This is a genomic window from Streptomyces sp. NPDC031466, from assembly GCF_055581265.1.
Genome location: NZ_JBVIJT010000001.1, coordinates 459285 through 515675 on the forward strand (window position 1 = coordinate 459285; position 56391 = coordinate 515675).

The 56391-nt window shown below is 69.5% G+C and carries 50 protein-coding genes and 5 pseudogenes (2 of these 55 running past the window's edge); 35 read left to right on the forward strand and 20 right to left on the reverse strand.

Features of this window, described 5'->3' with window-relative positions; genetic code table 11:
* Positions 1-103: the beginning of an SDR family NAD(P)-dependent oxidoreductase gene (locus tag ACZ5GP_RS01635; protein ID WP_468748844.1), read on the reverse strand. 743 nt of this gene lie to the left of the window's left edge; the window shows 103 of its 846 coding nt (coding positions 1-103); its start codon is at positions 101-103; its stop codon lies beyond the left edge, outside the window.
* Between the two features lie 405 nt (positions 104-508).
* On the opposite strand from ACZ5GP_RS01635, the gene ACZ5GP_RS01640 reads away from it, so the two are divergent.
* From ACZ5GP_RS01640 to ACZ5GP_RS01650, 3 genes are read left to right on the forward strand one after another with little or no spacing between them, the layout of a single operon-like run.
* On the forward strand, positions 509-1594 hold the full coding sequence (locus tag ACZ5GP_RS01640; protein WP_468748845.1) for an acyltransferase domain-containing protein: 1086 nt from the start codon (positions 509-511) through the stop codon (positions 1592-1594).
* Complete coding sequence (locus ACZ5GP_RS01645) at positions 1591-3435, forward strand: acyl-CoA dehydrogenase (protein WP_468748846.1); 1845 nt, start codon at positions 1591-1593, stop codon at positions 3433-3435. The genes ACZ5GP_RS01640 and ACZ5GP_RS01645 overlap by 4 nt, the downstream gene beginning before the upstream one ends.
* The gene (locus ACZ5GP_RS01650; protein WP_468748847.1) at positions 3432-4499 is read left to right on the forward strand and encodes a 3-oxoacyl-ACP synthase III family protein; all 1068 of its coding nucleotides are present in this window, start codon (positions 3432-3434) and stop codon (positions 4497-4499) included. Before ACZ5GP_RS01645 ends, ACZ5GP_RS01650 begins: the two co-directional genes overlap by 4 nt.
* A gap of 416 nt (positions 4500-4915) precedes the next feature.
* Here ACZ5GP_RS01650 and ACZ5GP_RS01655 read toward each other — a convergent pair whose 3' ends face one another.
* The gene (locus tag ACZ5GP_RS01655; protein WP_468748848.1) at positions 4916-5488 is read right to left on the reverse strand and encodes a TetR/AcrR family transcriptional regulator; all 573 of its coding nucleotides are present in this window, start codon (positions 5486-5488) and stop codon (positions 4916-4918) included.
* Positions 5489-5780: 292 nt separating this feature from the next.
* Between ACZ5GP_RS01655 and ACZ5GP_RS01660 the strand changes: the two genes are divergently transcribed.
* Positions 5781-6620: an alcohol dehydrogenase catalytic domain-containing protein gene (locus tag ACZ5GP_RS01660; protein ID WP_468748849.1), complete on the forward strand. Its 840-nt coding sequence runs from the start codon at positions 5781-5783 to the stop codon at positions 6618-6620.
* Positions 6621-6982: 362 nt separating this feature from the next.
* Here the strand turns inward: ACZ5GP_RS01660 and ACZ5GP_RS01665 are convergent.
* The 3 genes and pseudogenes from ACZ5GP_RS01665 to ACZ5GP_RS01675 form a co-directional block, all read right to left on the reverse strand.
* Positions 6983-7429: pseudogene (locus ACZ5GP_RS01665) on the reverse strand (DUF5655 domain-containing protein); the annotation flags it as partial.
* Positions 7430-7541: 112 nt separating this feature from the next.
* On the reverse strand, positions 7542-8573 hold the full coding sequence (locus ACZ5GP_RS01670; protein ID WP_468748850.1) for an IopA: 1032 nt from the start codon (positions 8571-8573) through the stop codon (positions 7542-7544).
* Positions 8574-8964: 391 nt separating this feature from the next.
* On the reverse strand, positions 8965-10788 hold the full coding sequence (locus tag ACZ5GP_RS01675; RefSeq protein WP_468748851.1) for a carbamoyltransferase family protein: 1824 nt from the start codon (positions 10786-10788) through the stop codon (positions 8965-8967).
* A gap of 2026 nt (positions 10789-12814) precedes the next feature.
* Between ACZ5GP_RS01675 and ACZ5GP_RS01680 the strand changes: the two genes are divergently transcribed.
* The 7 genes from ACZ5GP_RS01680 (at position 12815) to ACZ5GP_RS01710 (ending at position 19936) form a co-directional block, all read left to right on the forward strand.
* Positions 12815-13057: a phosphopantetheine-binding protein gene (locus tag ACZ5GP_RS01680; protein WP_468748852.1), complete on the forward strand. Its 243-nt coding sequence runs from the start codon at positions 12815-12817 to the stop codon at positions 13055-13057.
* A 334-nt stretch (positions 13058-13391) separates the two neighbouring features.
* A complete protein-coding gene (mvk, locus tag ACZ5GP_RS01685; protein ID WP_468748853.1) occupies positions 13392-14447 on the forward strand; it encodes a mevalonate kinase in 1056 nt (351 codons plus the stop codon).
* The gene (gene mvaD / locus ACZ5GP_RS01690) at positions 14434-15450 is read left to right on the forward strand and encodes a diphosphomevalonate decarboxylase (RefSeq protein WP_468748854.1); all 1017 of its coding nucleotides are present in this window, start codon (positions 14434-14436) and stop codon (positions 15448-15450) included. The genes mvk and mvaD overlap by 14 nt, the downstream gene beginning before the upstream one ends.
* Positions 15435-16589, forward strand: a complete 1155-nt coding sequence (locus ACZ5GP_RS01695; RefSeq protein ID WP_468748855.1) for a phosphomevalonate kinase — start codon at positions 15435-15437, stop codon at positions 16587-16589. Before mvaD ends, ACZ5GP_RS01695 begins: the two co-directional genes overlap by 16 nt.
* Positions 16586-17668, forward strand: coding sequence for a type 2 isopentenyl-diphosphate Delta-isomerase (fni, locus tag ACZ5GP_RS01700; protein WP_468748856.1), 1083 nt, complete (start codon positions 16586-16588; stop codon positions 17666-17668). Before ACZ5GP_RS01695 ends, fni begins: the two co-directional genes overlap by 4 nt.
* Positions 17668-18759 carry a hydroxymethylglutaryl-CoA reductase gene (locus ACZ5GP_RS01705; protein WP_468748857.1) on the forward strand — a complete coding sequence of 364 codons (1092 nt, stop codon included), beginning with the start codon at positions 17668-17670 and terminating at the stop codon, positions 18757-18759. Before fni ends, ACZ5GP_RS01705 begins: the two co-directional genes overlap by 1 nt.
* Positions 18749-19936, forward strand: a complete 1188-nt coding sequence (locus ACZ5GP_RS01710; protein WP_468748858.1) for a hydroxymethylglutaryl-CoA synthase — start codon at positions 18749-18751, stop codon at positions 19934-19936. The genes ACZ5GP_RS01705 and ACZ5GP_RS01710 overlap by 11 nt, the downstream gene beginning before the upstream one ends.
* A 473-nt stretch (positions 19937-20409) precedes the next feature.
* On the opposite strand, the gene ACZ5GP_RS01715 is transcribed toward ACZ5GP_RS01710, so the two are convergent.
* The 8 genes from ACZ5GP_RS01715 to ACZ5GP_RS01750 form a co-directional block, all read right to left on the reverse strand.
* Complete coding sequence (locus tag ACZ5GP_RS01715) at positions 20410-21288, reverse strand: LLM class F420-dependent oxidoreductase (protein ID WP_468748859.1); 879 nt, start codon at positions 21286-21288, stop codon at positions 20410-20412.
* A 404-nt stretch (positions 21289-21692) separates the two neighbouring features.
* The gene (locus ACZ5GP_RS01720) at positions 21693-23024 is read right to left on the reverse strand and encodes a cytochrome P450 (RefSeq protein ID WP_468748860.1); all 1332 of its coding nucleotides are present in this window, start codon (positions 23022-23024) and stop codon (positions 21693-21695) included.
* Between the two features lie 188 nt (positions 23025-23212).
* Entirely contained in the window at positions 23213-23740 is a 528-nt protein-coding gene (locus tag ACZ5GP_RS01725) for a transposase (RefSeq protein WP_468748861.1), read from the reverse strand.
* A 176-nt stretch (positions 23741-23916) separates the two neighbouring features.
* Positions 23917-24657, reverse strand: a complete 741-nt coding sequence (uppS, locus tag ACZ5GP_RS01730) for a polyprenyl diphosphate synthase (protein WP_468748862.1) — start codon at positions 24655-24657, stop codon at positions 23917-23919.
* A 119-nt stretch (positions 24658-24776) separates the two neighbouring features.
* Positions 24777-24926 carry a hypothetical protein gene (locus ACZ5GP_RS01735; protein WP_468748863.1) on the reverse strand — a complete coding sequence of 50 codons (150 nt, stop codon included), beginning with the start codon at positions 24924-24926 and terminating at the stop codon, positions 24777-24779.
* Positions 24927-24930: 4 nt separating this feature from the next.
* Positions 24931-26040: an NAD(P)-dependent alcohol dehydrogenase gene (locus tag ACZ5GP_RS01740; RefSeq protein WP_468748864.1), complete on the reverse strand. Its 1110-nt coding sequence runs from the start codon at positions 26038-26040 to the stop codon at positions 24931-24933.
* Entirely contained in the window at positions 26040-26258 is a 219-nt protein-coding gene (locus tag ACZ5GP_RS01745; protein ID WP_468748865.1) for a hypothetical protein, read from the reverse strand. The genes ACZ5GP_RS01740 and ACZ5GP_RS01745 overlap by 1 nt, the downstream gene beginning before the upstream one ends.
* The gene (locus ACZ5GP_RS01750) at positions 26258-26749 is read right to left on the reverse strand and encodes an NUDIX hydrolase (RefSeq protein ID WP_468748866.1); all 492 of its coding nucleotides are present in this window, start codon (positions 26747-26749) and stop codon (positions 26258-26260) included. The genes ACZ5GP_RS01745 and ACZ5GP_RS01750 overlap by 1 nt, the downstream gene beginning before the upstream one ends.
* A gap of 793 nt (positions 26750-27542) precedes the next feature.
* On the opposite strand from ACZ5GP_RS01750, the pseudogene ACZ5GP_RS01755 reads away from it, so the two are divergent.
* A pseudogene (locus ACZ5GP_RS01755) lies at positions 27543-28043 on the forward strand (carboxyl transferase domain-containing protein); the annotation flags it as partial.
* 1285 nt (positions 28044-29328) lie between these two features.
* On the opposite strand, the gene ACZ5GP_RS01760 reads toward ACZ5GP_RS01755, so the two are convergent.
* Positions 29329-30012: a hypothetical protein gene (locus ACZ5GP_RS01760; RefSeq protein WP_468748867.1), complete on the reverse strand. Its 684-nt coding sequence runs from the start codon at positions 30010-30012 to the stop codon at positions 29329-29331.
* A gap of 218 nt (positions 30013-30230) precedes the next feature.
* Here ACZ5GP_RS01760 and ACZ5GP_RS01765 point away from each other — a divergent pair, with 218 nt between their 5' ends.
* From ACZ5GP_RS01765 to ACZ5GP_RS01795, 7 genes and pseudogenes are all read left to right on the forward strand, one after another.
* Positions 30231-30509 carry a hypothetical protein gene (locus ACZ5GP_RS01765; protein WP_468748868.1) on the forward strand — a complete coding sequence of 93 codons (279 nt, stop codon included), beginning with the start codon at positions 30231-30233 and terminating at the stop codon, positions 30507-30509.
* Between the two features lie 889 nt (positions 30510-31398).
* Positions 31399-32793: a metal-dependent hydrolase family protein gene (locus ACZ5GP_RS01770; protein WP_468748869.1), complete on the forward strand. Its 1395-nt coding sequence runs from the start codon at positions 31399-31401 to the stop codon at positions 32791-32793.
* Between the two features lie 35 nt (positions 32794-32828).
* Complete coding sequence (locus tag ACZ5GP_RS01775) at positions 32829-34010, forward strand: histidine decarboxylase (protein WP_468748870.1); 1182 nt, start codon at positions 32829-32831, stop codon at positions 34008-34010.
* A 287-nt stretch (positions 34011-34297) separates the two neighbouring features.
* Positions 34298-35341: a zinc-binding dehydrogenase gene (locus ACZ5GP_RS01780; RefSeq protein WP_468748871.1), complete on the forward strand. Its 1044-nt coding sequence runs from the start codon at positions 34298-34300 to the stop codon at positions 35339-35341.
* A gap of 229 nt (positions 35342-35570) precedes the next feature.
* A pseudogene (locus tag ACZ5GP_RS01785) lies at positions 35571-36062 on the forward strand (oxidoreductase); the annotation flags it as partial.
* Positions 36063-36136: 74 nt separating this feature from the next.
* Entirely contained in the window at positions 36137-36880 is a 744-nt protein-coding gene (locus tag ACZ5GP_RS01790) for an SDR family oxidoreductase (protein ID WP_468748872.1), read from the forward strand.
* 615 nt (positions 36881-37495) lie between these two features.
* Positions 37496-37807, forward strand: coding sequence for a hypothetical protein (locus ACZ5GP_RS01795; protein ID WP_468748873.1), 312 nt, complete (start codon positions 37496-37498; stop codon positions 37805-37807).
* Between the two features lie 54 nt (positions 37808-37861).
* Here the strand turns inward: ACZ5GP_RS01795 and ACZ5GP_RS01800 are convergent.
* Positions 37862-38086 (reverse strand): annotated as a pseudogene (locus tag ACZ5GP_RS01800) (beta-ketoacyl synthase N-terminal-like domain-containing protein); the annotation flags it as partial.
* A gap of 87 nt (positions 38087-38173) precedes the next feature.
* A pseudogene (locus ACZ5GP_RS01805) lies at positions 38174-38614 on the reverse strand (AMP-binding protein); the annotation flags it as partial.
* On the opposite strand from ACZ5GP_RS01805, the gene ACZ5GP_RS01810 reads away from it, so the two are divergent.
* The 5 genes from ACZ5GP_RS01810 to ACZ5GP_RS01830 all read left to right on the forward strand — a co-directional run bounded on the left by ACZ5GP_RS01810 (position 38592) and on the right by ACZ5GP_RS01830 (position 43604).
* Positions 38592-39038 (forward strand): ATP-binding protein, encoded by a 447-nt coding sequence (locus ACZ5GP_RS01810; protein WP_468748874.1) that lies wholly within the window; start codon positions 38592-38594, stop codon positions 39036-39038. The pseudogene ACZ5GP_RS01805 and the gene ACZ5GP_RS01810 overlap by 23 nt on opposite strands.
* A 48-nt stretch (positions 39039-39086) precedes the next feature.
* Entirely contained in the window at positions 39087-40751 is a 1665-nt protein-coding gene (locus ACZ5GP_RS01815; protein WP_468748875.1) for an amidase family protein, read from the forward strand.
* Between the two features lie 132 nt (positions 40752-40883).
* Positions 40884-41885 carry an ArsR/SmtB family transcription factor gene (locus ACZ5GP_RS01820; protein WP_468748876.1) on the forward strand — a complete coding sequence of 334 codons (1002 nt, stop codon included), beginning with the start codon at positions 40884-40886 and terminating at the stop codon, positions 41883-41885.
* A gap of 114 nt (positions 41886-41999) precedes the next feature.
* Positions 42000-42401 carry a hypothetical protein gene (locus ACZ5GP_RS01825; RefSeq protein ID WP_361080340.1) on the forward strand — a complete coding sequence of 134 codons (402 nt, stop codon included), beginning with the start codon at positions 42000-42002 and terminating at the stop codon, positions 42399-42401.
* Positions 42402-42491: 90 nt separating this feature from the next.
* Positions 42492-43604, forward strand: coding sequence for a hypothetical protein (locus tag ACZ5GP_RS01830; RefSeq protein ID WP_468748877.1), 1113 nt, complete (start codon positions 42492-42494; stop codon positions 43602-43604).
* A 16-nt stretch (positions 43605-43620) separates the two neighbouring features.
* Here the strand turns inward: ACZ5GP_RS01830 and ACZ5GP_RS01835 are convergent, their stop codons facing one another.
* Positions 43621-44883, reverse strand: coding sequence for a serine hydrolase domain-containing protein (locus ACZ5GP_RS01835; protein WP_468748878.1), 1263 nt, complete (start codon positions 44881-44883; stop codon positions 43621-43623).
* Between the two features lie 430 nt (positions 44884-45313).
* Between ACZ5GP_RS01835 and ACZ5GP_RS01840 the strand changes: the two genes are divergently transcribed.
* From ACZ5GP_RS01840 to ACZ5GP_RS01855, 4 genes are all read left to right on the forward strand, one after another.
* Positions 45314-45763: a hypothetical protein gene (locus ACZ5GP_RS01840; protein ID WP_468748879.1), complete on the forward strand. Its 450-nt coding sequence runs from the start codon at positions 45314-45316 to the stop codon at positions 45761-45763.
* 114 nt (positions 45764-45877) lie between these two features.
* Positions 45878-46336: a hypothetical protein gene (locus tag ACZ5GP_RS01845; RefSeq protein WP_468748880.1), complete on the forward strand. Its 459-nt coding sequence runs from the start codon at positions 45878-45880 to the stop codon at positions 46334-46336.
* A 70-nt stretch (positions 46337-46406) separates the two neighbouring features.
* A complete protein-coding gene (locus ACZ5GP_RS01850; protein WP_468748881.1) occupies positions 46407-46787 on the forward strand; it encodes a peptidoglycan-binding domain-containing protein in 381 nt (126 codons plus the stop codon).
* A gap of 76 nt (positions 46788-46863) precedes the next feature.
* Positions 46864-47634, forward strand: a complete 771-nt coding sequence (locus tag ACZ5GP_RS01855; protein ID WP_468748882.1) for a hypothetical protein — start codon at positions 46864-46866, stop codon at positions 47632-47634.
* Positions 47635-47641: 7 nt separating this feature from the next.
* Here the strand turns inward: ACZ5GP_RS01855 and ACZ5GP_RS01860 are convergent, their stop codons facing one another.
* The gene (locus ACZ5GP_RS01860; protein ID WP_468748883.1) at positions 47642-48142 is read right to left on the reverse strand and encodes a metallophosphoesterase family protein; all 501 of its coding nucleotides are present in this window, start codon (positions 48140-48142) and stop codon (positions 47642-47644) included.
* Positions 48143-48187: 45 nt separating this feature from the next.
* Positions 48188-48772: a GNAT family N-acetyltransferase gene (locus tag ACZ5GP_RS01865; protein ID WP_468748884.1), complete on the reverse strand. Its 585-nt coding sequence runs from the start codon at positions 48770-48772 to the stop codon at positions 48188-48190.
* A gap of 392 nt (positions 48773-49164) precedes the next feature.
* Between ACZ5GP_RS01865 and ACZ5GP_RS01870 the strand changes: the two genes are divergently transcribed.
* The 3 genes from ACZ5GP_RS01870 (at position 49165) to ACZ5GP_RS01880 (ending at position 52003) form a co-directional block, all read left to right on the forward strand.
* On the forward strand, positions 49165-50580 hold the full coding sequence (locus ACZ5GP_RS01870; protein WP_468748885.1) for a DEAD/DEAH box helicase: 1416 nt from the start codon (positions 49165-49167) through the stop codon (positions 50578-50580).
* A 57-nt stretch (positions 50581-50637) separates the two neighbouring features.
* On the forward strand, positions 50638-51123 hold the full coding sequence (locus ACZ5GP_RS01875) for a hypothetical protein (protein WP_468748886.1): 486 nt from the start codon (positions 50638-50640) through the stop codon (positions 51121-51123).
* Positions 51124-51193: 70 nt separating this feature from the next.
* Positions 51194-52003, forward strand: coding sequence for a restriction endonuclease (locus ACZ5GP_RS01880; protein ID WP_468748887.1), 810 nt, complete (start codon positions 51194-51196; stop codon positions 52001-52003).
* Positions 52004-52049: 46 nt separating this feature from the next.
* On the opposite strand, the gene ACZ5GP_RS01885 is transcribed toward ACZ5GP_RS01880, so the two are convergent.
* Positions 52050-53204 (reverse strand): hypothetical protein, encoded by a 1155-nt coding sequence (locus tag ACZ5GP_RS01885; protein WP_468748888.1) that lies wholly within the window; start codon positions 53202-53204, stop codon positions 52050-52052.
* A 223-nt stretch (positions 53205-53427) separates the two neighbouring features.
* Between ACZ5GP_RS01885 and ACZ5GP_RS01890 the strand changes: the two genes are divergently transcribed.
* The 4 genes from ACZ5GP_RS01890 to ACZ5GP_RS01905 form a co-directional block, all read left to right on the forward strand.
* Positions 53428-54132 carry a hypothetical protein gene (locus ACZ5GP_RS01890; protein ID WP_468748889.1) on the forward strand — a complete coding sequence of 235 codons (705 nt, stop codon included), beginning with the start codon at positions 53428-53430 and terminating at the stop codon, positions 54130-54132.
* A 98-nt stretch (positions 54133-54230) separates the two neighbouring features.
* Positions 54231-54803, forward strand: coding sequence for a DUF6328 family protein (locus ACZ5GP_RS01895; RefSeq protein WP_468748890.1), 573 nt, complete (start codon positions 54231-54233; stop codon positions 54801-54803).
* 89 nt (positions 54804-54892) lie between these two features.
* Entirely contained in the window at positions 54893-55150 is a 258-nt protein-coding gene (locus ACZ5GP_RS01900) for a DUF5133 domain-containing protein (RefSeq protein ID WP_468748891.1), read from the forward strand.
* Positions 55151-55592: 442 nt separating this feature from the next.
* Positions 55593-56391 carry the 5' portion of an HAD-IIA family hydrolase gene (locus ACZ5GP_RS01905; RefSeq protein WP_468748892.1) on the forward strand. It continues 227 nt past the right edge of the window, so only the first 799 of its 1026 coding nucleotides appear in the window; it begins with the start codon at positions 55593-55595; the stop codon falls past the right edge of the window.

Below are 56391 nucleotides of genomic sequence, written 5' to 3' on the forward strand. Positions count from 1 at the left end.
CAGCAGCAGCGAAAGCTTCGGCGATGGCCGCACCGATGCCCCGCGAGGCTCCCGTCACCAGGGCACGGGCCCCGTCCAGTCGATAGGAATAGGACGAATTCATGTGATCCCCTCCGGCCTTTGCGCCGCCTGATACTTCTGCGCTTACAGGGACTTCACCTTGGGCGGCGACGGTCTCGTATCCTCTTCCCCCTGGCACTTGTGCGACATGCCGGGCCGCCTGTTGAACGTGTTGAAATACCGGCATGAGAGATCGAAGAGAACAAGGTTCAACATATTCACGGATCGTCCGGGCCGCAGTTGCCTCGCGAGGTCGTTTCAGGACACACGATGCTTGTGCCGCCCCCGGAATAACTCGCCCCCCGGTCGGCCGATCCGGATATGCGCGGCGCCGGACAGCGGCTAGCGGCGCGTCAGCGCGGGGCCTACCCGGATGGTCCAGCAGAGGTTCTTCGGGAGGATTCCAGATGCGGCAACACCCAGTTTCCTGGGAAGACGGGAGAACGAGATGGGAAAGGTGCAGCCCGCTGCAGTAAGGAAGAAGGCGTCCGCCAAGAAAGCGTCCCGGCAGGAATTGCGGGCCGAAGTGGTACACGCGTTTCCCGGTCAGGGAGACTTCTCCGTCAGCACGCTTGTGCGCGCGATGCACGAGAACCCCGTGGTGCGCGACGCCATACGGGACGTATTCAAGCTGGCCGATCCAGCAGGGGCCGAGGAGGGCGTTCCACCAGTCGGCGCGTCTCTCCTGGGGCCGAGGCCACCCAGCGGCCGCGAGCTGGCGGCGGCACCCACAGGGACCTCTCAACTGGTGCTGTACGCAGTCTCCGTAGCTCTCCATCGAGCACTGTGTGCTGTGCACGGCCCCCCAGACCGATTGGTGGCGGTCAGCTTCGGAGAGATCCCGGCGTTGGTGGCGGCCGGCGCCCTGGATGTGACCGCCGGCGCCCGCCTCGCCTGTCGGCTCGCCCAATACATGGCCGGCTCACGCGGGGCGATGCTTCTCGTCGGCGCCGGTGAACGGGTCACGGCCGGACTGCTCGCCACCAGCTCTCAGGGGGAGCTCGCGCTGGCGTGTGTCAACGACCCCGGCGAGACCGTGGTGAGCGGTCCGGTCGCAGCGGTTGCCGAACTGGAACAACTGGCGGCCGCTCGGCGCATCCCGGTAAGCCGCCTGCGGCTGAATGTACTGGCCCATCATCCGGCGCTCTCGGACGCGGCTGACGCCTTTCGTGACTTCGTCGGACGGTTCCCGGTGCGGGCCCCCGATGTGCCCGTGCACTCGGCGGTCAACGGTCTCTACACCGCCCCGGACCAATTGGCGCGCGGGCTGGCGAACTGCCTGGTGTTGCCCGCGCGCTTGCCGGTCGCCCTCGGCACCGCGGTCACCTCCCCGGCGGTCGTGCTGGAGATCGGCACCGGCCAGGCCCTGACCCGTAACGTCCGGCGCACCCTCCCCGATGACCTCGTGACCGCCTTCAATCCGCTGCGCGAAGCCGGATTCCTTTGGCGGCGGTCCCCCCAAGCGCACACGCCGCCCGTCCCCCTCCAACCGTCAGAGCCCGCGGCCCGTGCCGAGCTGGGTGACGCCCGATGATCCCCCTCACCGCCTACCAGGAGGCGTTCACCCACATCACGGGTGAGGATGCGTGCACGGAACAACAGCGCCTGGCCATTGCCGGGGCATTGGCCACCCCCCTGGCTCCTCGGGCGCGCCCGGGCGAGGAGCTCCGGTGCCGCCTCGGCCTGCTGGCGGGCACCCTGCCGTCCGCCGCGCAACTCCTTCGTGATCTACCGCAGATGTCGCTGCTCAGCTCGTACACCGCAGTCGCGGATCCTTCGCTGTACATGGCTGTGCTCTCGCACTACATCCTCTGTCTCGGCTCTGTGCTGACGCTGGCCGGAAGCCCTTCGGAACTCGCGGGGCCTGTCGAAGAGCTCCAGACGGGCCGGCGCAAGGGGGTCTTCATGGTGACCGAAGTCGGTCAGGCCGGCAGTCACCTCGGCGTGCGGACCACCGCCGACTTCGATCTCGCCACCCGTCGCTTCGTCCTGCGCACCCCGGACTCTGACGCGGCCAAATTCTCCGCAGTCGGCGCCCGTCACACCCCCCAGACAGCCGTGGTCTGCGCCCGGGTCAGGGTCGCGGGCGCGGACTGCGGGGTGTTCTCCTTCCTCGTCGACCTTTCCGAGGAGACCGGGCCCGTCCCCGGCGTCCGCATCTCCAGCCGGGTGGACGTCTCCTCGCTACCGCTGGACTACGCGCTGGTCCACTTCGACCGACTGGCCGTACCGTACGAGCGGTGGCTGCGCGACACCGCGTGGATCGACCCGTCGGGGGCCTTTCATGACCCCCTGAACAGCCAGGACAGCAGGCTCCAACGCACCCTGTCCGTCGGCCGGTCCCTATGGTCGTCGCTGCCTTCGGCGATGGCCGCGACAGCCCGGGCAGCGGCCGTCGCCGCCACGCGGGCCTGCTCCACCCGGCTCTCCAACGGCCGGCTCGCCCCTGGCCGGCCGCTGCTGACATACCGCACGCAGCAGCAGGCCGTCCTGGGCGCCCTGAGCGAAGCCTTCGCCCTGACCGCAGGTGCCCGCGCAGCCCGTGGCCTGAGCACGGAACCCGCCGACGCGACGCGCCCCTCTCCCGACATACCGGGCATGACCTTCTCCCCGTGGGCCGCGGTGGACCCGTCCCTCGCGCTCTACAAGGCCCTTACCGTGCGCGGGGCGCGCCGGGTGGCCGCCGTGTGCATGCACCGCCTCGGCCTGCCCGGCCTGATGGACGTGAATGCCTTCCACCCGTATCTGGGACTTGCCCAGGCCTTCGAGAGCGCCGGGGGTGACAACCAGCTGATTTTCCTCGACACGGGGCAGCGTTTGATCGCCGAGCCGGAACTGCCGCTCGGCGAGGCCATGCGGCCCCAGCGCGCCCAGTTCGACGATCCCTGGTGGTGGCAGCCCATCGTCGAGGCCCTCCAGCGCCTGCTGTGCGAGGAACTCCGGCAGGACATGAACCGGCGCGCGAACGCGGGCCTCTGCGGCCTCGATCTCTGGAACCCGCTGCTGCACCGCACTCGGCTGCTCGGCGAGGTCCACGCACAGAACCTGCTCGCCCGGGACGTCGCCGAGACGCTCGACTGCGTGGCGGATCCATGTCTACGCACGGTGCTCTGCGATCTCGCCGCCCTGCACGCCGTCCAGCAGGCGCAACAGCTGGCCGACACCCTGATGGAGACACGCCTCCTCAGCATCGCCGCCGTACGCCGGCTGCCATCGATCGCGGACGACTTGTGCGACCGGCTACTGCCCCATCTGCACCAGCTCACGCAGGCCATGGGCCCCCCACCGGGGCTGGCATCACCCCCGCTGAGCCACGACAACTTCGCCGACTCGCTGGCGAGCCGGCTCACCTGGTACCACGGAGGACCAGCATGACGCGCCACACACCGCCCCCCACCATCGGCGTCCTGGGACTCGGCACCTATCTGCCGCGCGCCCGACGCAGCAACGCAGAGGTCGCCGACACCCTCGGCATAACCCAGGAGTGGATCACCGAGCGGACCGGAGTGCGAGCCCGGCACATCGCCGGCTCCCAGGAGGCCGCCTCGGATCTCGCAAGCACCGCGGTGTGCCGGGCGGCGGCCGCGGCCGGCATCGCCCCCGAGGAGATCGGCGTTCTCATCTCCGCCACCTCCACACCCGACGAGCTCGGACCGGCAACAGCCTGCCGAGTCCAAGCACGCGTCAACGCCCGCAACGCTGTCGCCTTCGATGTCAGCGCCGCCTGTTCGGGCTGGCTGTTCGGCACCCGGGTTGCCCACAACTGGCTGCGCGGCGACCCCACCGCCCGCTACGCCGCAGTGGTCGGCGTCGAGACGTACTCGAAATTCCTCAATCCGAGCGACCGGGGCACGGCAGTGCTCTTCGGTGACGGCGCCGCAGCGGCGGTGCTGGGGCCGGTGACGGACGGCGGCTTCACCAGCTTCCAGCTCGGCTCAGACGGGACGGGAGCGCACCACGTGCTCATTCCCGCAGGCGGCAGCCGGCGCCCCGCGACCGACCGGACCGTACGGGAGGGCGCCCACAACGTCCACATGGACGGCCGGGCCGTCCGCGACTTCATCACCGACGTCTTCCCTCGCCTCGTCGAGGACGCCCTGAAGAACAGCCGGCTCGAACTGACCGATCTCGACCTGATAGTCACCCACCAGCCGAACCCCGTACTGCTGCGTGATCTGGGGGAGCGCATCGGAATCCCGTCCGACCGCCTCGTCATCGTCGGTGACGAAGTGGGCAACATCGGCGCCGCCAGCGCGCCCTACGCCCTGGCGGCCGCCGCCGCCCGAGGCCTGCTTCGCCCAGGTGACCGCGTCCTCATCGCCGTCTTCGGCGCCGGCCTGACGTGGGGTTACGCCCTGCTGACGTGGACTGGCGCGGCATCAGTAACTGACTTGCAAACTGAATCCGTGCCCTCAGCGGGGCCGCCGATCAGCTGCTGATCATGTGTTGTCAGTACTGAGAATGTCCTGCACTCCGGTGTTGACCAGCGCGACGATGCTCTCGGACGGCCCGGGATCGAGGCCAGCCCGTGGTGGGGTTGATCGGGCCTTTGGCCGCTTGCCGAGGCACTCGCCCACCTTCTCCTTGGGACCGGGGGCAAGGATCTGGCGGTTGCGGACCACAGCGCGGCTGTGCGGACCACGGGCAATTCCGCTGCCGCATGCCACCGATGAGGCGCGCCGCCCGCATCGCTGCTCCGCGTACGCAAGAGCGGTGAACCGGAGTACAGCGCCATCCGGCCGGAACATGAACCGCGCAAGAGAATGAAAACGGCCCAGGCCCCGGGCGGCGGGCCCAGGGTGAACGCGTGCACGCCGGGCAAGGTGGTGTCCGTTCCTCGGCTCGCGTTGCGACGTCAGGAGGCGGTCAGGGCCTCTACGGCGGCTGTCATCGCGGCGCGGTGAGCCACGATGCGCTCAGGCGACCAGGCGTCTTGGGGAGCCAGGGATCTCAGGGCGGGTGAGGCGGCGGCCCAGGCGGTGATCAGGCCAAGGACCAGGGCGAGGATGTCCGCTGGGGCGACGCCGCTGGTGACGATGCCCTGCTGCTGAGCGTCGGCGAGGGCCTCGATCTTGGGGCGGTAGGCGTCGATTTCGGCCGCGGTGGGCTCGGGGCGCTCCAGTTGCGTCCAGCCGGTCAGACGGAGAACCTGGGGATGCTGGAGCAGGTAGTCGAAGAGTGCGCCCGCGTAGCCGGGCAGGTCGTCCGCGGTGAAGGGGACGGCTTCGGCGAGGTCGGCCAGGCTCCGCGCGACCACCAGGTCGAAGAACTCGCCCTTGTTGCCGAAGTGGACGTAGATCAGGCGCTTGTTGACCTGCGCGCTCTCGGCGATGCGGTCCACGCGGGCACCGGCCAGCCCGTAGTCGGCAAACTCGTGGTATGCGGCCTCGAGCAGGCGTCTCTTAGTGGCGGTGGCGTCCGGTGGCATGGCAGAAGTGTAAGCACCAGAGGTAACTATCTAGTTATTGAACTATTCGGCGGTCCGGACTACGGTGTATCTATCTAGATGGTTACCTCTGGGTTCAGACGGAACCGGTCTCTGCCCCGCGGAAGAGTGCGCGGACCCGCAGCACACATCGACGCAAGGAGCAGGCCATGAAGGCAGTAGTGATGACTGGGGCCAACAAGCCGTGGGAGGTCCATGAAATCCCGACCCCGACGGCGGAACCCGGACAGGTACTGGTGAAGGTGCACGCTTCAGGCATGTGCTACACGGACGTATGGTCCACCCAGGCTACGGAGGAGACCTCTACCCCCAGACGCCCGGCCACGAGGTGGTCGGCGAGGTCGTCGAGGTGGGCGCCGGCGTGCACAGTCGGCAGGCCGGTGACCGGGTCGGTACGACGTGGGTGCAGTCCGCCTGCGGCCGCTGCGCCTACTGCCGTGAGAATCGGCCGCTGACCGGGCAGACGGCGATGAACTGCGCCGCGCCGCGCACCACGGGATTCTCGGCGCAGGGCGGACACGCGGAGTACATCGCGACCGCCGCCGAGGGCACCGTGCTGCTGCCCGACGGACTGTCCTACCAGGACGCCGCGCCCATGATGTGCGCCGGATACACCACCTGGAGCGGTCTGCGGGACGCGTCCCCCCAGCCGCACGAGAAGGTCGCCGTGGTGGGTATCGGTGGCCTGGGGCACGTGGCACTGCAGCTGTCCAAGGCGTCCGGCTTCGAGACCGTCGCGATCACCCACTCCCCCGACAAGCACGACCTGGCGCTCCAGCTGGGCGCCGACCACGTCGTGGCGAGCGGCGAGGAACTCACCGAGCTCGGCGGCGCGGATGTCCTGCTGGTGACGACCAATGCCTTCGACGTGGCGAAGAAGGCGTTCTCCATCTCCTCCGAGGGCGTGCCGTTCCACATGATGCGCCAGCAGGTCATCGGGTCCACCCATGGCGGCCAGCACTACCTCAGCGAGGTCCTGGACCTCGCCGCGAAGGGCAAGGTCAAGCCGATCCTGGAGACCTTCTCCCTGGATCAGGCCACTGAAGCCTACGACCGGCTCGCCTCGGGGAAGATGCGCTTCCGCGGAGTGTTCACGCCCGCAGCCAACGGCTGACGAACAGTCCCGGAGGCGGGACGGCAGCGGGCCGCTTCACAGTCAGCATCCGGTTCGTACCCCCACACCCCTGCACCGACGCGGTCGGCCGACAGGGCCGGAACAACCAATTCACCAACGCGTGAGCGGTTCTTCTCCTTCGCCCGGTCGGTGCTGAAGCCTCCTGCATGGTGGTCACGCCGGCTCAACGAGCCCCCCGCCGATCGGCACGGGGGCCTCGACCGCACGTCACCCCGCCGGGTGGCCCAGCTGAGCCAGAGCACGACAGGTGTCACCATCAGCGGCACCGGGCCTGCGGCACCAGGATGGCGCGGAGCACGGTCAGAGCATTCTCACGGCGCATCCAAGTCGCCCGACCCGTGCTTGCCCTCAACACGGTTGACCCCGTCCCCGAGCCCGAGCAGAACCTCGCCGGCCGCGCTCGCCAGCTCCTCCATCGACGCGTCCTGGACGTGGTCCGCCGTTCGCGCAACCGCCCGCCGACGGCCCCCGCACGCGACCTGACTGCCGCCGCTCATGGACGCCACGGCCGCAAGGCCGAGCCGGTCGTTGCCGAGGCGTCGGTAGCGGACCAGGTGTTCGAACTCAGCCCGGTGGTCCATCAGCCATGTCAGATGGAAGAGGCCCTGGTTGATGGCGCCGGCGTCGACACCGCCCTTGCACTCCACGATGACCGGGGATCCGTTCTCGTCCAGCCCCAGCGAGTCGATCCGCCCCGTGTGCACCGGCCCGGTGCTGTACTCGCCCTCCAGGAACCGGACGCCCAACAGCGTCTCCATAGGCGTCTCAACGAGACGCCGCAGCCTTATTGCTCGCGATCGACTTGATCATGATCCATCCACCAATGCCGCGAGAGGGACATTCCGGGCTGGGCCATCCGGTGGAGTTCGCGGCGCCGCGCCGACTCGGGCTCCCGGGCGTTCAGGTGCGGTCGAGTTCGGCCGTGATGATCTGGGAGAGCACGCGGCTTCCCTCGTCGCTGAGGTGGACCTGGTCCACGAACAGCCAGTCGTCAGCGGTCCGGCCGGCGGCCAACGCGGGGTTGGCGTCCAGATACGGGACGTCGAGGGCCGCGCATTCGGCTGCCAGCCGCTCGCTGTAGGCCGGGTAGACCGATGGGACCAGGACCTCGTTGAACAGGTCCCACATCTGCCGCCGCTCCTGGTTGTTCTCCTCGATCAGTGCCTTCTCCTCCGGGCTCGGGGGCTTGCCGGTCCAGGCGAGGGCGGGCTGGAGCACGAAGTGCACGCGGGCGCCGGTGGGCGCGGCCAGCTCGCACAGCCGGGCCAGATCCCGGGCGGTGGTGCGGGCGGCGAGTTCGACGCGTGCGGCCGCCTCCAGGGTCGGCGGGGCGTCCGGCGCACCGCCTGTCCTCGCAATGCGGCGAAAGAGGCGTCGCGCCGCGGCGCGACGGCCCAGCGCCCAGTCCGGCTGCTTCTGTTCGGGAACTCCCATCTGGCGCAGGAACGTCCCGGACCAGAAGAACTGCCCGTAGTCCGCCGTCGCCGCGGGCAGCCCCGCCACGACAAGGCTGTTGAGGCCGGAGAGGACGACGATGTCGCGTACGGCGGTGAGCTGGTGCCGGTGCAGCAGGAACAGTACGACTTCCTGGGTGGAGTTGAATCCCGGGGCGGCGAGGGTGAGCCATGTCGGGCCGTCCGGGTCCCGGCCGAGGACGGAGGCGATGGTGTGCTCGTCACTGCTGACTCCGAGGCCGAACGTGAGCGATCCGCCGATCAGCACACTGACTGCGCCGGTGGGAGGCGCGTCCTGGAGTGAGCGTGGCCCTTCGGGGCCGTGGGAGACGCGGAACCCCGCGGAGTCGGTGTTGATGACGGGCGAGGTGCAGCCGGTCCGGTTGAAATAGACGACATACGGCAACCACCGGATGTCGGCCATGGCGAACTCCATGTAGTGCTTCATATAGGGGATCAGGCGCTCCTGCTGTTCCATGGTGCCTCCTGCGTCCTTGCCGGTTGGTCGGACTGCTGGCGTGTGGTCACGGGGCGGCGCGGCGGCGGGACCGCAGGATGAGCGGGAAGGGACAGGTGGTCTCGGGCCCGGCTTCCCAGCACTGCGCCATGCCGTGCGTGTGCCGTCGGCAGGGGTCATCGACCCCCAGCGGATGCCGCCCCTGCCCCTTGACCGGAGGCGCCCGCGTCGAAGTGGATCCAGTAACTGGGCGCGCCCGGGTCCGGGCGACGTCGCAGCGGGTCCCGGACCAGGCGGGCGACCAGCCCGGCCGGCAGGACCAACAGCACGTAGACCAGTGCGGCCAGTACTACCCCGCACGCACGTACCAGGAGTTTCATGGGGTCCCGGCTTTCGTAGACGGTCGCGTTCGTCAGTCGAGCGGGACGTGGTCCCGCCAGTCGCATTCCTCGGTCCACACCGGCTGGGCGTTCTTGTCCAGCAGGAAGGAGCCGAGGGCGAGCAGGTCGATATCGGTGCGCATGAAGCACCGGTACGCGTCCTCGGGCGCGGCGACGATGGGCTCGCCCCGCACGTTGAACGAGGTGTTCACCAGCACCGCACAGCCGGTACGGGCCTTGAAGTCGGACAGCAGCCGGTGCAGAGCGGGGTCGCCCTCGCGGGTGACGGTCTGGATCCGGGCGGAGAAGTCCACATGCGTGACGGCGGGGATCGTCGAGCGTTCCACGCGCAGCAGGTCCAGCCCGCGGATGCCGTCCGACTCCGGCACGGCCCGCCGCTGCCGTGGGGCGACCGGCGCGACCAGCAGCATGTACGGGCTCGGCTGGCGAAGATCGAAGTAGTGGTCCGCGTCCTCGGCGCGTACGACGGGCGCGAACGGCCTGAAGGACTCGCGGAACTTGATCTTCTGATTCATCATCGACTGCATCGCCGGGTTCCGCGCGTCGCCCAGGATCGACCGGCCGCCCAGCGCGCGCGGACCGAACTCCATCCGCCCCTGGAACCAGCCGACCACCTTGCCATCGGCGAGTGCGGCCGCTACCCGACGGGACAGGTCCCGCGTACCCAGCCGCACGTAGGGGAGCTGATGGGCGTCCAGGTACTCTGCGATCCGCTTGTCGTCGTACCCCGGACCCAGCCGCGCACCTTGCATGGCGTCGGCCCCGTGGCTGACGTGGTCGCGTCCTGGACGCCGGGCCAGCAGTGCGGCGCCGAGCGCGCCGCCCGCGTCTCCGGCCGCGGGCTGCACCCAGACCTCGTCCACCGCTCCGCTGTCCAGGAGGTGGCCGTTGGCCACGCAGTTCAGCGCCACGCCACCGGCCAGGCACAGCTTCGACTCCCCGGTCAGCTCGCGCGCGGTGGCCGTGAGCCTGTACATGACCTCCTCGGTGACCTTCTGGACGGACGCGGCGAGGTCGAACTCGCGCTCGGTCAGCGGACCCTCGGGTTGCCGCCGGGGTCCGTCGAACAACTCCTCGAACCTGCGCCCGGTCATCACCCGGCCGTACAGGAACTCGAAGCAGCGAGTGTTCAGCCGGAACGAGCCGTCAGGTTTGACGTCGATCAGCCGCTCGCGGATCAGCGGCGCATACGTCGGCCTGCCGTACGGAGCCAAGCCCATCAGCTTGTACTCCGCAGAGTCGACCTTGAACCCGCAGAAGTCGGTGAAGGCGGAGTACAACAGGCCGAGCGAGTGGGGGAAGCGCAACTCGGCCACCGGCTCGACGCGGTTCCCGGCACCCCGCCAGATCGACGTGGTCGTCCACTCCCCCACCCCGTCCACGCACAGCACGGCCGCAGAATCGTACGGACTGGGGATGAACGCCGACGCCGCGTGCGACTCGTGGTGCCCGAAGCACTCCACTGGCGGCACCGCGCCCAGATCCAGCTCCCTCAACCGCTCCCGCACGGTGGCCGGCATCCGCAGCTTCCAGCTCATCCACTGCGGGAACACCCGGCGGAAAGAGGTCCAGCCGCGGGGGGCCACTCCAGCGTACGTCCACATCACTCGATGGAACTTGCGCACCGGGTCCTCGTAGTAGGCGACTGTGCTCAGATCGCTGAGCGCGGCTCCGGCCTCCTCAAGGCAGTAGCGGACGGCCCGGGTGGGGAAGGACGGCTCGTGGCGACGTCTGGTGAATCGTTCCTCCTGAGCAGCGGCCACGATATTTTCCCCGACGAGCGCCGCGGCGCTGTCGTGGTAATAGGCGGAGATGCCGAGGACTGGGGCAACCACGCGAACTCCTTCTCAGCCTGGAAGTATCGCGTGCGCGCGTGCCCCACGGCAGCGATGGCCTGCCATGGCCCGCACGCTCCACCGCCGTCCACTCGTTCCCACCAAGATCAGCACAGGTTTCGATCCTCGTTCTCGTCCACTTCTAGAACATCGGATAGATCGACCGGTCATCGGAGCGCTTCCTGTGCCGGCGTCGACGCCGGAGGAAAGCGAAGATCCTCCGGCGGAACCGTTTGCGAGGCATCGAACCGACCTCCCCAGCACCCGTCCGTGCGGGACGCTCCTGCCTGGTGCCCAGGCCGCCCCGGTGGCTCGCATGTTCACCGCACCACCGATGAAATCGTAGGTTGGGGGAAAGCATCTGCACAGGCCGTATCAGGCCTGGCGTAGGCGGCCCAGGTTCTCCGGACCGGTTCTGAGACGCAGGTGGCGGCTGAACCGCACCAGGCAGACCTGACAGGCAGGCCCGACAGGGCGGATGGGCCGTGCAGTTCGGCATGTCGACCTTCATCACGCCACCAGGGCATCCGTCCCGCCGCGCTCGCCCGCACTACGGCTGACGTGGCGGGGTCGAACGGGCCCTACCCCGAACCCCACGCCTCACTTGGCAAAAGACAAAGAGGCCCCCACAGGCTCACCCTTGCTGCCACCGAGCGCCACGGCGGGAACTCGCTTGTCCCGCAAATCTCGGCTGCGGCTCGGTACGTGACTCCTGCCGGGGCGCGGCACTGGCTCACAGGGATATACGTGTTCAACGCTTGCACGCTCTGCTTGGTTCTGTCTGCGTTCGATGCTGGGACTGCGGGGAACCCGGAGAAGTAGCCCACCACCTGAGCCCGCCTTTTCTCCGCTCCTGCGGAGAGAAGAGACAAGCGGTGGGTGCTTGCACCGGCCGACGGGAGGAGTTCGTTGGAGAGTGGCGCGTACGTCGCCCGGCACAGCAATCGGTGCGGGCGGCTCCGTAGCCTCGTAGCCTCTCCTTTCCCCGTTCAGGACACCGGCCGCCCCGGGTGGTCTGCCGTGTACCTCCCTGCGGCCGAGGCATCAGCGCTCTCACAGGGAAGAGAAACGAGGATCCAATGAATCGGGATGAGACTGTCACTGCCACACCGGAGCGCAGGGCACGGCCGCCGATCAACAGAATGGACAGCGGCGAGGCTGCCCCTTCAGCCGACCCGGTGGGCAAGGTGCGTATGCATATCCCTGCCCGGGTGCCCCGGGACGAAGCCACAGCGCCGTCCGCTGAGCAGACCCCAGAATGGAATGTCGTGCGCGGCGAAGACTGAGACAGACGTCGATGGGCGCTGCGGCTCTGCTCCGGCAGTTGGCCGCCTGGGCCAGAGTTCACCAGCCGAGCAGCCGGCCTGCGCCAGGAACACGGTGAGTTCCTGGCTGCGGCCGCGCGTTCTGACATGCCGCCTCCTGGCGTGCGGCGGCGCGGTGGCGGCCCGCCCTGGGTTTCTCACCGGAACGCGTCAAGAGGTTCGGTGCAACATGCTCTGCTCTGCCGATGTCCTTCGGCACCGCGATTTCCGCCAACTGCGAGGCGGTGCCCGAGGGAGCAGCAGGACCCGCACAGCATGGAGCGGTGCAGCTGTCGTCCAGCCGACCGCACCGTCCGTTGCAGTGAGAGGGCACTTGCCATCAGGGCCCACCGAGGGCCAAGGCGATGGCCGTCACTTCGCGCGTTCACAAGCGTTCAACGCATTCACGGATTGAACGGGCTCGCCTAGTTCGGTGCGGACATCCTAGGGCACCAGAATCATCGGAACAGCTGAGACCGTAATCGAGAAGCGTATTCACGGGGCTCCTCGCCGGCGCGGCCACTCCTTCGACAAAACACTCACGGCCGTCAACACGTGCACGTCTGGACCTCTTTTCTGGCAGGTTCGGCATCGACTCCCCGAGTAGTTGATGAAAGGACACTGTCCGCCACACGCGACGCAAGTCGTTCTGTGCCCCTTGACATTCGACTGTACTAAACCCATGGCGTGGGCCACTAGCGTGCCCAATGAAGGAGAAAGGCATGACCACCAAGCAGAACACGTTGATACAGGTTCAGAACATTGTCGCCGTCCTAGCCGAGAGGCCCGTCGAAAGTATCCACCCGGAACACAGGCTTCTGGAGGATCTCGATCTCGACTCCCTCCAGATCACGGAACTGGCACAGCAGCTACAAAATGCGCTGGGCAAGCCGATCGATGACGAATTGCTCAACGCAGACGGCACAACCATCTCCCGATGCGTGGAAATCGCACAGACCGCGTGACGTAAGCCACCGCCCGGTCTCCGGATCTGGCAAGTCAAAGTCCAGGCGATGTGCCGACACCTGCCCGGCACGCCGGCACGCAGCACGTGAGCGGCCCACCTAGCCCGGGGCACCAGACCGCACCAAGACAAGAAGGATCAACGAGCATGAACGCAACGTCAATATTCCCGGCAGAGGCCGGCAACCTCGTCGACATTCGTACCTGCTCCGAGATAGCCCTGGAAATCCTCCTCACCACCACACCTGCTGCCTGTCCCCGTGCGGGAGAGCGACGGCTGCCGACCGGGCCGGTCCCCGCATGCGGGACATGCGGTGGGCATGACGCGGAACGCTCATGACCGCTGAACAGGAACAGTGCTCGCCGTCGTCGCCGGGGACCGCCCGGGACACCGATCGGCGGGACACCGGCACGGGGCTGGCTCATGGGAAGGTCATCCTGCTGGGAGAGCACGCCGCGGTCTACGGGGCTCCGGCCGTGGCGCTGCCCGTGCCCCGGCTGGGGTGCCGGGCCCGCGTCGCCCGCCGTGACCGGGGCGGATGCGGAGTGCTGGGATTTCGCCTGGTGGCTGCCCCACCCGGCGTGCCGGCAGGCCTGACGGGTCCGCTGCCGCACACCGCGGAAAGCCCGGTCCCCGAGGGGGTGGTGACACTCACCGAAGCCGTCCTGAGGCAGACAGGACTGCCGGTCCTGCCCGGGGTGGACGTGCATCTGGAGAGCGGCGTGCCGCTCGCACGGGGCCTCGGCTCCAGCGCGGCCTCCGCCCGCGCCCTCACCCTCGCGCTGGACGACCTCTTCGGGCTGGAGCTGAGCGCGGACACCGTCTTCCGCTACATACAGCTGTCCGAGACCGCAGCGCATGGCCAAGCCAGCGGCATTGACGCGTGGACCACAGGCAGCAGCGGGCCCGTACTGCTGGCAGAAGGGCGGATCAGCGTCCCGCCGGTGTGCGCTGACTCCTGGCTCGTCGTGGTGGACAGCGGGAGCGGCGCATCCACCAAGGAAGCCGTCGGCATGCTGCGGCAGAGGTTCTCGCGAGATCCCGCTCGCCGTAAGTCTTTCCTCGACCGCTCCGCCGCACTCACCCGCCAGGCCCTGCTGGACCTGGAGCGGGGCCACCTGGAATCACTGGGCCGCAGGCTCACGGACTGCCACGCGCTGCTCGCCGGCCTGAAGTTGACCACCCAGTGCACCGATCACCTGGTGGAAGCCGCGCTGAGGGCCGGCGCGCTCGGCGCGAAGATGACCGGCGGAGGACTCGGCGGCTGCGTGATCGCCCTGACAACCACCGAACACGCAGCCGACGCACTGGCCGCCCATTTCGTCCGCGAACACTCCCTGCGCTCCTGGACGGCCCCTCTGCCGAGAGGAGAGGGACATGTTCGGTCCTGACGGCGCGATCGCCGTGGCCCACCCCAACATCGCACTGGTCAAGTACTGGGGAAAACGCGATGAGCGCCTCATCCTTCCGTGCGCCGACAGCCTGTCACTGACCCTGGATCTCTTCCCCACCACCACCGAGGTCCGCCTCAGCCCTCGCGCCACGAAGGACCTGGTGATCGTCGACGGGGCCGTTGCCGAGGGCGAGATGCTGCGGCGGATCACCAACTTCCTGGACCTCGTACGAGAGCGGTCCGGGAAGGCCGAGCGCGCCGCGGTGGAAACCCGTAACACTGTGCCGGTCGGCGCCGGGCTGGCCTCATCCGCCAGCGGATTCGCGGCCCTCGCCCTCGCCGCGGCCTGCGCCTTCGGCCTGCCCCTTGAGCCCCGATCGCTGTCCAGGTTGGCCCGCAGAGGCTCCGGGTCCGCCGCACGCTCCCTCTTCGGGGGTTTCGTCCTCTGGCATGCGGGTGCGCCCAACGCCACCGATCCCGACCTCGCCTCCTACGCCGAGCCCCTCGTGAACGCCACTCTGGACCTCGCGCTGGTCGTCGTCCTGGTGGAGACCGGACCCAAGCCGGTCTCCAGCCGCGAGGCCATGCGAAGGACGGCGACGACCTCCCCGCACTTCCAGGACTGGCTCGCGACAACCCGTACCGACCTCAACGTGATGCGCCAGGCACTGGAGACCGACGACCTGGCTACCGTCGGCGAGATCGCCGAGCGCAACGCCCTCGGCATGCACCAGACCATGGAGAGCGCGGTGCCGCCCGTCCGATACCTGACCCCCGCCTCGCACCGGGTGCTCGAGGAGGTGCGCCGCATGCGGAAGGCAGGCTTGCCGGCCTGGGCAACGATGGACGCCGGCCCCAACGTCAAAGTGTTGTGCGGCGGAGCCGACGCCGAGCGTGTGGCCGTCGCACTGCGCGAGTGGTCCGGCTGCTCGGCGGTCGTGGCCCGCAGTGGGCCCGGGGCAACGCTGCAAACGGAGGCCTGCTCATGCCCCAGACGGTGACGCACACGGCCCCGGGCAAGCTCTTCATCGCGGGGGAATACGCCGTACTGAAGCCGGGGCAGCCAGCGATCGTGGTGGCTGTGGATCGCTTCATCACGGTCTCCGCCTCTACGCCCCTGGACGGGGAGGTGGAGCTGGCCACCGATCTCCTGCCTCGCGAGGTGCGGCTGCTCCGCGGCCGCACGGGTTTGCGGCCACTGGATGTGGCGGATACCCCGCACCTGGGTGGGGCCCTGTCCCATCTGGTCTCCGTCGTGGAGGTGGTCGACGAACTGCGCGCGCAGCTCGCGCTGCCGCCTGCACCTGTGCGGCTGACCGTCCGCAGCGGTCTGCACGAACAGGGCGTCAAGATCGGGTTGGGCTCCAGTGGTGCGGTGACGGTCGCGGCCGTGACTGCCCTGACGGAGTTCTGCGGCGTACCGATGTCGCCGGAGTTGCGCTTCCGCGTGGCCCTGCTGGCGAGTATCCGCCGGGATGCGGGTCCCTCGGGTGCGGACCTGGCAGCCAGCACATGGGGCGGCTGGATCGTCTACCAGGCCCCGGATCGCGCACGCCTGTTGCAGAGCCTGAGAAGCAGCGGCCCGGCACAGACACTGCAGGCCAGGTGGCCCGGGTTTTCCGTACGGTCATTGCCGCCGCCGGACGCCCTGTCGTTGCACACGGGCTGGAGCGGCACTCCCGCCTCCACCTCCGCGCGCGTCAGCCAACTCACCCCCACAGCGTGGTGGGGCAGCGCGGCCTTCCACCGGTTTCTCGCACGCAGCGAGAGCTGCGTGACAACAGCGACGCACGCGCTCGATCGAGGCGACCCCGAGGCTCTTCTCGCCGCCATCCACGACGCACGCCACATCCTGGCCGGCCTCGACCAGGACACCCAGCTCGGCATCTTCACCCCGCAGCTCACCCAGCTGTGCACAGCAGCCGAGGCCTTTGGCGGCGCAGGCAAACCGTCGGGCGCCGGCGGCGGCGACTGCGGCATCGCCCTGCTGCCCCACACGGCCCCCGCCCACGCCCTGCGAACGCGCTGGGCAGCAGCCGGGATCACCGCCCTGCCACTGCACGTCACCGACCCCCTGAACCCCGCCGATAGCCCCATCTCGCGCCCTCCCCTCATCTCCGACCGAGGACGATCGCAATGAGCGGATCACGCAAGGACGACCATGTACGCCTCGCCGCCGCCCAGCACGAACACGTAGGGAAAAACGGCGCCGCTCCTGTCCCCATGGCCGGGGTACACAGTCAGTTCGACGAGGTGAACTTCCTTCACCATGCTCTGGCAGGCACCGACCGCGAAAGGGTCCTGCTGCGCACCCAGTTCGGTGGACTGGACTGGCCGGTACCGCTCTACATCAACGCGATGACCGGCGGCAGCACAAGAACCGGGGAGATCAACCGCGACCTCGCGATCGCCGCACACGAGACCGGAGTGCCGATCGCCTCCGGATCCATGAGCCCCTACCTGAAGAACCCGTCCACAGCCGACACCTTCACCCCCTTACGGCACCACAACCCACAGGGCTTCGTGATGGCGAACGTCAACACCACCGCCACCGCGGAGCAAGCCCGCCGAGCCGTCGCCCTGCTGGACGCCAACGCGCTACAGATCCACCTCAACACCGTGCAGGAAACCGTCATGCCCGAAGGTGACCGCTCCTTTGGCACCTGGCCCGCCGCCATCGAGCACATCGTCACAGCAGTCGACGTCCCGGTCATCGTCAAAGAGGTCGGGTTCGGTCTCAGCGGCCACACCGTCTCCCACTTGGCCGACCTCGGCGTGCACATCGCCGACGTGGCCGGGCGCGGAGGAACCAACTTCGCCCGGATCGAGAACGGCCGCCGCCCACACGCCGACTACGCCTACCTGGAGAGCTGGGGGCTGAGCACCCCCGCGGCCCTTCTCGACGCACGCAACCACGGGCTGCCGCTCCTGGCTTCCGGGGGCGTCCGTCACCCGCTCGACGTCGCCAGGGCGCTCGCATTGGGGGCCCACGCCGTCGGGGCTTCCGGGATCTTCCTCACGACCCTCCTCAACGGCGGCGTGAGCGCCCTCATCGAAAAGATCAGCACCTGGCTGGACCACCTCACCGCCCTCATGACGCTCCTCGGCGCCCACACCCCGGCAGACCTGAGCCACTGCGACGTGCTGGTGACCGGATCCCTGCGCGAGTTTTGCGCGCTGCGCGACATCGACACACCCGCCCCCCAGAAGGGCCTCTGATGACCGACCACCCCACCCCAACAAAATCCACCCCGCGAGGCGAGCCGGCCTCCGCGCACGTTCCCCAACGCTGGGTCGGACCACTGCGCATCTCGGGCAACGTAGCCACCACCGAGGTCGAAGTGCCGCTCGCCACCTACGAGTCCCCCCTCTGGTCGTCCGTGGGCCGCGGCGCACTGATCTCCCGGAGGGTCGAGGGGGGTATCACAGCCACGCTCGTGGACGAGCGCATGACCCGCTCCGTCCTCGTCGAAGCCGACAGCGCGGAAGCTGCCCACATCGCCGCACGAGCCGTACACGAGCGCATCGACGAACTGCGTGACATCACCCGCAGCACCAGCCGCTTCGCCGAACTCCTGGCTGTGCGGGAGGAGATCGTCGGCCCGCTGCTCTATCTGCGCTTCGAATTCTCCACCGGGGACGCAGCCGGTCACAACATGGCGACCCTTGCGGCCGATGCCCTGCTCGGCCACCTTCTCGCCCATGTACCGGGCATCAGTTACGGCTCCATCTCCGCCAACTACTGCACCGACAAGAAAGCCACGGCCATCAACGGCATCCTGGGCCGGGGCAAAAACGTGATCGCGGAAATTCGCGTCCCTGAACAGCTCGTCGCCGAACGCCTGCACACCACGGCCGCCCGGATCGTGAAACTCAACATCAACAAAAACCTGGTGGGCACGCTCCTGGCCGGAGGCATTCGCTCCGCCAACGCCCACTACGCGAACATGTTGCTCGCCTTCTACCTCGCGACCGGCCAAGATGCCGCGAACATCGTGGAGGGATCGCAAGGCGTCACCCTCGCCCAGGACTGCGACGGCGATCTCTACTTCTCCTGCACGCTGCCCAACCTCATCGTCGGCACGGTCGGCAACGGAAAAGGCCTCGACTTCGTCGACCAGGCCCTCACCGCGCTCGGCTGCCGCGACGATCGTCCGGTCGGAGACAACGCACGCCGTCTCGCCGTTCTCGCCGCCGCCACCGTGCTGTGCGGCGAACTGTCGCTGCTGGCGGCTCAGACCAATCCCGGTGAACTGATGAAAGCCCACAACCGACTCGAACGCAGCAACGGAGATCACCATGTCCGCTGACCCCACCGTCGGTATCCACGATCTATCCTTCAGCACCGGCGGCCTCGTGCTCACCCACGCCGAACTCAGCAAGCACACCGGCGCCAGCGTGGCCAAATACCACAGGGGCATCGGCCAGAAGGAAATGAGCGTGCCCACAGCCGACGAAGACATCGTCACCATGGCCGCCGACGCAGCAGCACCGATCATCGAACGTCACGGCGCCGACCGCATCCGCACGGTCCTCTTCGCCACTGAATCGTCCATCGACCAATCAAAGGCCGCAGGCGTCTACGTCCACTCGCTGCTCGACTTTCCTTCGCAAGTGCGGGTCGTTGAACTCAAGCAAGCCTGCTACGGGGCAACCGCAGCACTCCAATTCGCGTCCGCACTGGTCCACCGTGATCCGGCACAGCAGGTCCTCGTCCTGGCCAGTGACGTGGCCCGCTACGACCTCGACACTCCGGGAGAAGCCACCCAAGGGGCCGCCGCAGCAGCCATGCTGGTGTCAGCCGACCCTGCCCTCGTAGAGATCAACAGTCCATCGGGCCTGTACACCCAGGACGTCATGGACTTCTGGCGCCCCAACTACCGCTCCACCGCGCTCGTTGACGGAAAGAAGTCGCTGGCCGCCTACCTGGCGGCAGTCGACGGCGCATGGCGCGACTACCAGGACCACGACGGCCTCCCGATCGAGAAGATCCACACGGTCTGTTATCACCAGCCCTTCACCCGGATGGCGTTCAAGGCACACCAGCACCTGCTGAGCCAAGCCGGAGTGCAGGCCGATGCCGCCGCCGTCGAGCATGCCATCGCCCCTACCACTCGCTACAACGAGGTCGTCGGCAACAGCTACACCGCGTCCCTCTACCTCGCACTGGGAGCTCTCTTGGAGGGAGACGGAGAACTTGCCGGTGAAACACTGGGTTTTTTCAGCTACGGGTCAGGAAGTGTCGCCGAGTTCTTCACCGGACAGGTCGCCACCAACTATCAAGCCGGCCTGCGTACGGCCACCCATCGCGATGCAATCTCCCGACGTCGGCCAATCGACTACAGCACCTACCGCGAACTACGCACCCGCCCCCTGCACACGGACGGTGGTCACCACGTGCTGCCTCACCACACCCAAGGGCGCTACCGGCTCGCGGGAATCCAGGAACACCAGCGCATATACGAGATAGCCCGCAACCCGTCGTGACCCCACGGGCACGACCACTGGCCGACGCCATCTGTACTACGGGGACGCCGCTTGCGTGAAGATGGCCGTCGCAGGTGTTCTGACTAGTGGGTGTCTGGGAAGTCCCGTTCAGGGCAGGGCTCTGGTTGCGCGGTGGAGCAACGTCGCTCGATCATCCACCGGTGTGGAACCACGGCGAACACGGCCTCGCGTGGCTTCCCCGCGCCCTGAGCCAGCAGTACCGCGGCGCCGTCCCGGTCGCTGACGTTCGCCGGGCTGACGCAGACCGCCCGTTCACCGGCGTCCGCCTCGGCCTGGTGGATTCCAGCCGCGCAGGGCCTCCGGATGCCCGCCGAGATCGACGGACAGCTTCTCGATCTGCGGTGCGATTCATCTGCGCCGCCCGCCCAGGCAACTCCAGAGAGTACGTCTGGGAGCAGCCATGGTCACAGGTCCTCCCATGAGGTGATGTCTTCCTCTATCGGGCTGCCTTGTCAGGACTGTTGGGCCAGGAGGGGGGCGTACTCGTCCATGTCCTTACGCACCTCGCCGCGTCCCGCAGAGGGGAGCTGAACGATTATTTCTGTGATACCGAGTTCGGCGAATCGCTCCGCCTCAGGCAGGCCGGGCCTTGGGCCGGGCGCCAGGTGCGGGCTCGGAAGAAAGGGGACGACGAACAGGTCTGCGGGGTCCCGGCCTGCGGCCCGCCATTGGGTTTTCAGACGCACGAGAGCGTCCTCGAATACGGAGGTGTCGAGTACCGGCGCCAGCCATCCGTCACCGTATGAGCAAATGTGTTGGAAGAGCCGTGTGGTGGCAGCTCCTTGTCCGCCCACCAGGATCCGGGGCCCACCCGGCCTGGCCGGCTTGGGGTGGCATCGGCTTGGCTGGACCCGTGCGAAGATCCCCTGGTGCCCGACGGGTTCTGACGCCCACAGGGCTCGCATCACCGCGACATGGTCGCGGGCCACTTCGCGTCGGTCAGCGAAGTCCACGCCGTGGTCGGCGGCTTCCTCACGGTTCCAGCCGAACCCGATCCCCAACGTGAAACGCTGGTTGGACAGCAGGTCCAACGTCGCGATCTGCTTTGCGAGAATGATCGGATCATGCTGTGCGACCAGACAGATCGCAGTTCCCAGACGCAGCCGTTCGGTCACGGTGGCTGCTGCCGTGAGGGCGACGAAGGGGTCGAGGAGCCGGCTATACGGCTCTGGACAAGGACCGCCGAGGGGGTATGGTGTGGCCCCGCTCGCAGGGATGTGTGTGTGCTCGGAAAGGTAGAGGGCGGAAAATCCGTACTCCTCCAAGTCGTGTGCGAGATCTGCGGGACCGACAGTCTGGTCGGTCATGAGAAGTGTGGCGCTGACCTGCATCGGTGTCCTTCCTGCCTTCCTGATTTATTTGCCGGGCTGGCGGTTGGGGACGGGGAGCCTGTCGAGGACGGTTGCTCATGGTCGAGGTCGGTATGGTCCCGCGCCGGTTCTCTCGCGGCATCGCGGAGCAGCCGGGGCTCACGTGCATAGCCGGGCTCTCATGTGCATAGCGGGGCGCGCTCACGCGGCCCGCCTCAAGACCAGTGGCCGCTCGTCGCAGATTCGCGCGCCGGTCCGGGCTCGGAAGCCACCGGTGGTCGTTGAGCGCAAATGGATCGTCCGGGACGCCGCTGCCCGCCATGTCCTTGGACGGGGACAAGCAGCCGCCAGGGCCGTGGGGGCCCACACCCATGCGATGCCCGCAAAGGAGACGGCTGTATCCGTTGACTTCGGACCCTCCGCATTCATGGGAGTCGCGGTACCAGGGTCGCGGAGGTCGGGCCATCGGGGCGGATAGTGATGCCGTACACCGTCCCCGTGGGGGTGGCGTGGAAGGTCGGGGTGTAGGCAGGCAGTAGATGTTCGAGCATGGTGGTCGATTCACGGAGCGCGAATTGCATGCCGAGGCAGGCACGAGGGCCTATACCGAAGGGGAAGTAGGCGCCGGGGTGGGCGGGTCGGACGCTCGGAGTGATGAAGCGCAGGGGGTCGAAGTGCTCTGGGTCGGGCCACAGTTCGGGATTGCGGTGCGTCAAGTACGGACAGACCAGGATGTCCGTACCCGCCTCGATGGTGTAGCCACCAAGAGTGTCGTCCTCGGCGGCATGGCGTGGTAGGGCCCAGGCGGCCGGGTAGAGCCGGAGCGTCTCGTTGACCAGAGCCCGGATAGCTTGACGGCGCTGCTCCGGGCCTTCGCCGCAGGCGGTGAGAGCGTGTTCGCGGGCGTCAGGGTGGCGATCGAGGAGCAGGTAGAGCCAGGTCAGGGTGGAGGCAGTGGTCTCGTGCCCGGCTACGAGCAGCGTGACCAGCTCGTCGCGGATCAGCCGGTGAGTGTACTCCTCCTGCTCGGCGGCGGCGTCGAGCAGGACGTGCAGCAGGCCGGGGCCGTCGGGGCCGACCGCCCCACTGCGGGCGGCTTCGATGGTGCGTCCGGCGACCGCGTCGATTCGGGCGAGATCGGCGGCAATGGCGCCCTGGGGATCGGTTGCATCAGCGGGCAGGGTCGGAAGGGCTGCTGCCGCGGTGGCCACGGCGGCCAGTTCGCGCTCGGTTCCGTCATCGAGGGGGTATCCGGTAAGGGAGCGCCAGATGGTGTCCAGGGCGAAGCGGCGCATCTCCTGCCCGACATCGAGGGTCTGCCCGGTGCGGGCGTATCCGTCCCAGCGTCCGGCGGTGGTACGGGCAGCCCCGGTTATCCGGTGTTCGTAGCGGCGCATCCCGGTACCGGTGAACTGAGACTGCAGTATGCGGCGCTGCCGCTTCCATGCCGCACCGGTGGCGACCATGACGCCGTCGCCGATCAGCGCACGGGCGCGGTGGGAGTGCTTGACATACCGCTCCGAGTGCCGGGCCAGCACATGCTGGACCACCTGCGGATCGGTGACGAGAACGGTGGGGGTCGACCCGAGGCGGAAGGCGGCGATGCCGCCGAACCGCTCGCGCACCTGCGACAGCAACTCGACCAGTTCGCCTCCCTCCGAGCGCCACCGCTCCACGAGTTCAGGCTCTGCTTCGGGGACTGGACGCCCCGTTGAGGGAACATACTGAAGGGAACCGAGATTGGCTTCAGTATCCATGCTGGATCTCCTCGAAAGGACTGTTGCTCAGTCGCTTCTTCGAGCGATGCGGCTGTCGGGAGAAGCGGTTCTTCGGTGCGGGCTGCGAGGGTCGCCGAGGCCGCCGGCTCGCCCACTCTTAAGTCATGGCGTATCCGATGCCGCGGCCGTCCGGTGTTGCCGACGCGACTTGCCCTTGGAACGGCGCTTCACGCTGGCCGGCCTGCCCGGATCCCAACGGATTCCGCTCGTGGAATAATTCTGGTAGCCGTATATCGGATGCCGAAATAGTGGCCGTTAGCACCATCAACCCACTCGTCGCACCCCGTGACAAGACGGAGCCGGAGACATTCTCGTGAACGCGTTGAATGGTTGTGAATTACTGGCCTTGAGGCACCCGCGGAGGGCGTCGGGGCGGTATTGGAGCTGACGTAGTCGTCGGCGGACGGCGGTGGTGAGGGATTGGGGGGCGGCGAAGCCCGGTTGGACGGGACGGTGCGCCGCAACACGGACCAGGTGCCCTTGACGGGATTGAGATCGGGTGCGTAGGCCGGCAGTTGGAAGACTGTGAGCCGGGCCGGGTCGTCAATGTCGCGGCGCAATCCTACTGCGAGGTGACTGTTGAGAGTCCGGTGGGCCGTCGGCAAGGTGCCCGTGGTTCGGGTCCGATTCCGTCGGCCCCCTCCCGAACCGTGCAGGCGGCGGCAAGCGCACACGGCCCGGCAAAGTCCAGCCACGCCGTGCGAGCAGCGCGGCGACGCCTTGGATGGCGCAGCTGATGTGGAACCGGCGCCCGCGCAGGGTCTTGTTCCGGGGTTCGCCCGTCGCCCTCAAAGAGGGGGATGATCTCCTGGGCGAGCGCCTTCCGATTGTTCAGAGCCCAAGCTTCCGGACCCCAGGTTCAAGGATCAAGCTAGGAGCCGAAGCGGCGCTGGCGATGACTGAAGGATTGCAGGGCCTCGGTGAGGTCCTCCCTGCTGAAGTCAGGCCATAGCTGCTCGCAGAAGTGCAGTTCGGCGCGGGCGGCCTGCCACAACAGGAACCCTGACGTTCGGAATTCACCGGACGGACGAATGATGAATTCCGGGTCGGGCTGCCCGGCCGTGGACAGTCGCCTGGACAGTTCTTCTTCCGTCACCGGTACGTCCAGGCCCTTTGTCACGTCCTCGACCAGGGAGCGCACTGCGGCGACGATGTCGCGGCGCCCTCCGTAGCCGATGGCGAGGTTCACCAGCATCCCGGCATTGTGGCGGGTGGCCTCTTCGGTATCGGCGAGTAACCGGACGATCGGCTCGGGGAGCAGGTCGGTACTGCCGATGTGGTGCAGCCGCCACTGGTCGCTCCGGCGCAGCCGGCTGATGACACTTTCGTGGATGGCGTACAGGTCTTCGAGTTCGGAGGCGGAGCGGCGGGCGACGTTGTCGTCGGAGAGCATCCACAGGGTGACGACGTGGATGCCCGATTCCGCACACCAGGTGAGTATGTCGGGGATCTTGCCGAACCCGGTGCGGTGCCCGTCGGCAGCCGATTTCAGGCCGTGCCGACTGGCCCAACGGCGATTGCCATCCAGCACGATACCGATGTGGCGGGGGCACTTGGTCTCCACCTCCGTCGATGGGGGCGACTGGAGTGCGGGTACCGTCGGGAGTTCCATGCTTATCCTCCGATCCTCGTGCTGGGAGCTTCGGTGTGTGTCCCCTGGCCGTGGGGTAGGGCAGCGCGGTGAGTCCGAGATCCTCCTGTCGGGAAATCGCATCGTGTGCTTCGTGCTGTTCACATCTCATCAGTACCGAGCAAGAGCGCGTAGAGCTCTCCCTCCGTGCCGCCCGACAGGTCGACGGTGACGACCTTCTCTTCGGTGTCGTCGTCGATCGCCCTGGGGCTGCCTTCGCGTCCGTTGCCGCCCTGCTCCTTCTGTTTCACCACGTCATTCGAAGACGAGCACCGGTTTGACGGCCTCGCCGGAGCGGATGGCCTCACATGCGTCTTCGATACGGTGGAACGGATATCGGGCGATGAGCCGTTCAAAGGGGAAACGTCCCTGGCGCCACAGGTCGATGAGGTGGGGAATGAGCGCGTGCGGGTCAGAGTCGCCCATGAGCGCCCCGGTCAGCGTCCGGCCCAATTGGAGGTGCCCCTGGTCGATGGTGATGTCGTTCTTCATGGCCTGCAGGCCAAGGGTCGCGCAGGTGCCTGGCCTGCGTAGGGACATCAGTGCCTGGCGCACGACCGCTCCGGAGCCGACCGTATCGATGGCGAAGTCCACCCCTGCACCGACGATTTCAGCGATGGCTCGATCGATGCCGTCGACGCGTCCGGGGTCGACGGTGTGGGTGGCGCCCAATTCTTGGGCCAGCGAGCGCCGACGGGGATTGGGGTCGATCCCTATGATCGGGTGACAGTCTGACACTGTGGCGGCCATGACGGCGCTCATCCCCACTCCGCCGAGACCGAACACGGCGATGCCTTGTGCCGGCTGCGGCCGGAGCATGTTGAAGACGGTCCCGGCACCGGTGAGGACTCCGCAGCCCAGGGGGCCGAGAACCTCGATGGGCAGGCCTGCCGGAAGCGCGGGCAACTTCACCGCGTTACGGTCGCTGGCCACGGCATAGGTGCCGAAGGACGACTGGCCGAGCCAGTTGCCGTGCACGGGGAGCCCGTTCTGGGTGAGAGTCGTGGAACCGTCCAGGCGAGTGCCGGTGTAGTTCAGAGCCGCAAAAAACTCGCAATGGGCCGGACGCTTGGCCGCGCACCCGGCACAGCCGCCGCACGAATCGAAGCTCAGGACCACTTCGTCGCCGACCGCCAGGGCATCCACGGCGGAGCCCACTGCCTCCACCACGCCCGCCCCCTCGTGCCCGAGCACAAACGGAACCGGAAGCGGCACGACGCCGGCGGCAGCGGCGAGGTCGGTACGGCAGATCCCCGTTCCGCTCATCCGCACCAGTACCTCACGGGCCGAAAGAGGACCGATCTGGACCGGCTCCAACGAGATGGGCCCACCCGGCTCCTTCAGGAGAGCGACAGTCGCTTCCATCAGGAGTCCTGGCCGTCGGACGTGACCAGTCCACAGTGAAGCGCGAAGACCGGTTTGGCGGCTGGCCGGGCCTTCAGGAGTTTGTTGACCGGTCCGCGGACGCGCATCAGCCCGTCGGCCATGCCGGACGCCGCTGACGTAGCCGGTGCGGAAGCAGCTACCCGGAAAAAGCCGCGCAGGTGCTTGTCCATCTCGCTCTCCTTGTCGCGGTACGTCATCAGGTGCAGCTCCTGAGATAGTGGTTGAATGCAGTCTCGGTGTCCGGGATAAGTGGCCAGCGTTTGGCGGACTGTCGGTATTCCGTCAGGGTGAGCCAGTCGAACCAGGCGATTTCGTGGGTGTCAGGGGTGATCTCTGCCGTAAGGACGGTTTCGTGGATTCCGAACCAGTAGGGGAATTCAGCTCCTTGGCAGATGAACTTGAACAGAGGGCGCACCTCCGCGTGGGTGCCGAGTTCCTCCAGTACCTCGCGAGCTGCGGCCTCGGCGTAACTCTCTCCGACCTTGACCGCTCCACCGACGAGGGCCGTGTACAGGCCGGCGCACCACGGCATCTCCATGGACCGTCGGTGGACCAGAACCCGCCCCTGGGGGTCGCGGCACACTACGCCCGCCACGCGGTGCAACCATCCGTTGCGCACGGCCTCCTGGCGATCCACCACATGGAGAACGTGGTCCTGCGTGTCCACACGCTCGACCAGTTCGCTCATGTCAGCTCACACCCCCGAGTCGGGCCCTTCCATCGGCGAGGAGTAGGCACCTGAGCCTGATATCCGCTGCACGGCAGATCTCCCTCAGGCCGAAACCCCCATAAGGTTACGCTGAGTACGGCCACGTCCGCCCTGCTTTCTTGATCCTGGGCTTGTACTGGTCATTCGTACGGTCGGTGCACGGTGATCGGCTGGGGCGTTCGGATCAGCCCGTCAGGATTCCGCATATCGAAGTCCGCCGTCTCTTGTAGGGCGGCGACGGCTCGGACGTGTTACGGCGCCACCTGCTCGGCGCATTCTGCTTCCGCAGCCCGGGCGAATCTCACGATCTCGGGAGCTGATTACCCAGCCGTACTTCCCAGTGCACCATGAGGCGGTCCCGTTGACCTAGCAAATGTGTCGCGAAGGTGTGAATGCGTTGAACGCGCTAAATGGGTTGAAGCTTGTGGGGTCGTGAACACCACCTGCTACTTCGCCGCGGCGTGGTCCCCTGCTTTCAACGCGTTCACGCCGTCGGTTGAACGCGTCTGCTTCGACATCGCGGTGCCGGGTACCACTGACGGGGCGCGCCCGCAGGCTGTGGTGGCGCTTCCCAGCTGTAGCGCAGCGCGCCAAGAGAGGGGCCGCCGCTGGGCGGGCTTCGCGTCACGCGTGGCGGCCCATGATTCCGCAGCACGGGGAGGAATATCCGTGAGCGCACCAGAAGACCGTCATCCCACTCAAACAGGAGGCTGAAGCCTTCGCGCGAATTCAGCAGGGGATCCAAGAAGGCGACCCTGAAAGGGTCCGATGACAGCGCGCGAAGGGCAAGAAGACGGCACGGGAGCGCATTGACCTGCTGTTCGATGCCGACTTGTTCACCGAGATCGGCCAGTTGCGCCGCCATCACGCCAACGGCTTCGGCATGGAGAACAGGAGACTGCGCACCGACGGAGTCATCACCGGCTGGGGCCCTGTGCACGACCGCACCATCTATGTATATACCCACGCCTTCGCCCGCTTCGGCGGCGCACTCGGCGAAGTCCACGCCGAAAATGTCCAAGAAATCGTGGACTTGGCGATCTCCACAGGCGCACCCCGCGGCTCCCTCAAGGACGAAGACGGCGTCCGCGTTCATGAAGGCATGTTGGCACTCGCCGGTCATGGCGGAATCTTCCGGCGCAACTCCCGGGCCTCGGGCATGCTTCCGCACATCAGCGTGACTCCCTGGCCGCGCACGGGCGGTGCAGCCTACAGCCCTGCCCTCACCGACTTCGTCTTCATGGTCCGCGACTGCACCCGTATGTTCATCACCAGCCAGGCGGGACGCTGTATCCGCGCTGGCCATCTTCTTCCGGACAAATGATGTTGGCAGTGCCTTCCGCACCCATGACGGCGACGTCATTGTCGGGCCAGGTCGGAGTGCCCAAGCTCGGTCCTGCACTCCTCGATCTTTTTCTGACGAACAGCATCAAGGGGGCGGCTGGAGCGCTGGGGACCTGGCCAGAGCGATCGACTTCCTGGGCGAGGCGAGTGGGTGACACTGAGCTACGACCGCACCTCGGTGGCGTACTGGCTCTCCGGGTCGCGCCCGCGATCCCCTGTCCCCGATCTCGCCGACCGGGCACTGAGCCGCCGCGGCGGGAGCGTGATCACCCTTGGGGACCGGGCTGCCCCAGCCACCGAGGAGAGCGATCCAGCACGTCGACTCACCGCGCTGTGCCGCCACGACACAGACCCCGCCCGGCGGTCCCCGCTGACCACCAGCGCCTGCACACTGGCCACTCTCGCCTTGCCCGACTGGACTCGCCGGCCGAGATCCGCCTCTCTGGACGCAGGCCAGCGGGCGGTCGCCTGCTCGTCATCGGATGTGCGCGTCCTGGAGGAGATGGTGGGGGTGCTCGCCTCCCTGGGCTCGGCCGACAGCGGAGGCATGCCGTTCCGCGCTGTCCGCCTACCTCACTGACGGCATGCTGGTCGCTCCGACCACCTCCGTGATACACCACCAACTCTGAACAGCGGCAGCCCAGTTGCGCGCCTGCTGGAAGTGATGACTGAGGGCGCGGGATATGTGGGCCTCGCCCAGCGTTACTACTGCACCACGCTGGACCTGGCCCGTGAGGCCGATGACCGCGGGCAGAGGAGCACAAGTCCGCGGAGGCGACGGACAAACCCTGCACGGCCCGGTTGCCCGGCGCAACGTCTCGACTGCCCCGGTCTCCACGATGGCATTCGCATACAGCGGCTCAAAAGCAAAGGGATCGTCCACACCCTCAGCTTCACCCTCGGCCTCGCAAGAGGCAGCATTCCCGGCTTTCCAGACTGTATTGCACCCGCAGAAAGGATTCAGCTTCCGCCGCATGGTCCTGTGTGCCCGGTCGTGCCGTGCGCCCAAGACGGCTCGGCATGTCTTCCGTCATCAAACCGACCGAGCAGTTCCGAGCCCGAATACACAAGAGCGCAAGCGCACAACGCGTTCACACCACGAGGGCGGAGGCGAGATCCCAACGGGCTGGATGCGGGGCACTCGATGAACCAGAGGCCTCCGCGCCCGAGCGGCAGAGCACTTGAACCCTGTCCCCCTGCTTTGAGCACTGCGCCTACTCCGCCAGCTGCTTCCTCAACTCGGCGGCGTGCGGGCCGGTGTCCGTGGCAGGCATCTTCCACCGGTAGGCGGTCTCTTCGCCGTCCACGTACATCAGGGTTCCGCCCTCTGCCTGCGTCGGCGTCAGATCGAATGCCTGCAGCCGCCACTGGTAGGTACCCGGCTGCACGGCATCAGCGTTGTTGTACTTGCCGATGGTGATGCTCGTGGAGCTGCCGCTGTCGAAGCCGATCGACTCTCCGTCGGAGGCGATCCACGACCAGCCCCCGCCACTGATCGGCGCCACCTCGTCAGCTGGCGCCCCCGTCACCGCCTTGTCCTTCATGGTGACGACGGCGAAGACCCCGCTTTCGGCGGGCTCGGTGCCGCTCTTCTGCACGTACACCACGGTGTCGGGGGTGATCTGCAGGACGCCAGAGCCACCGTCACCGATGGTCTGCGCGCGGTCGCCGAGTTTAAGATCGGCCGCCGCCTGTCCCTCGGTCCCGTCCCCGCCGGTGCCGGATCCTTGCTTTCCGGCACAGTGGCGCAGCCATTCCCTCTGGCTGACGTTCTGGTCCGCACAGTCGACCTTCTTCGCGGACGGCTTCCTCTCAGCCTTGTCGTCCCCATCTCCGCCGCACGCGGTCAGGGCGGCGAGGAGAAGCGCGGCGGTTGCGGTAGCAGTACGAACGCGCATGGGTGCCCCCAGAGTTGCGCCAGTCGGGACACCGTAGGGCAGAAGCGGCCAGCGAGGGAGAGGGTCTCGTGGCCATGCGGCGACGGGTCCTGATCCGATACGCCGCCAACGGAGGCTTCGGGACCGAGGCCCTGTAGGGGCGCTCACATACGACCGGGGAACGGTACTGAAGGCATGCGGCCGTCCTCGGCCCCGCCCGACGAGCGGAGGTGCCGCGCGTGAAGCAGCAGACGACCTTGATGCCCGACGAGTCGGTGTCGGTGCCAAGTCCCCCTTCGCGGACCCTGCCGTCCGCAATGTTCGTTGTCCGTCATCGACCTCTGGTGGCGATCCTGGCCCTGCTGGTGACCGGGTGGGTGGGGTACGACGTCGCCGAGCGCCTCTCCGCGGACGGCATGCTCCCGTCCCGGGCCGAGTCGCTGCGCGTGAACGCCATGTGCCCACGGGACACCGACGCCGCCGGCCAGGGCGATTCCGCAGCGGTCGGCGATGGGTGAGCCCCCGGCGACGCCGCGCGCGGTCGCGCCGAAGCACAGGCGGTGCCCACGGCCACACTCGAGCCTTGGGCCGGCAGGGTGATGCCGATCCCCGCAGCGGTGACCCGCGTCGAACAGCGCGTCGGCGGGTAGTTCGTCGGATAGCCGTGCATGGCGATTCTTCGGTGAGTGGTAGTCGTGGCGCCCGCTCTCGGTTCGGACGTGCCCACCCCCGCGACGCCGGCACTCTCCCACGAGGTGCATGCGGCGCACGTCAACCCGTGCCCGATGTCGCATCGGGCAACGACCTCGGCCGGCGGTGCGACTTCCACCCAAGGAGCAATCGCCCGAGTCGACCCATCTCCTTTCCGGATACAGGGCACTCGGATCAATGTGACTACGTGGATACAGAACGGCGGGCAGGACGCGGTTCGACAGGTTCGTCGAGGATGTTTGGTTTCGCTCGTCGAGGGTGGCCCACGGCCTGTTGGGTGGGAGCGGGCCGACCTCCCGCGCAGGGAGAGTGATCTTTGCATCACCTTGTGTGATCGGAATCGGCGCGAATACAGTGGTTCCGGCCGCTATACGGCTCTCTCGGCATTTCTGGTTCACCGCGTCCCGGCAAGTACCTGGAAGACCGGGTGATGTGAGTGCCTCCCCGACGTCCGCACGAGTTCTTTCCCCCGCTCCCGGCAGACGCCGCGGCCCCAAGGGGCCATCGCACGGGCTCGTACGCCAAGACCGGGTTTCGCGTCGTCGATCACCGGGTCGGCCGTGAACGCCTGGACGAAGCCCGCAGAATATCGGGGGAGTTGGTCCCGCACCCCACGTCCGGTCGGCGCGAGGCGGGCATCTGCGCGGGACCGGAGACAGTCCGAGATTCCCGCCCCGGAGCCGGCACGGACGTCCGATGGTGACGCCGCGCAGGGGTCGCGAGGACCCGGCCCGCGGTGATCGAGCCCCTGACCGTGCGGAGCGCTCACTGCTGATCAGCGCGGCGCGCTGGTGGGATCCCGCCGAGAACACCACCCGCGACAACGCCCGGGTTCTGGTCCGGGACGGTCTCATCCACCACGTCGGACCCGGGGCGGCAGTGCCGTCCGGAGCACGCAGGATCGACCTGGGTGACCGGACGCTGCTGCCGGGGTTGATCGACTCTCACGTGCACCTCACCGAGGCCTCCCCCACGTCGATCTCCGATCCCGTCAGCGCCCAGACACTCGCCGCGCTACCGCACCTGGACAGCCTGCTGCGCAACGGTTTCACCACGGTCAGGGACATGGGCGGGACCCTCGAGGACCCCCTGGTCATCCACCTGCGCGACGCGGTGGCCCGGCGAATCGTGCCGGGCCCCCGCCTGCTCGTCGCACCCCACCTGATCTCCGCGCGCGGCGGACACGGGGACAAAACGGCCGCGGCCGTTCCGCACGGGGCCCACGAGGTGGGGCCCCTCGCCGACGGGGCCAACGAGATCGAGCGCCGGGTTCGCGCCGATGCCCGCGCGGGCGCCGACTGGATCAAGTTCGCCGCCACCGGCGGCGTCACCCACCCCGACGACTCGCCGCTGCGCGCGACCTATTCACAGCTCGAGATGAACACCCTGGTGGGCACCGCGCGCGACCTGGACCTGCCGTGCGCGGTCCACGCGTTCTCCGACGAGGGCATCCGCCGCGCCGTCCGGGCGGGCGTTCGCTCCGTCGAACACGCGTGCTTGGCCACATCGGCAACCCTCGACACGCTCCGACCGCACGGCGTCTACCTCGTCCCCACCATGTACGCCGTGTCGTACTTCCTGTCCCACCTCGACGACGACGCGTTCTGGACCGACCGAGACGCCAAGGAGCGCGCGAAACTGGTACGGCACGCACCGACCCTGCGGGGACACGGCCGGCGGGTGGCCGCCTGCACGGCGACCATCGCCTACGGCACCGATGCCGGGGTGCTCCCACACCGCGACAACTGGCGCGAGTTCCCCGCGATGACGACGGCGGGCCTGACTCCCCTGCAAGCGTTGCGCTCGGCCACCGTCTCGGCCGCCGAACTCCTGCGAAGACCACGGCTCGGTCGCATCGCCGCAGGAGGCGTCGCGGACCTGATCGCCGTGCCGGGAGACCCGTTGCGTGACATCGACACCATGGGCGGCGTCGACTTCGTTCTCCAGGACGGCCGTGTGCACGTCGACCCCACCGACCCACCCCGTCGCGAGCACTCGGTGGAGCCGATGCGAGGCGATGTGCGGGCCGACGACGCGATTCTCCCGGCCCCGGGCCGGCTCGAACTCCGCCTGCTTCGAAATCCTCCGTGACATCGCCGCCTTCCGACCACCCGACAGGAGATCGCATGCGCGTCCCCTTGGAAGAGGACCTGGCCATCGCAGACGAGCCCCGCACCGCCGAGGGGCTGGCAGCCGATCGCGCCCTCCTGAACGACGTCGCGTCCTGGATGCGCGACGAGCGCGCCTACTCCATCGGCGCTCCCGTCAACCTGGACATCGACTACCGGCACCTCGCGCCGTTCCTGGCGGTGCACGGCAACAACGCCGGAAGCCCCTGCGGAACCAGCGAATACCGTCTGCACACCAAGCACTTCGAGCGCGCCGTCGTCGACTTCTTCGCCACGTTGGCCGGCGCCCCGTCGGGCGCCGCGTTCGGTTACGTGAGCAACGGCGGCACCGAAAGCAACCTGTTCGGCGTGTTCGTCGGCCGCGAACGCCACCCCGACGCCGTCCTGTACGCGTCGCGGGACGTGCACTACTCCGTCCCCAAGATCGCCCGCCTGCTCCGCATGGAACTCGCTTCGATACCCACCGGTCGACATGGGGCGATGGACCCGCGAGCTCTGGAATCGGCATGCCGAGCGAATCGACACCGCGCCGCGGTCGTCGTCGCCACCATCGGCAGCACGGGAAGGGGAGCTGTCGACGATCTCCCCGCCATCCACGAGGCGTTGTCCGGCGCCGGCGTCGAACGCGCGCACCTGCACGCGGACGCGGCGTTCGGCGGCCCGTTGGCCGCACTGGGACCGTCCCCGCGACCGTGGGGTTTCGCCGACGGCGCCGACAGCATCGCGATCAGCGGCCACAAGTTGGTCGGCTGCCCGATCCCGTGCGGCATCGTCCTGGCCCGCCCGGAGCACATGGACAACATTCGGGAGAAGGGCGCGGCGGTAGGCGCCGACGACGACACCATCGGCGGCTCCCGCGACGCCCTCTCACCCGTCCTCCTGTGGCACGAGTTGCGCCGGCTCGGCCGCGAGGGGATGGTCGACCGCGTCCGCGAATGCCTGCGGATCGCGGAATACGCCGCCGAACGCCTGGGGCGATGCGGTCGGCGTCCCACGCACCGGTCCGGTACCAACACGGTGCTCTTCGACGCCCCCTCGCAGGCGATGTGCGAGCGGTGGCACCTGTTCCAGGTCGACGGCCGGGCCCACCTGGTGACGATGCCCCACGTCACCGAGGACCACGTCGATCGCCTGTGCGCCGAACTCACCGACCCGCCTACCGACGGAACACCGGGGTGAAGCGAACCCGCGAAACCACGAACGCGGGTCGGATCAGTGAGGAGCCCCGCTGCGAGCCGAGAGCGGTATGCCCGCGCAGCGGCTCAACGGCCGTGCCTCGCCTGGGCGGGCGATTTGGGGGGCTCCCTGGGCGCACGCCGCCGCCACCGGGCGGCACCCGCGCGCCTTCCACAACGCGCAGGCCGCGGCCCGGCACCCGATCGAGGCCGAACGTTCGGGGCATGCGTTCCCCGCTCACGGCCGACACCCACCCGAGACAAGCACCGTCGAGAATGGAGCACCCCCGGATGCGCGCAACACTCATGTACGGCGCCGGCGACGTCCGCATCGAGAACGTCCCCGACCCCGTCGTCAAACTGCCCACCGACGCACTGGTCCGCATCACCGCGTCCTGCGTCTGCGGCAGCGACCTGCACCCCTACGGCTCGATGAAGCCCGAAGACGGCCCGACACGCATGGGCCACGAGTTCGTCGGCATCGTCGAGGGGGCCGGTTCCGAGGTCACCACCGTCAAGAAGGGCGACATGGTCGTTGCGCCGTTCGCCATCTGCGACAACACCTGCGCCTTCTGCCATGAGGGCCTGCACACCTCCTGCGCCCACCCTCAGGCCAACCTGTGGGACGGCGAACCGGAGGAGGGCGGCCAGGCCGAGGCGATCCGTGTCCCGCTCGCCGACGGCACCCTCGTCAAGCTCCCCGTCGCGCCGGACTCGGCCCTGATCCCCTCCCTGCTGACGCTCTCGGACGTCCTGGGCACCGGTCACCACGCCGCCGTGGCCGGCGGCGTCGACGAACGCACCCACGTCACCGTGATCGGTGACGGTGCCGTCGGCCTGTTGGCGGTCCTGTCGGCCAGACGTCTGGGCGCCGAACGGATCATCCTGATGGGGCGCCACCGGGCGCGCACCGACCTCGGCCGGGCCTTCGGCGCCACCGACGTCGTCTCCGCCCGCGGCGAGGAAGGCATAGCCCGGGTACGCGAACTGGGCGGCGGGCACGGCACGCACGTGGTCATCGAAGCCGTCGGCCACATGCCCGCCTACGAGCAGGCACTGGGGGTCGTCCGCCCCGGCGGCGTCATCAGTCGCGTCGGCCTCCCGCAATACCAACAGGCACCCGTCGGCTTCGACAGCCTCTTCGGCCGCAACATCCGCCTGGCCGGTGGAGTGGCCCCGGCCCGGGCCTACATCGAGGAACTGCTGCCCGACATCGTGGACGGCACCATCGAGCCGGGGAAGGTCTTCGACACCTCGACCGACCTCGACGGCGTCCCCGCCGGCTACCGGGACATGGCCGACCGCAAGAGCCTCAAGGTCCTCATCAAACCCTGACCCGGGTTTCGATCGGCCCGGACCGGCGGCGTACACCCACGCGGTGCCGGAGGACGCCGTGCGGAGCGGGTCGACAGCGCCCGTTGCGTCATGTCACACGTCTACCGCGAACTCATCCGAGAGACGTAGTACACAAGCGAATTCGCGAGGCCCCGCCCCTTCCCGTGCAGCCTCCGACAGCCATTCGACAGGCCTCGCCCGCGACCACGAGACCAAACCGGAGCACTCCGAAAGCATGATCCGCTTCGCCCTGGAGGTCGTCGACGCCGTCCGCACGGTGTGACCCGAGGGCCTGCCGGTGTTCTTCCGCACCGTGGCCACCGACTGGCTGACCGAGAACCCCGAGGGCACCCGCGAGGGCTGGACCGGGGACGACACCGTCCGCCTCGCCAAAGAAATCCACGCCCACGGCGTCGACCTGCTGGACGTGTCCACCGGCGGCATGGTCCGCGACGCGAAGATCGTCACCGGGCCGAACTACCAGGTGCCCTTCGCGGACCAGATACGCAACCAGGCCGGCATCCCCACCGCAGCCGTCGGCATCATCACCGAGCCGCAGCAGGCCGAGAACATCATCACAGGCGAGCAGGCCGACGCCGTCGTCCTCGGCCGCGAACTGCTCCGCAACCCTTACTGGGCCCAGCACGCCGCGCCTACGCTCGACGTAGAACCGACCTGGCCCGACCCGTACGCCTACGTCGTCAAGCGCCGCAAGCGCTGACCTCCCCACCCCGTTCAGATACAGCCTCCGCCGCGCTCCCCTCACCTGTTTCACCACCGCACCGGGAGATCCCCATGAACCACCTACAGGACAAGGTCGTCGTCATCACCGGCGCGTCCTCCGGCATCGGCGCCGTCAGCGCCAAGGCCCTCGCCGCCCGCGGTGCCAAGATCGTCGCTGCCGCCCGCGGCCGGGAAGACCTCGACCAGTTGGTCACCGACATCGAGAAGGCCGGCGGCACCGCCACCGCACGGCTCGCCGATGTCACCGACGCCACCGACATGCAGGCGCTGGCCGACTCCGCCGTCGACACGTACGGGCGTATCGACGTCCTCGTCAACAACGCCGGACTGATGCTCTTCTCGCACTGGAAGGATCTCGCGCTCGACGACTGGAACCGGATGCTCGACGTGAACATCCGCGGCTACCTCAACGGTGTCCACGCCGTCCTGCCCGTGATGCTCCGCCAGAAGTCCGGCCACATCCTCAACATGGACTCGGTGGCCGGCCACCAGGTCGGCGACGGCGCCGGTGTCTACAGCGCGACGAAGTTCTTCCTGCAGGCCATGACCGAGTCCATGCGCAAGGAACTCAGCGTCCGCGAGGGCATCAAGGCGTCCACGATCAGCCCAGGCGTCATTGACACCGGCTGGGCCGACAAGGTCACCGACCCCGCCGGACGCAAGGCCGCCCAGGAGCTCAACGCCCTCGCGATCAGCCCCGAGGCCGTCGCCGATGCCGTCGTCTACGCCCTCGACCAACCCGCCGATGTCACCGTCAACGACCTGGTCATCTCCCCCACCCGTCAGGACTGGTAAGCGCGGAGGCACTCCACACCGCATGGAAGGAACACCAGGCCCGTGTCCGGCCTTGCCTTCCCCATCCCCTGCCTCCACCTCGCCGTCCCGGCCCACGACCTCGACGCCTGCCACCGCTTGCACGGCGAGACGCTCGGCCTGGCGCAGGGCCGCAGCGCCGACACCTGGGTGGACTGGAATCTCTGCACGGCCACCAGCTCGTTACCCCCCTCGCCCCGGACAGCTACATGATCCGGTCGACGGCCATGACGTCCCTGTACCGTACTTCGGGCTGATCCTGACCATCGACGCTTTCCACCGGCTCGCCGACCGCCTGCGCGCGGCTGCGTGCGATCAGGCGACGTGCCCCCCGACGACGCCTCCCGCGGAACAGGCCCCCGCCGCTACGGCCAGCTCCACGCCTACTCGTCCTACCTGTATCGGCGCTGGAACATGACCGAGCGTCACGGCACCGACCCTCGACGCCTGGCCCACCTGCGCCGAAGACACCGGAGCCGTAGGAGCGCAGCCCTTCTCCGGGACGGCCAGGAAGTTCTCCGGTTCGACCGGCGACGCCACCGACCCCGTTGGTCCCTGCCGTGGCTCGGTCCGAAGGCGGTCCGCGTCCTGGCCGAGGTGAACGAGCACCTGGCGCCCATCCCCGTCCTGCCGGTGCCGACCCTGACGGCGTTCGGGATGCACAACCCAGGCTTCCTGCGGGCCGGCGTCTGGCCGGTGAGCCCGCTCGTACACCCGCGGATCGTCCGCTTCATGGAGCAGCTGCCGCACGAGCACATGCGAGGTGTGGGAGGTCTCTCCTCACACGTTCCCCTGACCACGGAGCACGAGATCGCCGATTCGCTGCAAACCCGGTGGCTGCGCTTCGTGGCCGGCGAGGGAGAGCCTCTGGAATATGCCATCCCCCACTGCCTTCTGTTTCGATCTTGAAAAACAGGTGGAAACAGAAGGTCAAAGCCGCTCAGGGCCTCGACGCTTGAACTCGTCGCTGTACATCATCCCCACGTACACACCGTTCGCCGAGCCGCGCAGGGCGCGGGGCACGATCCCGGCGTGTTCGAAGGCCTCCCAGGCCACTTCCAGGAGCAGCCGGTGCTGCGGGTCCATGGCGACCGCCTCGCGGGGCGATATGCCGAAGGAGCCGGGGTCGAAGCGGTCGACGCCGGAGAGGAAACCCCGGGGCAGCGCCAGGCTATTCCCACGTTCGCCACGGGGTCGTCGCCCGGCCGCGCCACGCATACGCCGGGGTGCGTGGCGCCGGTGACGGGACACGGGACGGCGCCGCGCGAGCGGAGGTGGGCGGCCAGCACCGCCGCCTCGCCGCGGCGTCTCGCCGGGTGCCGTCATGGTGACCGGGCCCGCCTCCGTACTGCCGTAGTGCTCCAGATACGGGACGCGGCAGAGCGTCTCGAAGGCCTGCCGGAACTCGGGTCCGGCGGCCGCGCCGGCGCTGACGCAGCCGCGCAGCGCCGGTGCGCCGAGCCCGCCGTCGACACCCTCGCCGTCCGTGCCCCGCACCTCGTCGAGCAGGGCCGAGTACGTGGTCGGCACCCCGCCGAGGAGGGTGCAGGGAGCGTCGGCGCGACGCAGTTCGCCGAGGACATCGCGCACCGAGAACCGGGGCAGCTCTTTCCGCCACCGCCCGGTCCGGCGTGCCCGGCGCTTTGCGGGGCAGAGGGAAGTGACAAGCACGAACGTCGAAGAAGGAGGGGTGATGGACGAGCAAGTCTCGCTCACCGCCGTGGGCTGGGCGCGATCGCTGCCGGTGAGCAGCGGCGTGAAGGCGGCCCGCGACTGGACCCGTGAGCACCTGCGGTCCCTGGACTGGTCGAGGACCGCGCCCGACCTGGTGGACGCCGTCCTGTTGACCGTGTCGGAGCTGGTCACCAACGCCCATGTGCACGCCCGCAGGGACGCCCAGCTCATCCTCACCTGGGACCACGACTGCCTGCATGTGACCGTGCACGACCCCGACCCCGACCTGCCGCAGCCGCGCGACGCCGGGGACGACGCCCTGGGCGGGCGCGGCCTCATGCTGGTCGACGCGATGGCCGACGACTGGCAGGTCAGGCCCTGCGCCAAGGGCAAGGCCGTCATCGCCTGTTTCCAGCCCCCCAAGTCCCCCGATGCCACCGATCCCACCGCTCGACCGGCCACGTAGGGCCCGCGCCCTTGCGCCGGACGCCGCCCGTGTAGTCGGCTGAGGCGCATGGGGAAGAGAAGCATGGCCGCAATGACCGCCGCCCTGGTCGCGGGGTCCCTCTTGACGGTCGCGCCGCACGCGGGCGCGCAAGCCGCCGATCGAGGTGGCGAGCGAGGATCGTCGCCGCATGGGCGCTCTTCCGTGCCCGGGGTCGACCTCGACACGGTGACGATTCCGGAACTGCAGGCGCGTATGACCGACGGGTCGCTGACCTCGTCGGCGTTGACCCGGGCCTACCTCCGGCGGATCGAGGACGTGGACCCCCGCATCCATGCCGTGCTGCGCACCAGTCCGACGGCTCTGCGCCAGGCGGCCGCGAGCGACGCGAGGCACCGGCGCGGCAAGGCCCTTGGGCCGCTGGACGGCATCCCTGTCCTGGTCAAGGACAATGTGAACACGCGTGACATGCCGACGACGGCCGGTTCGCTGGCGCTGGCCGGGAAGCCGCCCGGCACGGACGCCCGGCTGGTCACCCGGCTGCGCGCGGCGGGGGCGGTGATCCTCGGCAAGACCAACCTGTCCGAATGGGCCAACTTCCGCGCGGCGAAGCCGACATCGGGGTGGTCGGCGGTGGGCGGGCAGACCCACAACCCCTACGTCCTGGACCGGAACCCGTGCGGGTCCTCGTCCGGCTCCGCCGCCGCGCTGGCCGCGTCGTTGTCGCAGGTGGCGATCGGCACCGAGACGGACGGCTCCATCGTGTGCCCGGCCGGGACGAACGGCGTCGTCGGCCACAAGCCCAGCCTCGGCCTGGTCAGCGGGTCGGGCGTGGTGCCGATCTCCGCCGAACAGGACACGGCCGGGCCCATGGCGCGCAACGTCGTCGACACCGCGCTGACCCTTGCGGTATTGAGCGAGGGCGTGGACCCACGCGGTGACGGAGCCCGCTCGGCCCTGCGAGGTCTCCCGGGCGTCCGGGCCCTCCCCCCGGGAGCGCCCGGTGTCGCCGGGAGCGCGACGGCACAGTACGGCACCGGTCTGCGCGGCAAGCGGATCGGCCTGTGGCGCCTGCCCTCGCTCGGGTCGGAGGTGGACGCGGTGATGACCCGTACCGCGAGGAAGCTGCGCGAGGCGGGTGCCGTGGTCGTCGAGGTGACACCGCCCTACCAGGCACGTCTGGCCGAGCTCGAATTCCCGGCGCTGCTGAGCGAGTTCCACCGGGACATCGACGCCTATCTCGGCACGCGCGAAGGGCCGCGGAACCTCGCCGAACTGATCGAGTTCAACCGCGCCCAGCCCAGGGAACGGACCTGCTTCGCCGGTCAGGAACTCTTCGAGCAGGCCCTCGCCGCGCCGCCCACCACCGATCCGGCGTACCGGGCGATGCGCGCGGAACTGACGGACCTCTCCCGGCGTTCCATCGACGAGACCATGGCCGACCACCGCCTGGACGCCATCGCGGCCCCCGCGAACCCGCCCGCCTGGACGACCGACTGCGCACGCGGCGACAACGACGTCATCCCCTCCTCCACCCCGGCGGCCGTCGCCGGATACCCGTCCCTGTCGGTGCCCGCCGGCAGAGTGGGCGAACTGCCGGTCGGGCTGCTCCTGATGGCCGGCGACCACCAGGACGCCCGGTTGCTGTCGCTGGGGGCCTCGGTGGAGCACCGCCTCAACGCCTGGCGCGCACCGCGCTATCTGCCGACGACGGGGTCCGTGGCGCCTCGGTGAACAGCCTGGTGAACGGCGTCGCCCGGTGAGCGCGGGAGCCACCCGGGCCTGAAGTCCCGGTGGGGCGCGCCGGGTTGGGGCATGCTGGAGGTATGCTCGCGCGCTCCACTTCGGCGGCAGGGGGGCCGGTCGGTGTTACGCATTCACTTCACCGCGCAAGACCTCGCCCGGACCCGGGTGGCCGCGACGATCGGTGTCGCGGCGGAGGTCTACTTCAGCCTGGAGCTGCTGCGGGAGAAGCGGGAGCTGCCCCACTTCCGCTCGTGGCGGTCGGCGGTCGCGGGCCGGATGGGGGCGGACACACGCCCTTTGACGTCGCTGGTCCCGGTGCGGGGTCCCGGGCTCGACCTGCTGGCGCTGGCGGGTGATGTGCCTCTGCTGGACCACGCGGTGGACAACCTGCTGCATGCCCCGGTGTCCCGGCTGCGACGCGAGATCGAGGGCCTCGACTTCCACCCGGCGCACCTGCCGTGGGCCAGGCGGGTGTCCGAGGGCGACCGGGAGGCGGTACGGGAGCTCGCCGAGGGGGTGCGCGCCTGCCATCGGCTGACCGTGGAGCCCTACTGGCACCAAGGGCGTTCCGAGCTGGTCGCGTTGTCCACCCGGTGCGCGAACCTGGTGCTGGAGGGAGGCGTCGATCTGTTGCTGCGTTCGATCTGCCCGCCCCTGGTCCGCTGGTGTCCGCCGGTGCTGGAGGCGCCCTACCCGCGCCGGGTCGAGGTGCGGCTGCAAGGCAGGGGGCTGATCATCACGCCCACGATCTTCTCCAAGCGTCCGGTGAGCTTTCTGTGGGACCCGCTCGACACCGCGCAGCCGCCCCGACTGACCGTGCCGGCTCTCCGCCGGTCGCTGACCGGTACCGGGCCGGCGGAGGCGGACGGTTCCACCCTGCGCAACCTGGAGTCCCTGCTGGGCCGCACGCGGGCTGCCGCCCTGCGCGTGACGGCGGAGGGCTGCACGACGAGTGAACTGGCCCGCCGCCTGAACGTCACGGCCGCCGCCGCCAGTCAGCACGCGACGGTGCTGCGGAACGCGGACCTCATCACCACCAGCCGCCGGGGCGGCTCCGTGCTGCACCGCATCACCCCGCTCGGCCTTGCCCTGCTGCGGACGGGTGTCCCGACGGAACCGTGAGACCCCGGGCCCGCGGAGGCCTTAAGCCATGACTTAAGAGGTGGGCCGCAGGCGGCAGGACTCCCAGGATGTGAAGCCGCAACGGACCCATCCCACCTCCCCCTTGGAGAGCGCATGAAGACTCCTCTCGCCGCCGCCCTCGGTTCCGCCGTGCTGACCGCGGGCGCCTTGCTGGGCGCTCCCGCCGTCAGCGCGCAGACCACCGCCTATCCGACCACTCCCGTCGACGTCACCTACGGGGCCAGCTACGTCCGCGGCACCCTGACCTGGTACAACCGATCGGTCGGTTTCAGCGGGACACTCCGGGCCGTCGGCTGCCGCAGGGCGTGGTTCGGCGCTTACGATGCCAACAACGTCAAGCGCGGTGAAGTGAGCACCAGCACCAAGTGCGACACGACGTATGCGATCAATGTCGGAATCCCCGCGGATGTGGCCGGTGGGGCCGCGTCCGTCATCGTCTGCATCGACGACGCGAACGCGAACCCGCTCAAGTGCGTGCGGTACTACCGGCCCTGACCCGTCCGACCGGTCGGGGAACGGGTGCCGCACCAACCCCGGGGCGGAGCGGCAGCGCGACGCCCCGGGGCTCGTGTGGGGAGGACGGGAATGGTCACACGCCGGGGCTTCATCGACGGGGTGTCGGCGGCGGGTGCCGCGACCCTCTTCGGCGCCACGCCGCCGGCGTCCGCCGCCGCGCGGGCGAGCGGGGCGGCAGACACCGAGCGGCAGGCGCGCGACGCGATCCGCGCGGCCAACGTCGGCATGCGCGCGAGCTATGCCGCACTCAAGTCCGAGCTGATCCACCGCCTGAGCCCCGTCATCGTCGTCCAGAACGATGCGACCGGCGGCAGGTTCACCCTCATCCGCGACGGCCACCCGCAGGAGTCCGTCACCCCGGTGCCCGAGCTGTTCGAGCTGGCGAAGTCGATCAGTCACGTGCCCCAGGGCATCTTCTCCATCCTTGCCGCGTACTTGAGCGACAAGGTGCCCCACCATCCCGCTGCGGGGCGTATCGACCCCCACGACCTGGGCATGGTCGCCTTCGAGGGGCCCCGCTCGGCGGGCTGGATCGGCCCGCTCCAGGATTACGCCGCCACCCTGACCACCGCGCGCCGGCAGCTCGGCGACGCCCACATGCCACGGCGATTCGAGGACGCCTGCGGGAGGATCCTCGACCTGGCACTGGCGTTCATCCGCGATTCCGTGCGGAGCGGGGGCTTCGACATGGCGTCGTTCGAGGAGTTCTCGGCCAAGGCGTATCCCAGTATCCGCACGAACATGGAGTACGCGGCCGCGGCACAGATCTCCGGCGTGGAGGGTCTCCTGCGCGTATGGCGGGAGACCCTCGGCGAGAAGGCCTGGAAGGACCTGTACACGGTCGTGCTGTCGATCTGGACGACGTCCGAACTGAACCAGGCGTCGATCATCATCAGGCGATGCATGGATCCGGCGAAGGTCGCCACCCATCTGATCGATCTGCCGACGGTCGAGGTGCCGCGCGACCCGGTCTTCGTCGCCCTGGACAATCTCGCCCGGATCGTTCAGGACAACGTCTCGGCGGAAATGGTCTTCCCCACCGATCCGACGGTCGCGGACGCCTTCAAGGGCAAGGAGGACCTGCTCTCCGTCGAGATTCTCGGCCAACTCGGAGCGCGGGCCGGGACTCCCGCGGCCTCGCCCTCGCCGGCGTCCGCGTGTCCTGTCCGCAGGGGCTCGTGACCGCCCCTGCCGGCGGTCAGCGGCGCTCGGGCAGGTCCGCCTCCGCGGGCAGGGTGGTGAGTGCGCGCGGCGCCGTGGTGGACGAGGTCGCGGGTGCGGGCTTCTTTCCGCAGAAGGCCGCCTCCAGCGTCCCGCCGAGCGCCGTGTTCGCGGCACCCCGGTTCGAGGTGTTCGCCATGGCGGAGAGCGAGCGCCGGCCGTCGCGGGTGGCGAAGGCGTACGTGTAGTAACCCTGGACGGTGCCGGTGTGCCCGTACACCTGGGCGCCGCAGGACAGGTCGTAGCGGCGCAGCCCGAGCCCGTAGAAGCGGGTCTGGGTGGTGTCCGTCGGGGTGACGGTGGTCATGGCGTCCAGCATCCGGGGCGAGAGCAGTTTGCCCCGCATCAGCGCGGTCGTGAAGGTGTTGAGGTCAGCGGGGTCGGAGATGACCGCGCCGGCCGACTGGGCCCAGGAGACGGTCTGCTCCGTGGAGTCGACGAGCGGTGCCCCCGCCTCGTCCGGGTGGAGGTAGCCGCGTACGTGCACACCCGTGATCTGGGTCTGCGGGTGGACGTACGAGGTGTTGCGCAGGTTCAACGGCTTGAAGACGCGCCGCTCGTACTGCTGGGCGACCGAGGTCCCCGTGGCCTTCTCGATGAGCATGCCGACGACGACGAAGTTGGTGTTGGAGTACTTGTAGGCCGCCCCGGGCTCGGTGGTGCGGGGCTCGGCCAGGGAGAGGTCGACCAGTTCCTTGTAGGTGAAGACGCGGTTGCGCACCGCTTCGAAGCCGGGCACGGTCTTGGCGAACATGGCGTCGGTGTAGTCGGCCAGGCCGCTGCGGTGGGTGAGCAGGTGGCGGACCGTGATGCGGTCGTCGGGCAGCAGGCCGGGGAGGTAGCGGTTGACCGGCGCGTCGAGTTCCAGCCGCCCCTCGTCGACCAGTTGGAGCAGCACGACGCTGGAGAAGGTCTTGCTGACGCTGCCGATGCGGAAGCGTGCCCGGGTGCTCATGGCCTCGCTGGAGACGCGGTCACGGACGCCGGCCGTGCGCGTGCGGACGCCGTCGGGACCGGTGAAGCGGGCCATCGCGCCCGGGGCGCCGTTGGCCATGGCGGCCTTCAGGGCCGCGCTCACGCCGTCCATGTCGGGGGCGGGGTCGGCGGGGGCCGTGGTGCGGGCGGGTGCCGTGGGGGCCGCCGGGGCCGCGGAGGCGGCGGTGGCGGGGGTGATGACGCCCGCGAGGGCGGCGATCAGGGTGGCGCTCGTGGCCAGACGTCTGTGTGTCAGCAGGGGCACGTGGGTTCCTCGTTCTCGACTCTGCAGGAAACGGCGCACGCGTGCGGTGTGCCGTGCGGGCCGGGGAGAAGCGATCACTGCGCGCTGCCCCCGTCACCCATGGAGCATGAGTGCCAACGCGTCACGTCGGTTCCTGTCACGGTGACCGAGTCCCCTCCGACCGGGCGTCAGGACCGTTTTGCGCCAGATGCCCGGCCCCCGCGACGGTTCCGGCGCGCCCGTTGCCCCCCCCCAGCGTCGGGCCGGCGGACCGAGTCCACCTCGCGGGCGCGGAGGCCGTCCGGCGCCGAGGACCGGGCGGTGACGTGGTGGGCGGGCCGGTTCGTCAGCAGCGTGTCAGGCGCGGCGGTCACCATCGGGCCCGTACCGCCGGAATCGGACGGATGTGCCGACCGGCACGAGGTCGACCGAGACGAGGGGTGTGCTCACCATGAGGGGAAGACCCGGGGGCCGGCTGCGTCGACTGCGCGGCGCCGTGGGCCCGTTCGCCGCCGCCGCGCTGATGTGCGGGGCGCTGACCGCGCCCGCGTCCGCCGCGACCGACGTGGAACCGGTGTGCTGGCTGCGGGCCGGCGAGGCGCACGTGGACTGGACCAACATGCACTTCACCGGGGACATGTGGTGCGACCTCACCCCCGGCTCGGTGCGCATCCAGTCCCGCTCGACCAGCCCGGTGGTCGGCAAGATGCTGTACAGCCCGCGCTGGTTCGTGTGCTGGAAAGAAGGCTCCGACTACATGGGCAACAACATCTGGTACTACACCCAGGGCGATCAGATCGTGGCCTCCCCCACCGTCAAGGCGTGGGGCTACATGCCGGCGGTGGCGGTGAAGGCACCCCAGCACCCCTTCCCCGGCCTGGCGAAGTGCTCCTGGTCGTGACCGGCGCCGTCCCCGGCATCGCTCCCCTCCCCCACTCGCTCTCTCGCCCCCCCCTTCCCTCCCCTTCCCTCTTCCCTCCCCTTCCGGCACCTGACGATCCTTCAGGAGTACGCCATGAGACGAAGACCGTTCCTGCCACGCACCTCGCCACGGGCGGCCGCCGCCGCCGCGGCCGCCGGGGTGCTGCTGTTCCTTCCCCTGTCGACCGCGCCCGCGAGCGCCGGTGAGCGGGGCACCTGTGCCCTGCAGGAGGGCCTCAACCTCCGGGACTCCATCGGCAATACGTTCACCAAGGCGCTGTACTGCGACAACCTGCCGTCGGACGTGTACGGCAGGCCCACGTTCGACGCGCCGATCACCGGCTGGCTGCGCCTGTCCCCGTCCTGGTTCACCTGCTACACCATCGGCCCCAGGGACACCCAGGGCAACAACGTCTGGTACTACACCCAGGGTGACCGGGTGGGTGAACTGCCCACCATCAAGGGCTGGGGCAACGTCCCCGCGGAGGTCGTGACGATCCCCTCCGGCATGTCACACCCCGCCCCCGGACTGCCCCGCTGCCCCTGGTACTGAACACGATCCCCTAACCGTCCCGTCCCGACCGGTATCAGCAGGCGCCGCTCCGGCGCGAGGAGGAGCCCCGATGAAGAGCGTACGCACGACACGGCAGACCCGACACACGATACGGACGACGGCGGGGGTGGCCGTGGCGGCCGCCGCCCTGGCGATGTCGGCGGCCGGTCCCGTCGCCGCGCACACCCCGGTGGCCAGTGGGGCGACCGGCACCGAATGGCGTCTGTGCATGTACCTGGGCGGGCACACCACCCTCCAGACGGGAAGCACGGGCGAGGGCGTGCGCCACCTCCAGTGCATCCTCAACGAGGTCTACCGTTACGTGAACGTCCCCATGACCGGCGTCTTCGAAGAGGTCACCAGGGCCTCGGTCGAGCATCTGCAACGGCAGTTCTCGCTGCCCGTGACGGGCGTCGTGGACACCGCCACCTGGGCCGCCCTGCACCCCTGAGGGAGCAACGGCATGAGCGGGTAATGTGGGGATCTTCGGCCGGTGGAAGCCGCCTGGAGTCCTCTTGAGGTTGCCTGTGCCGACGACGATCATCTCCGACGACGCCGCCCCGCTGAAGCGTCTCGACCGTGCGCTGGACCGCGTGGAGGTCACCTTTCGCGGTATGACCGCTCGTGCCGACGAGGCCCAGTGCACCTGCCATTGGGGCAGCGAGGAAGAGCTGGCCCTGCTGAAGGTCCCGGACGTGGAACTCGACCCGGACCTGCTCCACCGCACGTGGAGCGCCACCGACTGGACCGACGCCGGCGCGGTGACGCGCCGCGTTCTGCCGCAGTTGGCCAGGGCGTTGGTCGCCGGCCAGGTGGAGCCCCTGTTCGGCATGGCCGAAGTCGGGGGCGCCTTCGCCCGGGCCGGGTGGCGGCTGTGGCCGGCGCGGCAGACCGTGGTGGTATGGGAGTTTCTGCATGCCTGGTGGGCGGCCACCCTGGTGGATGCGGACCCGGCTGTTCCGGCGCACGAGGTGTTCGCCCTGTGTGTGGAGGCGTCCGCCTCGCTCGACCCCTGGCTCGCGGTGTGGGAAGCCGTCGAGCACCCCGCCGCCGACCGGCACCTGGCCGAGGCCGCCGCCTCGTGGGAGTACGACCTGCTGGGCGACCAACTCCCCTGGCACACCTCCGAGGACGCGGGGGCCCTGCACGCCGGGCTCGCGGACTGGCTGGTCCGGCACGCCCCGGCGCGGCTGCGGGCCCATGGCGCCGACGCCGAACTGCTGCACCGGATACGCCTCGTCGGGCTCACCGGCCCCGCCCGGTGGGAGGACCCGCACTGGCCGGGCCACCGCTACTGACCGGGCGTCACCGGGGCGGCAACCGGTGCAGTGTCACGTCGTGCAGGGCGCCGTCCGCGACGGTCAGGGTGAGGAACGTACAGAAAGGCTGGCGCCTGCGGTCGGTGGGTGAACCCGGGTTGAGCAACCGCAGGCCGCCGGGCGCGCGCGTGTCCCACGGAATGTGGCTGTGTCCGAACACGAGGACGTCCAGGTCCGGGAAGCGTTCCGCGCACCGGCGCTCCCGGCCGGTGGCCGCGCCCGTCTCGTGCACGACACCGAACCGCACTCCCGCCAGCTCCGCGCGTGCGACCTCCGGGAGGCGGCGGCGCAGCGGCGGCCCGTCGTTGTTGCCGAAGACGCCGATCAGGCGGCGTGCACGGGAGGCGAAGAGGTCGAGTGTCGCCTCGTCGATCCAGTCACCGGCGTGGACCACCACGTCCGCCTCGTCCAGGCCGGCGAGAAGGGCGTCCGGGAGGCGTTTGGCGCGGGCGGGCACGTGAGTGTCGGAGGTCAGCAGCAGCCGCATGAAAACAGCGTAGGCCGCGTGGCCGGGAAGGGGGGCCCGGCCTCGCTACGGGCGGGTTCGGCGCAGGTCGAGCCGCATCAGGACACGGGGGTGGCCGGCCAGCACCGAGTCGGTGTCGGCGGCGTGGACGAACCCGGCGCGCTCGAAGTTCTTCCGGATACCGGCGTACGCCATCGTCAGATCGACCTTGGCGTCGCCGCTGTCCAGGGGGTACGCCTCGATCACCGGGGCGTCATGGGCGCGGGCGAACTCGACCGCGCCGGTGATGAGGGCGTGCGAGATGCCCTGCTTCCGGTGCCCCGGCCGTACGCGGACGCACCGCAGGGACCAGACGGGCAGGTCGTCGATGTGCGGGATGACGCGGCTGCGCGCGAAGGAGGTGTCCGAGCGCGGCGCGACGGCGGCCCAGCCCACCGGCTCGTCGCCGTCGTAGGCGAGGACGCCCGGAGGCGGGCCCGTGCGGCAGAGTTCGGCGAGGTACTCACCGCGGGCCGGCCCGCGCAGCGCGTTGTTCAGCCGGGCCGGGAGCCGGTAGCTCAGACACCAGCAGACGTTGGCCCCGGGCGATTTCGGGCCGAGCACGGCGCGAACGTCCTCGAAGTGCGAAGCCGGACGGACTTCGATGGTCATGACACCACGATGCCACGACGGAACGGTTCCCGGCCCACGCCGACCCGCTCCCGGCCCGAGCCGACCCTCCCCCTCGGAGCCGACCCCCTCCCCGCCGGGGCCGTCCCGCTCTCTGCCCCGGGCCGTCTCCCTCTGCCCGGGATGCCCCTGCCGACCGGGGCCGCCGCTCTGGGCCGGGGCCGCCGCTCTGGGCCGGAACCGCCACTTCCATTGCGGTGAGGCGACCGGCGGATCGACCGGTGGATCAGCCACCCCCACGCCCGTCACTCTGTGTTACCCTTAACCGTTTGCGCGCACGCGGCGTCCGGCGCTCCCGCCCGGCCGGTGCCGGTCGTGCGCCGACGTGTCCTGCCGGGCCTTCCTCGGTATGTCCCCCTCGCGGAAGGCTCTTCGTGCATCACCCGGACCGCCCCGACACCTCCTCCGACGCCCTCACCGGCAGCCCCGCCGCCGAGTCCGCCGCCGCTCCTGCCGTCTCCTTCGCCGACATGGAACTGCCGGCCGAGGTGCTGCGGACGCTCACCGCGCTCGATGTGTGCGAGCCGTTCCCGATCCAGGCGGCCACGCTGCCCAGCGCCCTCGCGGGCCGCGACGTCCTGGGGCGCGGGCGCACCGGCTCCGGCAAGACGCTCGCCTTCGGTCTGGCGCTGCTGACGCGGACGGCGCGGCGGCGCGCGGAGCCCAAGCAGCCGCTCGGCCTCGTTCTCGTGCCCACCCGAGAGCTGGCCCAGCAGGTCACCGAAGCGCTCACGCCGTACGCCGAGGCGCTGCGGCTGCGGATGGCCGCGGTCGTCGGCGGCATGTCGATCGGCCGGCAGATCGCCGCGCTGCGCGACGGCGCCGAGATCGTCGTCGCCACCCCGGGCCGCCTGCACGACCTGGTCGAGCGCAAGGCCTGCCGCCTGGACAAGGTCCGGATCACCGTCCTCGACGAGGCCGACCAGATGTGTGACCTGGGCTTCCTGCCGCAGGTCACCGAGGTGCTCGACCAGGTGCGCCCGGACGGCCAGCGCATGCTGTTCTCGGCCACCTTGGACCGCGACGTGGACGACCTGGTCGGGCGTTACCTCCACGACCCCGTCGTGCACTCCGTGGACCCCGCCGCGGGCGCGGTGACGACGATGGACCACCATCTGCTGATCGTGCACGGGCCGGACCGGTACGCGGTCACCACGGAGATCGCCGCCCGTGACGGCCGGGTGCTGCTCTTCCTGGACACCAAGCACGCCGTCGACCAGCTCACCCGCCATCTGCGGGCCAACGGGGTGCACGCCGCGGCCCTGCACAGCGGCAAGTCGCAGCCGCAGCGCACGCGGACCCTCGGTCAGTTCAAGAGCGGCCAGGTCACCGTCCTGGTGGCGACGAATGTCGCGGCCCGGGGCCTGCACGTCGACGACCTCGACCTGGTGGTCAACGTCGACCCGCCCACCGACCCCAAGGACTACCTGCACCGCGCGGGACGCACCGCGCGGGCCGGCGAGTCCGGCCGCGTCGTCACCCTGGTCCTGTCGGGCCAGCGCCGCGAGGCCGCCCGTGTGATGGCCGAGGCCGGCATCGAGCCGTCGGTCACCAAGGTGCGCTCGGGCGAGGCGGAGCTGAGCCGGATCACCGGGGCCAAGGCACCCTCCGGCAACCCGCTCGACGCCGGCCCCGCCACACCCCGGCCCAAGAACGTCAACGCCCCCTTCCGTGGCCTCGGCACCAGCAAGGACGCCGCCCGCGGCACCGGCGGCAAGTCCCGCAAGGCGGGCGAGGCCCGCAAACTGGCCGAGGCCCGCAAGGCGGCACAGGTGCGCCGGGGCCGCTGAGCGCCCCGCGCGACTCGGTCGCCGAGCGCCGACCACGAGCCCGGAGGGGACGGTCCGATGACCCGGACCGCGTTCGACACGGCCGAGCGGCAGGCGTGGGCGGGACAGGCCGCTGCCTACGCGGGGAGTTTCGCCAAGCTCTGCGCGTATTCTGGGCGCCCCGCGGCGCCCGGCCAGGCCCTCCTCGGCAGGGCCGTGCAGGCGGCGGGAGTCACCCGTCCCGCTCACCTGCCGCCCCTCGCCACCGAGGACGACTTCCCTCGCACCGAGCAGGGCCTGGCCGCGCTGCTGGACCGCGCCGGACTGCGCGACGGCGGCTCCGAGACCCTGCTCTGGGACCACGGGGCGACCCCGGAGGAGTGGTGGAGCGGCCCCGCCTCGGGAGTGGCGACGATCGGGCAGGTCGTGACGGGCCGCACTCCGGTGGTCATCGCCCGGATCAAGGAGCATTTCGTGGAGCCGGCGGCGGAGTTCGCCGGTGACGGCGGCACGCTGGTGCTGCCGCACGCGGCCCTGCCGGCCCACGGCCGGGCCGCTTCTTAGGGACGTTGATCTTGGGCACATGTAGAGAGGTGATCTTCACCCCGTCCTCGTGAGCCCGTAAGGGAGTCCCATGTCCATACCCACGCGCCCCGTTCGCCGCCCCGACCGCAGGCGGCGTTTCGATCTGCGCGCGACCGCCCTGTTCTTCGTGCTGCTCGCGGTCCTCCTGTGCGTCCTGGTGTTCCTGGCCCGCACCGCCGCGCACCTCGTGCAGAGCCGCCCGCTGTGGGCCGTCGTCCTGGTCATGGTCGGTGTCGCCGCCGCGCTGCTGTGCCGGTCCCGGTGGCGCCGCTTCTCCGCCGCGCGGTACGCGCGCCGCGCGGCCGAGGCGCTGGAGGAAGCGGCCGAGAACGCCTCCGAGCACCTTGCCGCCCCACCGGTGGACGAGGAGTTCACCGCCGTGGACGAGCAGTTGACCACCGTCGTGGAGGAAGAGGTGCGGGCCGCCGCGCCGGTCGACTACGCCCTCCTGGACGCCGACGGTTTCGAGCAGGCCATAGCCGATCTGTGCGCCCGTGACCAGTGCACGGAGGTGGAAGTGGTGGGCGGGGCCTGCGACTTGGGCGCGGACGTCGTGGCGGTGACCGGCGACGGGCGGCGCGTGGTCATCCAGTGCAAGCGGTACGGCGACACCAACAAGGTCGGCTCGCAGGACCTGCAGCGCTTCGGGGGCACCTGCTTCACCGTGCACGAGGCGGACGTCGCCGCACTCGTCACGACCAGCGACTTCACGGCCCCGGCCCTGGAGTACGCGCAGCAGTGCGGCATCATCTGCGTGAACGGCGAGGACCTGCGGGCCTGGCACGACGGCACCGGCCCGAGCCCCTGGGACGGCGCCCCTCTCACGCCCGCCGCCGACTGCTTCCCGGCGCGAGGGTGAACCGGCGCGCTCCCCCTACGGGCTCGCCTCGGCCGCGCCGCCCCGCCTACTTCTTCGGTTCCCGGAAGCGGCCGAAAGCCTTCGTGAGTGCGCTCAGCGGGGACCCTTCCGTCTTGCCCGGACCCGGCGCGGCCACCGGCCGGGGCGTGCCGTCGCCGCCGGTCGCCTCGGCCAGCGCGGCCATCGCCGCCTCGGCCGCCTCCTGGTAGAGGTCACGGGACTTCGTCATGGCGTCGAGAGCCTCGGCGTACTTGGTGACCATGCCCTGGGCGTGCACCAGCTCCTCTTCCGGCGTGAGCAGGTGCCAGCCCTGGCGCAACCGCGTCAAGGCCCGCTCGGCGTCGGCGGGCAGCGGCCTCGGGAGCGCCACGAACTCCATGATCCTGTCGAGGAGTTCGGTCGGTTCCGAACCGTCCAGGAAGACGCTGCGCACCGTGAAGCGCTCCGCCTCGTACTCCAGGCCCTGCCCGGCCGTGGGCAGGACGACGCCGCCGCCGCGCGGCATCCGCACGCCCAGCTCCCGCTTCATCGCGAAGTCCGCGATCTGCGCCTGCTCCGGTGTGCCGCGGTGCTCGACCACCCGGTGCCGCAGGCTCGGCGGCAGGAACGTCGAGACCGGCTGCTGGCCCCTCGCGTCCGGCGTCATCGCCTCGTGCACCACGACGTGGATGTACCAGCTCTGCCGGGTGCAGTCCCGCAGCCGGTGGCGCAGCTCGTCGTCGTCCTTGGGCAGGTGGTTCGTCGTCCGCAGGCGGACGCCCGGCACCGTGTCGTGGTCCCAGGCGACGCGGTCGCTGTCGGGCCAGAACATCGTGGCGGGCGAGAGCCAGTGGGCGTCCCACGGCTGCTCCGCCTCGGCGGCGAGCACCCAGGCGACGCCCTCACCGTCCTTGCGGCGGCTCTCGGGGTCGTACGTGGTCAGCTGGGCGCGCACCGTGACGTCGCCGGTCACGCGCCAGCGGGCCTCGAACAGGCGGCGGGCCGACGGACCGGGGTCGGCGGACTCGTCGCGCGGGTGCAGGACGGTGGAGCGGGCCGCCTCGACGGGGTCGAGGTCCAGGTAGTCGTCGAGCACCCCGGCCGCCTTGAGGGCGATGAGGTTGCGCCGGACGTCCTGCTCGGGCTCGGGCCCGAGGTGGCGCCCGCGCCCCAGCCACGCGGTGTCGGGGACGGTGGTCGAGGAGGTGCTGTTCTTGGCCATGGAGTCGTTCTGTGGGTGATCGGGACCCGACCAGTATGGTCCCTGGCCCTGTCGATGGAAGCGGTACCGGGTTTTCCGTGCCGCGCAGGCCAGGATGCCTGCCCACCGGTGAGGATGTGACACCCGGAGCACACAGGAAGCACACGAAGCACATGAAGCCCGCCCATGGCCTCCTCGTGGGCGCCGCGCCCGTTCCATGATCACCCCTGGATAGAGTGTGCTCATGTCACACAGCCGTCTCGCTCTCGCCGGTACAGCCCTTCTCGCCGCGTTCACTCTCACCGCCTGTTCCGCCGACGAGAAGCCGGGCGGTGCCGCGGATCACGCGGAAGCCAGGGACGGGGGCGGCAAGAAGGCGGGCCGGGCGGCGGTGGCGAAGCCGATCACGCGGGACCTGCCCCAGGGCGCGCTCACCCAGGCGCTCATGGGCGACGGCGAGGCGCTGCCCGAGTACTCCCTGCACGGCGACAAGGGCGTGATGAAGACGACGTACTGCAACGGTCAGGACGTGGAGGGCGCCCCGAAGGGCTGGGTCCGCGGCGGGGACGCGTCCTACGAGTACCAGGGGTCCACCCGCAACATGGCCGATGTCTACATCTGCCTGTTCGAAAGCCCCGCCGACGCGCACGCCGTCTACACGGCGATGAGGGGTTCCAAGGACAAGCCGCACAAGCCCTCCAAGCCCATCGGCGACGAGGCCGCCCTGCTCATCGACCCCAACGGCACCGAGGACTACATCCAGGGCATCAGTCGTTCCGGCAGGGCCGTCATCGAGGTGCGCCTGTCGGGCGGCGCCGGCGCGGGCGAGGACCCCACCGGCACCGAGGCCATGCTGGCCGCGACGCTGAAGCGTCTCCAGCAGGTCCAGGACGGGAAGCCGGCCACCGCGACGGCGGCGGGGGAGCAGGCGGCCGTGACGGCACCGTAGCCTCCCGGACGGCCCGTAGCCTCGCGCCCGACCTGCACGCGACCTGCATGGAAGGCTCCCGAAGGGGCATCCGGTTTCCCTGGAACTGGGAGGACGCCATGAGCATGACGGAGCGACCGGGCGAGCGGGTCGAGGAGGACGGCACCGGCTGCCCGTGCCACCACGGCGAGGGGCCGCGCGCTGGGAGCGGCGAGGGCCCCGAGCCGGCGCGCGAGAGGGTCAATCGCCGCTGGAACGAGATCCTCCAGGAGACCCGCGTCGCCCAGACAGGTGTGCAGATCCTCTTCGGATTCCTGCTGAGTGTGGCGTTCACCCCCCTGTTCCGGGAGCTGGGCACGTTCGACCGGGTCGTCTACGTCATCACCGTGGTTCTCGGCGCGTCGGCCACGGGAGCACTGATCGCCCCCGTCTCCCTGCACCGCTTCCTGTCGGGGCAGCGCATGAAGGACGAGGTGGTGGAGACCGCCGGGCGCCTGATGATGTGCGGCATCGTCCTCCTCGCGCTGACCATCGGCTGCACCCTCCTGCTGATTCTGCGCACCGTCATCACCGGCCCCCTCGCGGAGGCCCTGGTCGGTGGGGTCATGCTGTGGTTCGCCATCTGCTGGTACGTGCTGCCGCTGCGCCTTCGGCGCCGCGCCGCCCGGCGCCCCGACACGGACGAGGCGTAGCACCCCTCGTACCGACGGCCGGTTCGGCATGAAAGCGCGTTACCGGGGAACACGTACGGCAGTCAAGAGCCTGGAAAGGACGTGTGGTCGTGTTGAAGTCGGAGTCCCGCCAAGTGAGGACCCTGCTCTCCCGCTATGCGAACGCCCGCATCGCGCTGGCGGAGAACCCCGGGGCGGCGTGGCAGCGAGAGCTGGCAGAGGTGACCCGCACGCTGTGCGCGGTGACCGGGACCCGCACCATCAACCACGCGATCGCGGCTGCCGACGAGATCCTGGCGGCGGCCGAGCGCCCCGCAGTGTCCCGCCGCCCCACCCTGGCAGCGGACACACCCCTCGCCGCCGCCTGAGACCGCCGCCCCACCGGCACCGACTCCCCCGGCACCACCGCGCAGGAACATCCGCATCGCGTGCCGGGCCGTCGCCGCGATCTCCTCGTCCCTGACGTCGGCGGGCAGGTCGACGTATCCGCGCAGCTGCTCGAACACTCCGCGGGCCATGCGCCGGGCCAGCTCGTCGACTCTCTGCTCGCAGCGGGCAGCGAGCGCCACGGCCTCGGGTGGCAGGCCGTTCGGCCGCGTCCGGTCCTGGGGTTGCTCATGGAGTGCCATGGCCCGCCTCACGGACGACTGCGACCGATCACGGTACCCGGCGCGCACGCCCGTGACCCGCCCACGTCGTGGCCTTGGGACGACGGTGTCCGGTCCGCACCCGCCGGGGCATTGTGCGTGTTGTCCGCCCTTGTCATGATGGCGCCTGCCGAGCGGTCTCCGACTGATCCAGGACGGTGCGATGACCCGGCACTTGGCCGTGCCCGACGAGCCACTCCCCCCGCCGCTGGCGCAGGTGTACGACACCGCGCTCCTCGATCTCGACGGCGTCGTGTACGTGGGGCCGCACGCGGTGGAGCACGCCGCCCCCTCCCTGGCGCGCGCCGAGACGCTGGGCTTGCGCCTGGCCTACGTCACGAACAACGCCTACCGGACGCCCCGGGCGATCTGCGCGCACCTGCGGCGGCTCGGTCTGCCGGCGGCGGAGGACGCCGTGGTGACGTCCGCCCAGGCCGCCGCCCGCCTCGCCGCCGAACTGCGCCCCCGCGTGGTCCGGGTCCTCGCCATCGGCGGCGAGGGGCTGTTGACCGCGCTGCGGGCGCAGGGCCTCGAGCCCGTCCGTTCGGCCGACGACGACCCCCACTGCGTCGTCCAGGGCTTCGCGCCGACCGTCAGCTGGTGCGAACTGGCCGAGGCCGCGTACGCCGTGGGACGCGGCGTGCCCTGGATCGTCACCAACGCCGACCCGAACGCGCCCACGCACCGCGGCACGGCGCCGGGCAACGGCGCTCTGGCCGACGTCGTGCGGGCCGCCACCGGCGCCGTCCCCGTGGTGGCGGGCAAACCGTCCGCCGCGCTGCTGCGGGAGGGCGCGGCCCGCACCGGCGCCCGGCGCCCCCTCATGGTCGGCGACCGGCTGGACACCGACGTGGAGGGCGCGCGCAGGGCGGGCTTCGACAGCCTCGTGGTGCTCACAGGTGCCACCACCGCGCGGGACCTGCTCACCGCCCCGGAACAGCGGCGGCCCACGCATCTGGCGG

Bases quoted from the DNA above. Each gene is read 5' to 3' on its own strand.
- ACZ5GP_RS01640 (WP_468748845.1), top strand. From the start codon at position 509: ATGGGAAAGGTGCAGCCCGCTGCAGTAAGGAAGAAGGCGTCCGCCAAG.
- ACZ5GP_RS01645 (WP_468748846.1), top strand. From the start codon at position 1,591: ATGATCCCCCTCACCGCCTACCAGGAGGCGTTCACCCACATCACGGGT.
- ACZ5GP_RS01650 (WP_468748847.1), top strand. From the start codon at position 3,432: ATGACGCGCCACACACCGCCCCCCACCATCGGCGTCCTGGGACTCGGC.
- ACZ5GP_RS01655 (WP_468748848.1), bottom strand. From the start codon at position 5,488: ATGCCACCGGACGCCACCGCCACTAAGAGACGCCTGCTCGAGGCCGCA.
- ACZ5GP_RS01660 (WP_468748849.1), top strand. From the start codon at position 5,781: ATGGTCCACCCAGGCTACGGAGGAGACCTCTACCCCCAGACGCCCGGC.
- ACZ5GP_RS01670 (WP_468748850.1), bottom strand. From the start codon at position 8,573: ATGGAACAGCAGGAGCGCCTGATCCCCTATATGAAGCACTACATGGAG.
- ACZ5GP_RS01680 (WP_468748852.1), top strand. From the start codon at position 12,815: ATGACCACCAAGCAGAACACGTTGATACAGGTTCAGAACATTGTCGCC.
- mvk (WP_468748853.1), top strand. From the start codon at position 13,392: ATGACCGCTGAACAGGAACAGTGCTCGCCGTCGTCGCCGGGGACCGCC.
- mvaD (WP_468748854.1), top strand. From the start codon at position 14,434: ATGTTCGGTCCTGACGGCGCGATCGCCGTGGCCCACCCCAACATCGCA.
- ACZ5GP_RS01695 (WP_468748855.1), top strand. From the start codon at position 15,435: ATGCCCCAGACGGTGACGCACACGGCCCCGGGCAAGCTCTTCATCGCG.
- fni (WP_468748856.1), top strand. From the start codon at position 16,586: ATGAGCGGATCACGCAAGGACGACCATGTACGCCTCGCCGCCGCCCAG.
- ACZ5GP_RS01705 (WP_468748857.1), top strand. From the start codon at position 17,668: ATGACCGACCACCCCACCCCAACAAAATCCACCCCGCGAGGCGAGCCG.
- ACZ5GP_RS01710 (WP_468748858.1), top strand. From the start codon at position 18,749: ATGTCCGCTGACCCCACCGTCGGTATCCACGATCTATCCTTCAGCACC.
- ACZ5GP_RS01715 (WP_468748859.1), bottom strand. From the start codon at position 21,288: ATGCAGGTCAGCGCCACACTTCTCATGACCGACCAGACTGTCGGTCCC.
- ACZ5GP_RS01720 (WP_468748860.1), bottom strand. From the start codon at position 23,024: ATGGATACTGAAGCCAATCTCGGTTCCCTTCAGTATGTTCCCTCAACG.
- uppS (WP_468748862.1), bottom strand. From the start codon at position 24,657: ATGGAACTCCCGACGGTACCCGCACTCCAGTCGCCCCCATCGACGGAG.
- ACZ5GP_RS01740 (WP_468748864.1), bottom strand. From the start codon at position 26,040: ATGGAAGCGACTGTCGCTCTCCTGAAGGAGCCGGGTGGGCCCATCTCG.
- ACZ5GP_RS01745 (WP_468748865.1), bottom strand. From the start codon at position 26,258: ATGACGTACCGCGACAAGGAGAGCGAGATGGACAAGCACCTGCGCGGC.
- ACZ5GP_RS01750 (WP_468748866.1), bottom strand. From the start codon at position 26,749: ATGAGCGAACTGGTCGAGCGTGTGGACACGCAGGACCACGTTCTCCAT.
- ACZ5GP_RS01760 (WP_468748867.1), bottom strand. From the start codon at position 30,012: ATGCGCGTTCGTACTGCTACCGCAACCGCCGCGCTTCTCCTCGCCGCC.
- ACZ5GP_RS01770 (WP_468748869.1), top strand. From the start codon at position 31,399: ATGGTGACGCCGCGCAGGGGTCGCGAGGACCCGGCCCGCGGTGATCGA.
- ACZ5GP_RS01775 (WP_468748870.1), top strand. From the start codon at position 32,829: ATGCGCGTCCCCTTGGAAGAGGACCTGGCCATCGCAGACGAGCCCCGC.
- ACZ5GP_RS01780 (WP_468748871.1), top strand. From the start codon at position 34,298: ATGCGCGCAACACTCATGTACGGCGCCGGCGACGTCCGCATCGAGAAC.
- ACZ5GP_RS01790 (WP_468748872.1), top strand. From the start codon at position 36,137: ATGAACCACCTACAGGACAAGGTCGTCGTCATCACCGGCGCGTCCTCC.
- ACZ5GP_RS01810 (WP_468748874.1), top strand. From the start codon at position 38,592: ATGGACGAGCAAGTCTCGCTCACCGCCGTGGGCTGGGCGCGATCGCTG.
- ACZ5GP_RS01815 (WP_468748875.1), top strand. From the start codon at position 39,087: ATGGGGAAGAGAAGCATGGCCGCAATGACCGCCGCCCTGGTCGCGGGG.
- ACZ5GP_RS01825 (WP_361080340.1), top strand. From the start codon at position 42,000: ATGAAGACTCCTCTCGCCGCCGCCCTCGGTTCCGCCGTGCTGACCGCG.
- ACZ5GP_RS01830 (WP_468748877.1), top strand. From the start codon at position 42,492: ATGGTCACACGCCGGGGCTTCATCGACGGGGTGTCGGCGGCGGGTGCC.
- ACZ5GP_RS01840 (WP_468748879.1), top strand. From the start codon at position 45,314: ATGAGGGGAAGACCCGGGGGCCGGCTGCGTCGACTGCGCGGCGCCGTG.
- ACZ5GP_RS01845 (WP_468748880.1), top strand. From the start codon at position 45,878: ATGAGACGAAGACCGTTCCTGCCACGCACCTCGCCACGGGCGGCCGCC.
- ACZ5GP_RS01850 (WP_468748881.1), top strand. From the start codon at position 46,407: ATGAAGAGCGTACGCACGACACGGCAGACCCGACACACGATACGGACG.
- ACZ5GP_RS01860 (WP_468748883.1), bottom strand. From the start codon at position 48,142: ATGCGGCTGCTGCTGACCTCCGACACTCACGTGCCCGCCCGCGCCAAA.
- ACZ5GP_RS01865 (WP_468748884.1), bottom strand. From the start codon at position 48,772: ATGACCATCGAAGTCCGTCCGGCTTCGCACTTCGAGGACGTTCGCGCC.
- ACZ5GP_RS01875 (WP_468748886.1), top strand. From the start codon at position 50,638: ATGACCCGGACCGCGTTCGACACGGCCGAGCGGCAGGCGTGGGCGGGA.
- ACZ5GP_RS01880 (WP_468748887.1), top strand. From the start codon at position 51,194: ATGTCCATACCCACGCGCCCCGTTCGCCGCCCCGACCGCAGGCGGCGT.
- ACZ5GP_RS01885 (WP_468748888.1), bottom strand. From the start codon at position 53,204: ATGGCCAAGAACAGCACCTCCTCGACCACCGTCCCCGACACCGCGTGG.
- ACZ5GP_RS01890 (WP_468748889.1), top strand. From the start codon at position 53,428: ATGTCACACAGCCGTCTCGCTCTCGCCGGTACAGCCCTTCTCGCCGCG.
- ACZ5GP_RS01895 (WP_468748890.1), top strand. From the start codon at position 54,231: ATGAGCATGACGGAGCGACCGGGCGAGCGGGTCGAGGAGGACGGCACC.